The organism is Hymenobacter seoulensis (assembly GCF_054780535.1).
The window spans coordinates 401,710-459,380 of record NZ_BAAGWD010000003.1 but is presented as its reverse complement, the minus strand read 5'-3'; the positions used below and the strand labels follow the sequence as shown (position 1 = coordinate 459,380).

Annotated in this window: 51 protein-coding genes (2 of these 51 only partly in view); 17 read left to right on the top strand and 34 right to left on the bottom strand. The window is 57.7% G+C overall.

Annotation, left to right across the window (positions count from 1 at the left end; all coding sequences use genetic code 11):
- The 4 genes from ACYVHC_RS15600 to ACYVHC_RS15585 form a co-directional block, all read left to right on the top strand.
- Positions 1-945: the end of a TonB-dependent receptor gene (locus ACYVHC_RS15600; RefSeq protein WP_460614709.1), read on the top strand. It extends 1,257 nt beyond the left edge of the window; only the last 945 of its 2,202 coding nucleotides appear in the window; its start codon lies beyond the left edge, outside the window; it ends in the stop codon at positions 943-945.
- A gap of 370 nt (positions 946-1,315) precedes the next feature.
- The gene (locus tag ACYVHC_RS15595; RefSeq protein WP_460614708.1) at positions 1,316-2,005 is read left to right on the top strand and encodes a hypothetical protein; all 690 of its coding nucleotides are present in this window, start codon (positions 1,316-1,318) and stop codon (positions 2,003-2,005) included.
- 78 nt (positions 2,006-2,083) lie between these two features.
- Positions 2,084-3,202 (top strand): sensor histidine kinase, encoded by a 1,119-nt coding sequence (locus ACYVHC_RS15590; protein ID WP_460614707.1) that lies wholly within the window; start codon positions 2,084-2,086, stop codon positions 3,200-3,202.
- Positions 3,203-3,441: 239 nt separating this feature from the next.
- Positions 3,442-4,239 (top strand): LytR/AlgR family response regulator transcription factor, encoded by a 798-nt coding sequence (locus ACYVHC_RS15585; protein ID WP_460614706.1) that lies wholly within the window; start codon positions 3,442-3,444, stop codon positions 4,237-4,239.
- 224 nt (positions 4,240-4,463) lie between these two features.
- Here the strand turns inward: ACYVHC_RS15585 and ACYVHC_RS15580 are convergent, their stop codons facing one another.
- The 14 genes from ACYVHC_RS15580 to ACYVHC_RS15515 form a co-directional block, all read right to left on the bottom strand.
- Positions 4,464-5,255: a LytR/AlgR family response regulator transcription factor gene (locus ACYVHC_RS15580; protein WP_460614704.1), complete on the bottom strand. Its 792-nt coding sequence runs from the start codon at positions 5,253-5,255 to the stop codon at positions 4,464-4,466.
- Positions 5,256-5,368: 113 nt separating this feature from the next.
- Positions 5,369-5,866 carry a DoxX family protein gene (locus ACYVHC_RS15575; protein WP_460614703.1) on the bottom strand — a complete coding sequence of 166 codons (498 nt, stop codon included), beginning with the start codon at positions 5,864-5,866 and terminating at the stop codon, positions 5,369-5,371.
- Positions 5,867-5,889: 23 nt separating this feature from the next.
- Entirely contained in the window at positions 5,890-6,942 is a 1,053-nt protein-coding gene (locus tag ACYVHC_RS15570; RefSeq protein ID WP_460614702.1) for a sensor histidine kinase, read from the bottom strand.
- A gap of 3 nt (positions 6,943-6,945) precedes the next feature.
- Positions 6,946-7,902, bottom strand: coding sequence for an alpha/beta fold hydrolase (locus tag ACYVHC_RS15565; RefSeq protein WP_460614701.1), 957 nt, complete (start codon positions 7,900-7,902; stop codon positions 6,946-6,948).
- A 220-nt stretch (positions 7,903-8,122) separates the two neighbouring features.
- Entirely contained in the window at positions 8,123-9,247 is a 1,125-nt protein-coding gene (gene leuB / locus ACYVHC_RS15560) for a 3-isopropylmalate dehydrogenase (protein WP_460614700.1), read from the bottom strand.
- Entirely contained in the window at positions 9,235-9,834 is a 600-nt protein-coding gene (gene leuD, locus ACYVHC_RS15555; RefSeq protein ID WP_460614699.1) for a 3-isopropylmalate dehydratase small subunit, read from the bottom strand. The genes leuB and leuD overlap by 13 nt, the downstream gene beginning before the upstream one ends.
- 176 nt (positions 9,835-10,010) lie before the next feature.
- Complete coding sequence (gene leuC, locus ACYVHC_RS15550) at positions 10,011-11,408, bottom strand: 3-isopropylmalate dehydratase large subunit (RefSeq protein WP_460614698.1); 1,398 nt, start codon at positions 11,406-11,408, stop codon at positions 10,011-10,013.
- Positions 11,409-11,455: 47 nt separating this feature from the next.
- Positions 11,456-12,622, bottom strand: coding sequence for a 2-isopropylmalate synthase (locus ACYVHC_RS15545; RefSeq protein ID WP_460614697.1), 1,167 nt, complete (start codon positions 12,620-12,622; stop codon positions 11,456-11,458).
- 447 nt (positions 12,623-13,069) lie between these two features.
- A complete protein-coding gene (gene ilvA, locus ACYVHC_RS15540; protein WP_460614696.1) occupies positions 13,070-14,341 on the bottom strand; it encodes a threonine ammonia-lyase IlvA in 1,272 nt (423 codons plus the stop codon).
- Between the two features lie 80 nt (positions 14,342-14,421).
- Positions 14,422-15,489 carry a ketol-acid reductoisomerase gene (ilvC, locus tag ACYVHC_RS15535; RefSeq protein ID WP_460614694.1) on the bottom strand — a complete coding sequence of 356 codons (1,068 nt, stop codon included), beginning with the start codon at positions 15,487-15,489 and terminating at the stop codon, positions 14,422-14,424.
- Positions 15,490-15,674: 185 nt separating this feature from the next.
- Complete coding sequence (gene ilvN / locus ACYVHC_RS15530; protein ID WP_460614692.1) at positions 15,675-16,280, bottom strand: acetolactate synthase small subunit; 606 nt, start codon at positions 16,278-16,280, stop codon at positions 15,675-15,677.
- Positions 16,281-16,434: 154 nt separating this feature from the next.
- Positions 16,435-18,198 carry a thiamine pyrophosphate-binding protein gene (ilvB, locus tag ACYVHC_RS15525; RefSeq protein WP_460614691.1) on the bottom strand — a complete coding sequence of 588 codons (1,764 nt, stop codon included), beginning with the start codon at positions 18,196-18,198 and terminating at the stop codon, positions 16,435-16,437.
- Positions 18,155-19,879 carry a dihydroxy-acid dehydratase gene (gene ilvD / locus ACYVHC_RS15520; protein WP_460614690.1) on the bottom strand — a complete coding sequence of 575 codons (1,725 nt, stop codon included), beginning with the start codon at positions 19,877-19,879 and terminating at the stop codon, positions 18,155-18,157. The genes ilvB and ilvD overlap by 44 nt, the downstream gene beginning before the upstream one ends.
- Positions 19,880-20,093: 214 nt before the next feature.
- Entirely contained in the window at positions 20,094-20,999 is a 906-nt protein-coding gene (locus tag ACYVHC_RS15515; RefSeq protein WP_460614689.1) for an aminotransferase class IV, read from the bottom strand.
- 499 nt (positions 21,000-21,498) lie between these two features.
- Between ACYVHC_RS15515 and ACYVHC_RS15510 the strand changes: the two genes are divergently transcribed.
- The gene (locus ACYVHC_RS15510) at positions 21,499-23,043 is read left to right on the top strand and encodes a hypothetical protein (RefSeq protein ID WP_460614688.1); all 1,545 of its coding nucleotides are present in this window, start codon (positions 21,499-21,501) and stop codon (positions 23,041-23,043) included.
- A 198-nt stretch (positions 23,044-23,241) separates the two neighbouring features.
- On the opposite strand, the gene ACYVHC_RS15505 is transcribed toward ACYVHC_RS15510, so the two are convergent.
- On the bottom strand, positions 23,242-24,087 hold the full coding sequence (locus ACYVHC_RS15505) for a hypothetical protein (RefSeq protein ID WP_460614687.1): 846 nt from the start codon (positions 24,085-24,087) through the stop codon (positions 23,242-23,244).
- Positions 24,088-24,117: 30 nt separating this feature from the next.
- Entirely contained in the window at positions 24,118-24,579 is a 462-nt protein-coding gene (locus tag ACYVHC_RS15500; RefSeq protein ID WP_460614686.1) for an ABA4-like family protein, read from the bottom strand.
- Between the two features lie 165 nt (positions 24,580-24,744).
- Here ACYVHC_RS15500 and ACYVHC_RS15495 point away from each other — a divergent pair, with 165 nt between their 5' ends.
- On the top strand, positions 24,745-25,464 hold the full coding sequence (locus ACYVHC_RS15495) for a hypothetical protein (protein ID WP_460614685.1): 720 nt from the start codon (positions 24,745-24,747) through the stop codon (positions 25,462-25,464).
- Between the two features lie 134 nt (positions 25,465-25,598).
- On the opposite strand, the gene ACYVHC_RS15490 is transcribed toward ACYVHC_RS15495, so the two are convergent.
- The 4 genes from ACYVHC_RS15490 to ACYVHC_RS15475 all read right to left on the bottom strand — a co-directional run bounded on the left by ACYVHC_RS15490 (position 25,599) and on the right by ACYVHC_RS15475 (position 30,143).
- Positions 25,599-26,033, bottom strand: a complete 435-nt coding sequence (locus ACYVHC_RS15490; RefSeq protein ID WP_460614684.1) for a hypothetical protein — start codon at positions 26,031-26,033, stop codon at positions 25,599-25,601.
- A gap of 108 nt (positions 26,034-26,141) precedes the next feature.
- A complete protein-coding gene (locus tag ACYVHC_RS15485) occupies positions 26,142-28,304 on the bottom strand; it encodes a M49 family metallopeptidase (protein ID WP_460614683.1) in 2,163 nt (720 codons plus the stop codon).
- A gap of 223 nt (positions 28,305-28,527) precedes the next feature.
- Complete coding sequence (locus ACYVHC_RS15480) at positions 28,528-29,640, bottom strand: acyl-CoA synthetase family protein (RefSeq protein ID WP_460614682.1); 1,113 nt, start codon at positions 29,638-29,640, stop codon at positions 28,528-28,530.
- Positions 29,641-29,693: 53 nt separating this feature from the next.
- Positions 29,694-30,143: a hypothetical protein gene (locus ACYVHC_RS15475; RefSeq protein ID WP_460614681.1), complete on the bottom strand. Its 450-nt coding sequence runs from the start codon at positions 30,141-30,143 to the stop codon at positions 29,694-29,696.
- Between the two features lie 179 nt (positions 30,144-30,322).
- Between ACYVHC_RS15475 and ACYVHC_RS15470 the strand changes: the two genes are divergently transcribed.
- On the top strand, positions 30,323-30,541 hold the full coding sequence (locus tag ACYVHC_RS15470; RefSeq protein ID WP_460614680.1) for a hypothetical protein: 219 nt from the start codon (positions 30,323-30,325) through the stop codon (positions 30,539-30,541).
- Positions 30,542-30,611: 70 nt separating this feature from the next.
- Here the strand turns inward: ACYVHC_RS15470 and ACYVHC_RS15465 are convergent, their stop codons facing one another.
- The 7 genes from ACYVHC_RS15465 to ACYVHC_RS15435 form a co-directional block, all read right to left on the bottom strand.
- Positions 30,612-32,111, bottom strand: a complete 1,500-nt coding sequence (locus ACYVHC_RS15465) for a serine hydrolase domain-containing protein (protein ID WP_460614679.1) — start codon at positions 32,109-32,111, stop codon at positions 30,612-30,614.
- 273 nt (positions 32,112-32,384) lie between these two features.
- Positions 32,385-32,891, bottom strand: coding sequence for a hypothetical protein (locus ACYVHC_RS15460; RefSeq protein ID WP_460614678.1), 507 nt, complete (start codon positions 32,889-32,891; stop codon positions 32,385-32,387).
- A gap of 57 nt (positions 32,892-32,948) precedes the next feature.
- Positions 32,949-33,317, bottom strand: coding sequence for a DUF6370 family protein (locus ACYVHC_RS15455; RefSeq protein WP_460614677.1), 369 nt, complete (start codon positions 33,315-33,317; stop codon positions 32,949-32,951).
- Positions 33,318-33,445: 128 nt separating this feature from the next.
- Positions 33,446-34,270, bottom strand: a complete 825-nt coding sequence (gene menB / locus ACYVHC_RS15450; protein ID WP_460614676.1) for a 1,4-dihydroxy-2-naphthoyl-CoA synthase — start codon at positions 34,268-34,270, stop codon at positions 33,446-33,448.
- A gap of 14 nt (positions 34,271-34,284) precedes the next feature.
- Positions 34,285-36,207: a 2-succinyl-5-enolpyruvyl-6-hydroxy-3-cyclohexene-1-carboxylate synthase gene (gene menD, locus ACYVHC_RS15445; RefSeq protein WP_460614675.1), complete on the bottom strand. Its 1,923-nt coding sequence runs from the start codon at positions 36,205-36,207 to the stop codon at positions 34,285-34,287.
- A 64-nt stretch (positions 36,208-36,271) separates the two neighbouring features.
- Positions 36,272-37,495, bottom strand: coding sequence for a chorismate-binding protein (locus tag ACYVHC_RS15440; protein ID WP_460614674.1), 1,224 nt, complete (start codon positions 37,493-37,495; stop codon positions 36,272-36,274).
- Complete coding sequence (locus ACYVHC_RS15435) at positions 37,492-37,923, bottom strand: hotdog family protein (protein WP_460614673.1); 432 nt, start codon at positions 37,921-37,923, stop codon at positions 37,492-37,494. Before ACYVHC_RS15435 ends, ACYVHC_RS15440 begins: the two co-directional genes overlap by 4 nt.
- A 207-nt stretch (positions 37,924-38,130) precedes the next feature.
- Between ACYVHC_RS15435 and ACYVHC_RS15430 the strand changes: the two genes are divergently transcribed.
- From ACYVHC_RS15430 to ACYVHC_RS15400, 7 genes are all read left to right on the top strand, one after another.
- Positions 38,131-38,757: a histidine phosphatase family protein gene (locus tag ACYVHC_RS15430; protein ID WP_460614672.1), complete on the top strand. Its 627-nt coding sequence runs from the start codon at positions 38,131-38,133 to the stop codon at positions 38,755-38,757.
- Between the two features lie 627 nt (positions 38,758-39,384).
- Complete coding sequence (locus ACYVHC_RS15425; protein ID WP_460614671.1) at positions 39,385-41,139, top strand: pyruvate dehydrogenase complex dihydrolipoamide acetyltransferase; 1,755 nt, start codon at positions 39,385-39,387, stop codon at positions 41,137-41,139.
- Positions 41,140-41,373: 234 nt separating this feature from the next.
- Positions 41,374-43,950, top strand: coding sequence for a TonB-dependent receptor (locus ACYVHC_RS15420; RefSeq protein ID WP_460614670.1), 2,577 nt, complete (start codon positions 41,374-41,376; stop codon positions 43,948-43,950).
- 183 nt (positions 43,951-44,133) lie between these two features.
- Entirely contained in the window at positions 44,134-46,467 is a 2,334-nt protein-coding gene (locus ACYVHC_RS15415; RefSeq protein ID WP_460614669.1) for a S9 family peptidase, read from the top strand.
- A gap of 109 nt (positions 46,468-46,576) precedes the next feature.
- A complete protein-coding gene (gene hslV / locus ACYVHC_RS15410; protein WP_460614668.1) occupies positions 46,577-47,113 on the top strand; it encodes an ATP-dependent protease subunit HslV in 537 nt (178 codons plus the stop codon).
- Positions 47,114-47,127: 14 nt separating this feature from the next.
- Positions 47,128-47,643, top strand: a complete 516-nt coding sequence (locus tag ACYVHC_RS15405; protein ID WP_460614667.1) for an STM3941 family protein — start codon at positions 47,128-47,130, stop codon at positions 47,641-47,643.
- Between the two features lie 151 nt (positions 47,644-47,794).
- Positions 47,795-48,766, top strand: coding sequence for a deoxyhypusine synthase family protein (locus ACYVHC_RS15400; RefSeq protein ID WP_460614666.1), 972 nt, complete (start codon positions 47,795-47,797; stop codon positions 48,764-48,766).
- Between the two features lie 105 nt (positions 48,767-48,871).
- Here ACYVHC_RS15400 and ACYVHC_RS15395 read toward each other — a convergent pair whose 3' ends face one another.
- From ACYVHC_RS15395 to ACYVHC_RS15385, 3 genes are all read right to left on the bottom strand, one after another.
- Complete coding sequence (locus ACYVHC_RS15395; RefSeq protein ID WP_460614665.1) at positions 48,872-49,696, bottom strand: DUF3667 domain-containing protein; 825 nt, start codon at positions 49,694-49,696, stop codon at positions 48,872-48,874.
- Positions 49,697-49,881: 185 nt separating this feature from the next.
- Positions 49,882-50,355: an Ogr/Delta-like zinc finger protein gene (locus ACYVHC_RS15390; RefSeq protein ID WP_460614664.1), complete on the bottom strand. Its 474-nt coding sequence runs from the start codon at positions 50,353-50,355 to the stop codon at positions 49,882-49,884.
- Between the two features lie 36 nt (positions 50,356-50,391).
- Positions 50,392-51,702: a PLP-dependent aminotransferase family protein gene (locus tag ACYVHC_RS15385; protein WP_460614663.1), complete on the bottom strand. Its 1,311-nt coding sequence runs from the start codon at positions 51,700-51,702 to the stop codon at positions 50,392-50,394.
- Between the two features lie 178 nt (positions 51,703-51,880).
- Here ACYVHC_RS15385 and ACYVHC_RS15380 point away from each other — a divergent pair, with 178 nt between their 5' ends.
- Positions 51,881-52,213, top strand: a complete 333-nt coding sequence (locus ACYVHC_RS15380; RefSeq protein WP_460614662.1) for a hypothetical protein — start codon at positions 51,881-51,883, stop codon at positions 52,211-52,213.
- A gap of 162 nt (positions 52,214-52,375) precedes the next feature.
- Here the strand turns inward: ACYVHC_RS15380 and ACYVHC_RS15375 are convergent, their stop codons facing one another.
- The 4 genes from ACYVHC_RS15375 to ACYVHC_RS15360 form a co-directional block, all read right to left on the bottom strand.
- Positions 52,376-53,440, bottom strand: a complete 1,065-nt coding sequence (locus ACYVHC_RS15375) for an N-acetylmuramoyl-L-alanine amidase family protein (RefSeq protein ID WP_460614661.1) — start codon at positions 53,438-53,440, stop codon at positions 52,376-52,378.
- Positions 53,441-53,800: 360 nt separating this feature from the next.
- Positions 53,801-54,262 (bottom strand): hypothetical protein, encoded by a 462-nt coding sequence (locus ACYVHC_RS15370; RefSeq protein ID WP_460614660.1) that lies wholly within the window; start codon positions 54,260-54,262, stop codon positions 53,801-53,803.
- 151 nt (positions 54,263-54,413) lie between these two features.
- A complete protein-coding gene (locus tag ACYVHC_RS15365) occupies positions 54,414-54,884 on the bottom strand; it encodes a hypothetical protein (protein ID WP_460614659.1) in 471 nt (156 codons plus the stop codon).
- A 151-nt stretch (positions 54,885-55,035) separates the two neighbouring features.
- A complete protein-coding gene (locus ACYVHC_RS15360; RefSeq protein ID WP_460614658.1) occupies positions 55,036-55,614 on the bottom strand; it encodes a 2'-5' RNA ligase family protein in 579 nt (192 codons plus the stop codon).
- 644 nt (positions 55,615-56,258) lie between these two features.
- Here ACYVHC_RS15360 and ACYVHC_RS15355 point away from each other — a divergent pair.
- Positions 56,259-56,483 carry a KGG domain-containing protein gene (locus ACYVHC_RS15355; protein WP_460614657.1) on the top strand — a complete coding sequence of 75 codons (225 nt, stop codon included), beginning with the start codon at positions 56,259-56,261 and terminating at the stop codon, positions 56,481-56,483.
- Positions 56,484-56,801: 318 nt separating this feature from the next.
- Positions 56,802-57,671, top strand: partial view of an AsmA family protein gene (locus ACYVHC_RS15350; RefSeq protein WP_460614656.1) — the 5' portion only. It continues 1,287 nt past the right edge of the window; the window shows 870 of its 2,157 coding nt (coding positions 1-870); it begins with the start codon at positions 56,802-56,804; its stop codon lies beyond the right edge, outside the window.

Sequence of the window (57,671 nt, the reverse complement as noted above, 5' to 3'; positions counted from 1 at the left end):
GCAACGGTATACACACCTTCTTTCTTGGAAAAAAGAGTGGCTGGGTTTCTGGAAACTGACTTTCAGCTGTCGGATAGGCTAGCGGGCCGTATGGGCGGGCGCGGAGAATATTCCGCATTGCTAGGCCAGTGGAATGCCGCCCCGCGCCTCGCGCTAGCCTATCAAACCACCGAAAACAGCTCCCTCTCCGGCGCCTACGGCCACTTCTTCCAAACACCCGACAACAGCTTGCTGCTGGTGCAGCCCAATCTGCGCTTCGAGCAGGCCACTCACTCGGTGCTCACGTACCAATACACCCACGACCGACAGCTGCTGCAGGTAGAGGCCTACCACAAAACCTACCGCCACCTCACCCGCTACGACGGCCCAAACATCCGCAACGCACAGGCCTACAATAACGGTGGCAATGGCTACGCCCGTGGCCTGGATATACTGTGGCGCGACCGGAAAACAGTGAAGAACCTGGAGTACTATTTCAGCTATGGGTTCCTGAATACCAAGCGCCAGTACCGCCAAGACCCAGTAGCGGCCGTGCCCACGTTTGCGGCGCGGCACAACGTGTCGGTGGTGGGGAAATATTGGGTTTCGAGCCTGCATACGCTGTTTGGAGCCACGGCCAGCTACGGCAGCCCCCGCCGCTACCACGACCTCAACGACCCTGAGCAGGCCTACAACCAGAGCCAGCTACCGAGCTACCAGGATCTGAGCCTCAACGCCAGCTACATCACCCGCCTGTTTGGGCAGTACACGGTGGTGCACCTAGCCGCCTCCAACGTGCTAGCACGCCAGAATGTGTACGGCTACCGCTTCGCCTCCCAACCTGACCTAGGCGGCAGCTACAACCGCGTAGCCATAATGCCCACCGCGCCGCGCATGCTCTTTCTGGGGGTGTTTATCTCGATTAACAAGCAGCACCCGCTGAATGTGAACGAGCGGCCAGAGTAAATGACAGTTTGTAACTCCCCTCAGATGAGGAGAGGCTGGGGGTGGTTGAAGTGGCCTAGAACGTCTCTATTTAGAACAACCTATCAGCCCGTCATGCTGAGCGGAGTCGAAGCATCTCTACTGCTTCATTGAAATAGGCTTAGGCCAGTTGGTTAGCCAGAGGTAGAGATGCTTCGACTCCGCTCAGCAGGATGGGCATTGTAAACAACGATTGGTCAACCACCCCCAACCCCTCCTCATCTGAGGAGGGGAGCTTAACACTATTCAACGCGCTTCATCCGGCTTATCCGACGGTTCGGTAACAGCAAATTTCTTGTGGGTCGGCGCTAGGCCACTTTTGACTCACCAACCACTACAAACCCTTTCTCTCATGAAAACGACCCTGTTTACTCTCGCCCTGGTTGCCGCTTCTTTTGCCGCCGTAGGCCAGTCGGCACCCGCTGCGCCCGCCGCTGCTGCTACCACTGATGCTTATACTTCGCTGATGGCTGCTACCATTCAGGAGCTGATGAGCACCGGCGACGCGGCCAAGCTGAAACAGGTAGATGCCAAGCTGGAGCGTGCGGCTACCGTGGCTCCTAAGGACTGGCTGCCCCGCTACTACCAGGCCTACGCCCGCCTCATCACCTGCTTCGTGAGCCAGGAAGATGGCGACACGAAAGACAAGTACCTCGACCAGGCCGAAGCCGCGCTGGCGCAAGCCCGAAAGCTGGGCGGCGACGCGTCGGAGCTGCTGGTGCTACAGAGCTATATCTATCAGGCCCGCCTGGGTGTGTCGCCGATGCTGCGCTCCGTGAAGTACTCCGGTATGGTAACCGAAACTCTGGCCGAAGCGAAAAAAGCCAACCCTGCTAACCCGCGCATTTATCTGGTGCAGGCCAACAATGTCTACTACACGCCCGCCATGTTTGGCGGTGGGGCCGAGGTAGCAAAGCCGCTGTACCAGGAGGCCAAAACCCGGTTTGCCGCCTTCAAGCCCACCTCTCCGCTGATGCCGAACTGGGGTGAGCGGCAGCTCGACGGCCGGTTAAAAGGCTACGAAACGGCGTCGGCCAAATAGGCCTGAGTGGCCTAGCCCCCGCGCGGCCGGCTCCAGTATCATTTCGTCTGCTTTATTTGCCTGCTTAAGGCCTTGAATATGCTTGAATCAGCTTTGTCTTCGACGCGCCCGGTCTCGGCGGAATCTGCTGCCGCGCGGGAAAACTCCGTCAAGAACCTGGGCAAGCATTATCCGCACCGGCGCTGGGCCGTGATGATGGGCCTGATGCTAGCTATGTCGTTGGGGCTGAGCTTGCTGTTTTGCCGGGGCTGCAAGATCTGGAGCGAAGATTTTCTGGTCACGTTCGGCTACAACTTCTGCTACACCACTGGCCTATGGCTGGCCAATGGCTACCCCAACGAGTGGCTAAACCGCCGCGTCGATTGGACACAGCAGCCCATTCGGCGGTTTCTGATTACGCTGTCCTTTTCGCTGGTGATGTCGTTGCTGGTCATTCTGCTGGTCACGGGCGGCTTCCTGGTGTTCTATCATCACCGGCCGCTCAGCTCGCTTACGTGGCGGCCGTTTGTGGTGCCGCTGCTCATTACAGTGGTTATTTCCCTGTTTCTGCACAGCCGCTCGTTTCTGCTGGGCTGGCGCGAAGCCGCTATTCAGGCCGAGCGCCTGCAGAAGGAAAATGCCCAGGCCCAGGCCGACTCTCTGCGCCGCCAGCTCGACCCACATTTCTTGTTCAACTCCCTTAATGCCCTGACCTCGCTGGTAGAGGAAAACCACCCGGCCCGCGCCTCCCGCTTTATCCGGCAGCTCAGCCAAGTGTATCGCTACGTGCTCGATAGTCAGGACCAGGAAGTGGTGCCGCTCGCTGAGGAAATGCGCTTCGTGGAGGCCTACCTGTTTTTGCAGCGCACCCGCCTCGGCGAAGGCGTGCAAGTAGAAATGCATCTGCCGCCCGCCACCGAATTAGAAACTTTGCAAGTGCCGCCGCTGGCCGTGCAGCTGCTCCTGGAAAACGCCCTGAAGCACAATGCCACGTTGCAGCGCGACCCACTCCGCATCAATATTGAATTGGATGCCCAGGCCCGCACCCTCACGGTGCGCAACTTCCGCCGCCCGCGCCGTCTCGCCGACGGTGAATCCATGGGGCTAGGCCTGAAAAACCTGCAAGCCCGCTACGCCTTCCTGACCTCGCAGCCCGTGCTGGTAGAGCAAACCGAAGCGGAGTTTCGAGTGGTGCTGCCCGTGCTGGAACTGCGGTAGAACCTGAATGGGTTGCACAGTACAAACTTCTGCTGTCATCAAACCCGTCATTCCGAGCTTGTCGAGGAATCTCGCGTGCTGATGTCTGATTACTCTGGCAACGTCAGCCAAGCGAGATTCCTCGACAAGCTCGGAATGACGTTCTGCTAGGTTGCTTTGCTTTCGCTGAGGGGCCAAACCAAACCGCCAGCCAGATATCTGCTGGATAAATCAAACGCATAAAATCTGCATTTTCGCCTATGCCTTCCACTTCTACCTTGACTCTTAAAGCCCTGATTATTGAAGACGAGCCGCTGGCCGCCCGCCGCCTTACGGAGCTGCTGCGCAAGCAGGATCAGCCGGTAGAGATCATCGGTAAGGCCGAATCGGTGGCGGAAGCGGAGGCTTTGCTGCAGTCGTTGCGGACGGCGCCGGATGTGCTGTTTCTGGATATTCATCTGGCCGATGGGCTGAGCTTTGAGCTGTTTGAGCGCCTGGAAATCACCAGCCCCGTCATCTTCACCACGGCGTATGACAAGTATGCGCTGCGGGCCTTCAAAGTAAACAGCGTCGACTACCTCCTCAAGCCTATCGCCCCGGAGGAGCTGACGGCGGCGCTGGCGAAATTGCAGCGCCAGCGCGAAGCTACTATCCCCGCCTTCGACGCCAACCTGCTGGCTCAGGTGCTGCGCCAGGCCCAGCCCGCCAAGGAGTATAAGTCGCGGTTTGTGGTGCGGGTAGGGGAGCACCTGAAGGCCATTCCGGTGGAGCAGATTGCCTACTTCGCCAGCCTCGAAAAAGTGACGCTGCTGCACACCCGCGAAGGCCGCAAGTTTGTCGTCGACTATACCCTAGAACAGCTAGAGGGCATGCTCGATCCGACAGAATTCTTCCGCCTCAACCGCGCCTATCTGGCCCACGCCGAGGCCATCCACGACATCATTCACTACACCAACTCCCGCCTCCAAACCATCCTCAAGCCCACCGCCCCCGACAACGACACCGTGCTCGTAAGCCGCGAAAAAGTAGCCGCGTTTAAGGCGTGGCTGGATCGGTAATCAGGCTTAATGAGTAAGCGCCATATAAACCAGACCGTCATGCTGAGCGCAGTCGAAGCATCTCTACCTCTGGCTAATTAACTGGCCTAGCAACGATTCAACGAAGCGGTAGAGATGCTTCGACTGCGCTCAGCATGACAGGTACTATTGCAATGTCAGCACGCGAGATGTCTCGACCAGCTCGACATGACGTTCATTTGCAGCCGTTCTAGTAAGCTTCTTGCTCACCCTTCTAGCCAGTTCTTTACCGCTCCTGCTTTCTCTCGGCTCACCAACACCTCGTCGCTGGGCGCGGGCTGCAGCTCTAGCAGCAGCTTGCCATTGAAGTGCGGGTGCAGGCGTTGTACGGCGGGCAGTTGGGCGATGAACTGGCGGTTGAGGCGGAAAAACAGGCTAGGATCGAGCAGGCTTTCCAACTGTTCCAGGGTGTAGTCGACCACGAAGCGGCGGCCGTCGGTGGCGGCGAGGGTGGTGGTTTCGTGGCGGCTCTGGAACCAGGCCACTTGCGCGGCAGGCAAGGGCAGGAGTTGCTCCCCGCTGCGGACGAGAAAACGGGTTTTGTACTGGCGGTCGGGGCGAGGCAAGGCATCAAGCAGCCGCTCCAGTTGGTGGGCCGTGGCGTCCTTTTCGGGGAGGGTAACAGCAGCTGTTCCCGGTGCTGTGCGCCACTCGCGGAGCTTGGTGAGGGCCGCCTGCAGTTCTGCCATCTTCACGGGTTTCAGCAGATAATCGACGCTATTGGCCTTGAAAGCGCGGATAGCGTAGGCATCGTAGGCCGTGGTGAAGATGATGGGGCTGCGCACCACGGCTTGCTCGAATACTTCGAGGCTAAGTCCGTCGGCGAGTTGAATATCAGACAAAATCAGGTCGGGCGCGGGGTGGGTGTCCAGCCACTGCAAGGCGCCGGCCACGCTGTCGAGGACGGCAACGACATGCGCTTCGGGCGCGGCCTGGCCTAGCAGCCGCTGCAGCCGCTCGGCGGCCGGATATTCATCTTCGAGCAGCAAAACTGTCATTGAGAAAAGCAACGTTGAACAGAGGGAGAAGTAGGGGTTATGTGCTGGCGGTGCCCACGAAACCTTACGCTGTAGCACTGTGCATTCTGACAGGCATAAGCAGAGCAGCGGGCTTAGGGCTGAGATTCGTGAAACGGCTTCAGCAGGGCCTGAAAGAACGGCAGGTACAAGGCAAAATACCACGTCCAGGCCATAAAAAGCAGCTGCAGCGGAATCCGGAACCAGAGGTAGCGCGGGCCGGGGCCATCCGGGGCGCCGGTTTGGTAGTTGAGGTGGCCTAGCGCCGCGTGAATGTTGGCTGGCAGAATCAGCACGAAGAACAGCAGCAGGCAGTAAGCAGTACGCTCGCGCCATTCGGGGAGCAGCAGGCCCAGAGCGGCGGCCAATTCCAACACCCCCGTGGCGTACACCAGGGCTTTTTTGGCGGGCAGAAACTCCGGGAGCATCCGCATCATGCCTTGGGTAAAAGCAAAGTGCCCGATGGCGGTAAACACCAGCATGGCCGACATAGCGCCTGTTCCGGCCAGCACGAAATCAGCCTCGCCAAACACGAAATGCGTGCCAGCCGCCAGCACGCCGAATACAATCAGAAGAACAAGCAGTGGTTTCATAGCGAGCAGGGTAAATGAGTGGCCTAAGAGGCGCTGAGCAACGGCAGCCGCACCCGAAACCAACCGTCGTCGGCGCTAACTTCTACTGGCCTCGGCGCTTGCAGCAATTCGTAGCGGTGGCGCACGTTGCGTAGGCCAGTGCCGGTGCCCGGTGCCAGGCCCGCCGTGCGCGGACGCAGCGTGTTTTCTACAATGAAATAGCCAGAGGATAGGTCGGCTGTGAGGCGCAACTCTAGTGGGTGTTCCCGTGAGGCAACGTTGTGCTTTAGAGCGTTTTCTACGAGTAGCTGCACGCTGAGCGGGGCTACTAACTGGCCTAGTGCCTCGGGTGGCACGTGCTGGGTCACACGCAGGTTGTCGCGGAAACGAACCTTGTGCAGGGCCAGGAAAACATCTACAAAGGCCAACTCCTCACTGAGCAGCACGGTGGTTCGCTCACGGGCCAGCAACACGTAGCGGTACACGTCGGAGAGCTGCTCCACGAACTGCTGGGCAGGTTCGTTTTCGGGCTCGATGAGGGCGGAAAGGGTGTTGAGGGAGTTGAACAGAAAGTGCGGGTCGAGCTGGCTTTGCAGGGCTTCAAGCTGACTTTGTACGCCGGCGCTCTGGAGCTGCTCGGCCCGCCGCACGTTGTCGGCCCACTGCCGAAAGAAGTTCGAGCTTTCGTAAATCAGCTGCACCACAACCGTCGGGACCATATTCAGGCCGAACTCAAACCAGAACGTAGGCCAGTCGAGCCGGGTGTTTTGCAGCAACCCCACAATGCTATCCAGGATCAGCGTAACGACGGCCGTGATGGTGGTATTAAGTGCTGCCAGCAGCCACAAACGGCGCACGGTTTGATCAACGCGCGGGAAGCGGCGAAACAGGGCAATCCAGAGGGCCCGGCCCGTAAACCAAAAAGAGCAGGTGAACAGCAGCGAAACGCCCCAGTTAATCAGAAAGACCGGAAAGGAAGTTACATGCAGGACACCTCGCGGCAACATCACCAGCACCGACAGCACCGGGATGCCGATGAGCAGAAACCACCGGTCGTTTAGGCGGATAGGGGTGGGGCGCTCAGATGCGACGGACATAGGTTAAGATTTGCGAGGCAGCTTTTGCACGAAGCTAACCACCGCCTGCCGAAACTGAACCGGCTGCTCCAGAAAGGAATAGTGCTTGCCGGGCAGCACCGCTACTTGTTGCTTCGGGAACCGGAACGACTGCGGTGTAGCACCCGTGGTGCGGTCATCCTGGCCTACAATCACCAGCGTGGGCATGGTGAGCTGGGCCGTAGCGGGCGTGTAATCCTGACCATAATCGGGCAGGCGGCCGCTGAAGACCTGGGTAGCAAAATCCTGGTTGGCAGGTACTGCCCGAACAACGCGGCTGGCGCGGGCAGCCAGAGAATCGGCGGAGTATTGGAGCTGGTAGGCCAGTTTCTTTTGCTGAAGCGCGCCCATCACCATGCCGAAACGCTGCATCATCGGGATGTTCGTGTTAAGCTGCTCAGCGGCAGGTAGCAGGGACGTGCCATACTGCAGCATGGCTTCCAGCGAGGCCGAAGGGTTCAGCACGCTGTTCACTAAGATCAAGCCCTGCACCCGCTCGGGGTATTTGGTGGCGTAGGCCGTAGCAATGGTTCCTCCGAATGAATGCGCCATCACTACCCACCTCTCTAGGCCTAGGTGCTGCCGCAACTCTTCCAGATCCTGCACCATGCGCGCCATAGAGTAATCTTTGCGCACTGAGCTGGCCGAGCGTCCGCTACCGCGCTGGTCGAAGTACACCATCCGCAACTGGTCTTCGAGCCGGTTGCCGCCTAGCTTCTCAAACGAGTAGCTGCCCGCGCCCGGCCCGCCGTGCACAAACACGCACGGCGTCCCCTTACCCAATACCTGCACAAACAGCTTCACGGAATCCGAGGTGAGCAGGGTGGTAACGCCATTGGAGCGGGCGGACGGGTTGGTTTGCGCCAAACACTGGCCTAGGCTAGTCAGAAGTAGCAAGCAGGCAAGCAGGAAACGCAACGGACGGAGGCAGAGGCTGGTCATGGGAGTAGCAGGTAAGACTAGGCTAGTAACTGCATCAAACCTCCATAAAATTAAACCTCATTTCCAGCCGAATCGGGGCGAAATGCAGCAGGAGCAGGGCGAAGCAACGAAAGCCCTAGGGCCAATTGAAGCGCTTCGGCCTTCCGGGAAACAAGAAAGCCCAGCCGCCCGGCATTGCTGCCGGACAACTGGGCTAGGGTCCCCACCCATACTTCTTCTCTTAAATAATGGTGCTCATCCCGAGCCTGATGTTGTTGCGGTGTACCTCACAATCGGCAATGTCCAGCACGCTGTAGGCAATGAAGTTGCCGACCTGCTCGGTGGTATACAGTGTAGCTGGGTTTAGTTCGGGCGTCACTACCCCCTGGTCGAGGGCGTGTTGCACGGCGTCGCGCACGCAGTCGGCTTCCTCTTGCAGGTGGAAGTGGTCGAGGAGCATGGCGGCCGAGAGGATGGTGGCAATGGGGTTAGCAATGCCTTTGCCTTTGGCCTGCGGATAGGAACCGTGGATAGGCTCAAACAGCGCCGCCCCATCACCCACGGAGGCCGAGGGCAGCAGGCCTAACGAGCCTGCAATGACTGATGCCTCATCCGAAATGATGTCGCCGAACATGTTCTCCGTCAGGATAACATCGAACTGGCGCGGATTGAGAATGATTTGCATGGCCGCGTTGTCCACGAAAAGATAGTCGAGGGCTACGCTAGGGTATTCGGGAGCAATGCTCTGCACGGTTTCGCGCCACAGGCGAGAGGTTTCCAGCACGTTAGCCTTATCCACGAGCGTGAGCTTGTGGCGACGCGTTTCAGCGGCCTTAAAGGCGCGGTGTGCGATGCGCAGGATTTCCTCCCGCGAGTAGGTGCAATTGTCGTAGGCCCAGGTGCGGTCCTCGGAACGGCCTTTTTCGCCGAAGTAGATGCCACCGGTCAGCTCCCGGAAAATGAGGATATCAGTGCCCCGAATGCGCTCTGCTTTCAGCGGCGAATGTTCCAGTAGCTGGTCATAAGCCGTGATGGGGCGGATGTTAGCGTACAGGCCTAGCGACTTCCGTAGGCCTAGTAGCCCTTGCTCCGGACGCACTTTGGCCGTGGGGTCATTGTCATATTTTGGGTCGCCGATGGCGCCGAGTAGCACCGCATCGGCCTGGCGGCAGGCATCGAGGGTAGCATCTGGCAGCGGAGTGCCCGTGGCGTCAATAGCGCAAGCTCCCATCAACTGATAATCGAAGATAAACTCGTGCCCGAAGCGGCTCGACACCGCGCGCAGCACGCGCACCGCCTCGCCGCACACTTCGGGGCCAATACCGTCGCCCGGCAACACCACAATCCGTTTGCTTAGAATACCCATGACCGCTGCTGTTCATAAGCCGTGATGGCCGCCTCCTGGCTAATGAGAAAATCAATGTCGTCGTACCCGTTGATCAGGCACTCTTTTTTGTAAGCGTCCAGTTCGAAGCGAATAGTTTCATCCCAACCCGGTATGGTAAGCGTCTGGGCCTGCAAATCCACCGTCAGTGCGGTATTCGAGTCCTGCACTACTACCTCAAACAGCCCCTGCAGCACCTCATCAGAAACTTGCAGCGGCAGTAGGCCAATATTGAGTGCATTGCCCCGGAAAATATCAGCGAAGTAGCTGCTGATAACCACTCGGAAACCGGCGTCATACAAAGCCCACGCAGCGTGCTCCCGGCTAGAGCCGCACCCGAAGTTCTTGCCGGCTAGTAGAATCTGATGGCCTTGGTAGCGGGTATCGTTCAGCACGAAGTCGGGCTTAGGCTGCCCGTCGGCGGTGTAGCGCCAGTCGGCAAACAGGTTCTGACCGAATCCTTCGCGAGTCGTCGCCTTCAGAAAGCGCGCCGGAATGATCTGGTCTGTGTCCACATTTTCTATCGGCAGCGGCACCACGCCGGAGCGTAGTGTTTGGAATTTTTCCATGGGGTGGGGAAGATGTACGAGAGGCTATTGCTAGCTCCCCTCCTCAGATGAGGAGGGGTTGGGGGTGGTCGAAGTGGCCTAGAACGGTAACTAAGACTAGTTCTAGTTGAGGTTCAACGATTAGTCAACCACCCCCAGCCCCTCCTCATCTGAGGAGGGGAGCTAGCACTAGTAGTCTAATTCAAATACTGTGTAATATCCACTAAGCGGCCTTCCACCGCTGTAATTGCGGCTACCAGCGGACTGGCAAGCAGGGTGCGGGCGCCGGGGCCTTGTCGACCTTCGAAGTTGCGGTTGGAGGTAGAGACGCAGTAGGCACCGGCCGGAATCTTGTCATCGTTCATGGCTAGGCAGGCGCTGCAGCCTGGTTCGCGCAGTTCAAAGCCAGCGTCGGCTAGGACCTTGTCGATGCCTTCGGCAATGGCTTGCTGCTCTACTTGCTTGGAGCCGGGCACTATGATGGCCTCCACGTGGGCCGCTTTCTGTTTGCCCCGCACGTAGGCCGCTACCGTGCGCAAATCCTCAATGCGGGAGTTGGTGCAACTGCCAATAAACACGTAGTTGATTTCCTTGCCCAGCAGCGACTCGCCCGGCTGAAAGCCCATGTAGCGCAACGATTTATCGAAGCTGGTAGCCTCGCTACCCCCGTTGAGCACCGGAATGTTGGCTGAAAGCGGAATGCCCATGCCAGGGTTGGTGCCGTAGGTAATCATGGGCTGAATGGACGAGGCATCGAACTGCAGCTCGGCATCAAACACGGCGTCCTCATCGGAGTACAGTGTCTGCCAGTGCGCTACGGCCCGGTCCCAATTCTCGCCCTGGGGCGCAAAGCGCCGGCCTTGCAAGTAGTTGAAGGTTGTAGCATCCGGGGCAATGAGGCCGCCGCGGGCACCCATCTCAATGCTCATGTTGCAGACCGTCATGCGGCCTTCCATGCTCAGGGCACGAATGGCGCTGCCCGCGTACTCCACGAAGTAGCCTGTAGCGCCACCCGTGCCCAGCTGAGAAATGACATACAGAATCAAATCCTTAGCGGATACACCGGGCCGTACATCGCCATCGAGGGTAATGCGCATGCGCTTGGGCTTGTCTAGCAGCAGGCACTGCGAGGCCATTACTTGGGTCACCTGGCTCGTGCCGATGCCGAATGCAATGGTGCCGAACGCGCCGTGGGTAGAGGTGTGGCTGTCGCCGCACACCATGGTCAGGCCCGGCTGCGTGATGCCCAGTTCCGGCCCAATTACGTGCACGATACCCTGGTACTGGTGGCCTAGGCCATAGAGCTCCACGCCAAACTTGGCGCAGTTCTCCGTGAGTTTGTCTACCTGCGAGCGGGACAGCGGATCCTGGATGGGCTGGTCTTGATGGCGCGTGGGAACGTTGTGGTCGGCGGTGGCAACTATCTGCTCGGGGCGGCGCAGGGTAAGGCTGCGGGCCGTCACTTCGTCAAATGCCTGGGGGCTCGTGACTTCGTGAATCAGGTGACGGTCGATGTAAAACACCGTGAGGCCGCCAGCTACTTCACGCACCACGTGCGCTTCCCAGATTTTATCAAATAAGGTTTTAGACGACATGAGAGTGGGGTGGGATGGTTAATCAGAACGACATGCTGCTAGTACTGCTACTCCACCGTCACCAACTGCTCCTGCTCCACCATCACGTGCAAGTCCTCGTCAACCACTTCTTTCTGGCGGTCGGCGAGGACAAGGAAGGAGGCGTAGGCCTTATTGAGTGCGGTGCGGTCGAAGTCGTAGCCGATTTTCTGGAGGCGGTAGGCCAGGGCAGCGCGGCCGGAGCGGGCCGTGAGCACAATGGCCGAATCGGGCATGCCCACTTCGCGTGGGTCGATGATTTCGTAGGTTTCGCGGTGCTTGATAACGCCGTCCTGGTGGATACCGCTGGAGTGCGAAAACGCGTTAGCGCCCACAATAGCCTTGTTTGGCTGCACCGGCATCGACATGAGGTGCGACACCATGGCCGAGGTTTCGGCGAGCAGTTTGGTGTTGATGCCCGTCTCGAAGTTGAGGTAGGGATGCTGACGCAGCACCATCACAGCTTCCTCCAAGGCGGTATTGCCGGCCCGCTCACCCACGCCATTAATGGTGCACTCCACTTGCTGCGCTCCGTTGAGCACGCCGGCAATAGAGTTGGCCGTGGCCATGCCCAAATCGTTGTGGCAATGGGTGGAGAGGCGCACGTGCTCAATGCCACGCACGTTGTCCACGAGGTATTTAATCTTAGCGCCGTACTCACTCGGTAGGCAGTAGCCCGTAGTATCGGGAATATTGAGCACGGTAGCGCCGGCGCGAATAGCAGCCTCACAGACTCGAGCCAAAAACTCGTTATCTGTGCGCCCCGCGTCCTCGGCGTAAAACTCCACGTCCTCCACGAAGGACTTGGCCAGCTTCACCGCCGCCACGGCGCGCTCCAATACCTTCTCTGGGGTAGTGCAGAGCTTGAATCGGATGTGCGAATCAGAGGTGCCAATACCGGTGTGAATGCGCGGGTACTTGGCTGATTTCAACGCCTCAGCGGCCGTAATAATATCATTCTCCACGGCTCTCGAAAGGCCGCACACGGTGGCGTAGCGCGTTTGGGCCGCAATGGCCGCTACTGCTGCAAAGTCGCCGGGGCTTGATACCGGAAAACCAGCCTCAATTACGTCAACACCTAGTAGCTCTAGCTGTCGGGCAATGAGGAGTTTCTCGTCGCGGTTCAGCTTGCAGCCCGGCACCTGTTCCCCGTCGCGCAGGGTCGTGTCGAAGATGTGGATTTTTTGAGTTGCCATGTCGATAGGGTTCTGTCAGCGAAATGTGCTGCCCGCAAGTACATGGCTTCGGTGTGCGAATGAAAACAGTCAGTCGGCACGCCTACTATTTCTAAAAGTTGATTTATAAATTATAAAATACTGATAATGAGTAGGTAGTGTATTGGTGAAATACAACGGCCAACACAGTAAAGAACGAAGCTCCCCTCCTCAGATGAGGAGGGGCTGGGGGTGGTTGACCAATCGTTGTACACAAGAAACTGACATGCTAAGCGGAGCCGAAGCATCTCTACCGCTTCGTTGTACAGGCCTAGGCCAGTTGGTTAGTCAGCGGTAGAGATGCTTCGACAGGCTCAGCATGACGGGCTGATAGGTTGTTCTAAATAGAGTCGTTCTAGGCCACATCAACCACCCCTAGCCCCTCCTCATCTGAGCAGGGGAGACGAACCTTCTAACCCACTAGGTCGATTACACCAGTAAACTTAAGAAGTCTTGCTTGCCGTTGAGGTATTCGTAGCCGAAGCCTTCGGCGGCCATGCGCAACTGAATTCCTTCTATGTCGTGAGGGCGCTGGACTTCTAGGCCTATAAAGACAGGACCTTTTTCCTTGTTGTTCTTCTTGATGTACTGAAACTGGATGATGTCGTCGCCTTCGTGGAGGACGTTGTTCACGAAGCGGCGGAGGGCGCCGGGCTTCTGGTTGAAGGTGACCAAGAAATAGTGCTTGCGACCTTGGTGGCGCATGGCCCGCTCCTTGATGTCCTCCATGCGGGTGATATCGTTGTTGGAGCCGCTGAGCACGCACACCACGGTTTTCCCTCTGATCTGGTCGGCGTACTGGTGTAGGGCCGAGACGCTAAGCGTGCCCGCTGGTTCTAGCACGATGCCTTCCTCGTTGTACATCTTCAGCAGGTCTTCGCAGACTTGGCCTTCGGGCACCAGCGCCACCTCATCTAGTAGCTCCCGGCATAGTTCAAACGTCAGTTCGCCAGGGCACTTTACCGCCGCTCCATCCACGAAGCTCTCGATGTGCTCTAGGGGTTGGCGTAGGCCAGTCTGGATAGCGCGCTGCATAGAAGGCGCCCCTAATGGTTGCACCCCAATGAGCTTAGTATGAGGGCTCAGCTGCCGAAACACGCTGCTAACGCCCGAGGCCAGACCACCACCACCAATAGGCATAAAGCAATAATCGATGGAGCCGGGGGCGTCGCGCAGTATCTCTAGGCCTACCGTGGCTTGCCCTTCCACAATAGCTAGGTCATCGAATGGGTGCACGAATGTGCTGCCGCGCTGGTCGCAGAAGTCTTTTGCCGCCTTGTAGGTATCGTCGAATGTGGCACCGGTCAGGATAACTTCCACTTGGTCTTTGCCGAACAAGCGCACCTTATTTACCTTCTGAGCTGGGGTGAGGGCAGGCATAAAAATATACCCTCGTAGCCCCAGCAACTGACAAGCGTAGGCCACTCCCTGTGCATGATTACCCGCGCTGGCGCACACCACATCCTGCCCCGACTGATCCCTGCTCAGGCCAGCCATCTTGTTATATGCCCCCCGAATTTTGTAGGAACGAACCACCTGCAGATCCTCACGCTTTAGATATACCTGCGCTCCGTAAGCGTCCGATAAGCCTAGGTTGTGTTGCAGCAGCGTTTTGTAAATCACGCCATCGAGCGTGCGCGCTGCCCGTTCCACGTTTTCCAGGCGTACCGTTGGGGCAGAGGTGAGAGTGTCTTGTTCCATAGAGGTAGTTGTGAGCACCAAAAAAGAACGTCATGTCGACCGGAGCGAGACATGACGTTCTTCTAGATTCAGTAATGTAGTTAGCTTAGTTCTTCTACCTTCTCGGTGGCTTTGGAGCGTAGCTCGCGCACCGTGGCGCCCGTCTGCCACAGCTCCGAATCGCGTACTTCCTTCAGTTCCGCTTCCAACTCCTTGCGGTAGCCGGGGGTAGAGCCGCGCTGGATAGTACGGGCGGCTTCCTGGCCGGAGGCCACGCTGTCGTAGAGTTCGTTGAGAACGGGCAGGGTAGCGTCGCGGAAGCGGCCTTTCCAGTCGAGGGCGCCGCGCTGGGCGGTTACGGAGCAGTTGCTGAACATCCAGTCCATGCCGTTTTCGCCAACTAGTGGCACGAGGCTTTGGGTGAGTTCTTCTACGGTTTCGTTGAAGGCTTCGGAAGGGGAATGGCCGCGCTGGCGCAGCACTTGATATTGAGCCTCGATGATGCCCGCCAATGCGCCCATCAGCACGCCCCGCTCACCAGTGAGGTCGGAGTAGACTTCGCGCTTGAAGTCGGTTTCAAATAGGTAGCCTGAGCCAACGCCAATGCCGAGGGCAATGGCCTTTTCGTAGGCCTGTCCGGTAGCATCCTGGAATACCGCAAACGACGAGTTCAGGCCACCACCCGCCACAAACAGGCGGCGCAGGCTGGTGCCGCTACCCTTGGGGGCTACCAATACCACGTCCACATCAGCGGGCGGAACGATGCCGGTTTGGTCGTTGAAGGTGATGCCGAAGCCGTGCGAGAAGTACAGTGTTTTGCCGGGCGTCAGCTTGGCTTTCAGCGTAGGCCACACCGCAATCTGGCCGGCATCGGAAAGTAGGTTGGCGATGATGGTGCCGCGTTCTGCTGCTTCCTCAATGTCGAACAGCGTTTCGCCTTCTACCCAACCATCGGCCTCGGCCTTACTCCAAGAGGCGGAGTCGCGGCGCTGCCCGATGATGACGTTGAAGCCGTTGTCGCGCAGGTTTAGTGCCTGGCCGGGGCCCTGCACGCCGTAGCCAATCACGGCAATGGTTTCGTCTTTCAGAATAGCCCGGGCTTTCTCTAAAGGAAATTCGTCGCGGGTCACTACGTGCTCTTCTACGCCGCCAAAATTGATGGTTGCCATGATGTTGGGTATTGGGTTGGAAGATGAAAATGTCGTTTTGTTGGTTTTCAGGCCGTCATGCTGAGCGGAGTCGAAGCATCTTTACCTCTGACTAACTACCAGGCCTAGACCTCTACAACGAAGCAGTAGAGATGCTTCGACTCCGCTCAGCATGACGTTCTTTTTGCTCACGATGGCGGGTGTTTTCACATCGTGAACACTTTGTCGCGGCTGTTGAGGTAGTCGTTTTCACTGACCTCGTGGCTGGGTTCCACTCGCTCAAACTCGCGGAGTTTATGGTGGAAGCCTTGGCTGTTTTTGATGATGGCAATGCGGGCCGAGCGCACAAACTCAATGAGGCCATAGGGGGCCAAAACGGATAGAAGTTTGTCGGTTTCCTCACGGTGGCCAGTGGTTTCGAATACCGTGTAGTCTTTCCGAATCACCACAACGCGGGCGCCATGTTCCCGTAGCAGTCGCTCCACAATCACGCGCTCGGCAATAACGTCGGTGGGGACTTTGTACAGCGCCATTTCCTGCCAGATCACGTCCTCGTTGGTATTGAAGTACACCTTCAGCACCTCGATCTGCTTTTCAATCTGCCGGGCAATTTTGCGCACTACCTCCTCGGTTTCCACCACCACAATATTGAAGCGGTGAATGCCTTCAACTTCCGAAGGCGACGTGTTGAGACTCTCGATGTTGATTTTGCGCCGAGAGAAAATGATGGCAATGCGGTTCAGCAGTCCCACCTGATTCTCGGTGTAGGCCGTGATGTTGTACTCCTGCCGTTCGATGGGTTGCTGATTCATGGTTATAAGGGGTAGCTACTAAGCCTTTCTGCTGAGCCTGTCGAAGCATCTCTTGCGCTTCGTTGTAGAGGCTTAGTCCAGTAATTAGTCAGCGGTAGAGATGCTTCGGCTGCGCTCAGCATGACGTTCTTTTTTTGATCTGTCGGACCGCGTTCTATTTCAGTCGGATTTCACTTACTCCGCAGCCTTGCGGCACCATGGGGAAGATGTTGTTCTCCTTCGTCACCATTACTTCCAGCAGGAAGGAGCCGGGGTGCTCCAGCATTTCGCGCAGGGCTGGTTGCAACTCGGGGCGGCTGTCTACGCGGCGGCCGGCAATGCTGTAGCCACGGGCCACGGTCACGTAATCGGGGCTGGCAATATCCACGAAGGAGTAGCGCCGGTCGTGGAACATCTCCTGCCACTGGCGCACCATGCCCAAAAACTGGTTATTGAGCAGCAAAATCTTCACATTGACGCCGGTCTGCATGATGGTGCCCAACTCCTGAATCGTCATCTGAATGCCTCCGTCGCCGATAACAGCTACTACCGTGCGCTCCGGTGCACCAAACTTGGCCCCGATGGCGGCCGGTAGAGCAAAGCCCATGGTGCCTAGGCCACCGCTGGTAATGTTGCTGCGGGTGTGATTGAGCTTGGCGTAGCGGCAAGCTACCATCTGGTGCTGACCTACATCAGTCACGATGATGGCCTCACCTTGGGTCAGCTCATTCAGCTGCTGAATTACTTCGCCCATAGTCAACTCGTCGGAGGTCGGGAACAGCTCATCCTGAATGACGGCGGCTATTTCTTCGGCGTCGTGCTCCATAAATCGTTGCCGCCACTCGGGGTAGGTGCGGGCTTCCAGTAGCTCAGTGAGCATAGGTAGGGTTTCCTTGCAGTCGCCCCACACCGGCACGGTGGCCTTCACGTTCTTATCGATTTCCGTGGGGTCGATGTCGAGGTGAATGATTTGGGCTTGCTTGGCATATTTATCCAAGCGGCCCGTTACCCGGTCGTCGAAGCGCATCCCGATGGCAATGAGCACGTCGCACTCGTTGGTCAGCACGTTAGGGCCATAGTTGCCGTGCATGCCTAGCATGCCCACGTTTAGCGGGTGGCCGGTGGGTAGGGCGCCAGCGCCAAGAATGGTCCAGGCGGCTGGAATGCCGCTTTTCTCAATAAACTGCTTGAATTCCTGCTCGGCCTGGCCTAGCAATACGCCTTGGCCCCAGAGCACAAACGGCCGCTTGGCTTGGTTGATGAGGGCGGCTGCCTGCGCCACGTACTCGTGCCGAATAAGTGGCCTAGGCCTATAGCTGCGGATGTGCGTGCAGGGTTGGTACGGCTCAAAGTCAGCTTTCTGAATCTGAGCGTTTTTGGTGATATCAATCAGCACCGGACCAGGCCTACCGCTGCGCGCGATGTAGAAGGCTTTGGCCAGTACCTCCGGAATCTCACTCGCGTCCGTTACCTGGTGGTTCCACTTGGTAACCGGGGTAGTGATGTTGATGATGTCGGTTTCCTGGAAGGCATCGGTGCCCAGCAAATGTGCAAATACCTGCCCCGTAATGCACACTAGTGGCGTGCTGTCAATCTGGGCGTCGGCTAGGCCAGTTACGAGGTTGGTAGCGCCGGGGCCACTGGTCGCGAAGACTACACCCACCTTGCCCGACGAACGCGCATAGCCCTGGGCCGCGTGAATGCCGCCCTGCTCATGGCGCACCAGCACGTGGTTCAGCTGCTCCTTGAAGTCGTAGAGCGCATCATAAATCGGGATGATAGCGCCGCCAGGGTAGCCGAACACAGTGTCCACGCCCTCCGCCAGCAGCGCGTGCAGCGTAGCCTGCGCCCCCGAAAGCGTTTGGGTGCTAGGCTCCGCCGTGGCTACGGCCGTTTCAGGCGAGGTTGGCGCGGGCTGGGGTTGTGGGTTCAAGTACATGGTCTTCCTGGTAATCGGTGATACAGCCGCGGCTCGCGTCGCTGACCGTGCGGATATACTTCAGCAGCACGCCTTGTTGCACGTTGGGCCGGGGCCGCTGCCACTGCTGGCGGCGTAGCTCCAGCAAGGCGTCATCTACTTGCACATCTATAGTGTTGGTGCCGGCGTCCAGCACAATCCAGTCGCCATCTTCCACCAGCGCGATGGTGCCGCCATCGTAGGCCTCGGGGCAGACGTGGCCAATCACGAAGCCGTGCGTGCCACCTGAGAAACGGCCGTCTGTAATGAGCGCCACCTTGTCGCCTAGGCCAGCGCCAATGATGGCCGAGGTAGGCTTGAGCATTTCCGGCATGCCGGGTCCGCCCTTGGGCCCCACATAGCGAATCACGACCACGTGACCCGGCTGAATCTTACCCTGCGTGATGCCTTCGTTCAGCTCTTCTTCGGAGTTGAACACAATGGCCGGACCTTCAAACCGCAGGCCTTCTTTCCCCGTGATTTTGGCCACGGCGCCTTTCTCGGCCAGATTGCCATACAGAATCTGAATATGGCCATCGGCTTTGATGGGGTTGTCCAGGGGGCGCAGCAAATCCTGCTCGGCACCCAATGGCTGCACGTTGGCGAGGTTTTCGGCCAGGGTTTGGCCCGTTACCGTCAGCAGGTCGCCGTGGAGCAGGCCTAGGTTGAGCAAGGTTTTCATCACGGCCGGCACACCGCCCAGGGCCGAGAGGTCTTCCATTAAATACTTGCCACTGGGCTTGAGGTCGGCCAGCACCGGCGTGCGGTTGCTTACCGCCTGAAAGTCTTCCATAGTAAGGTGCACGCCGGCAGCGTGGGCAATGGCAATCAGGTGAAGCACCGCATTGGTAGAGCCGCCGAGTACGGTGGTCATTACCAGGGCATTTTCAAAAGCCTCTCGCACCAGAATGTCGCGGGGCTTGAGGTCGAGTTCGAGCAGGCGGCGCAGGTAGGAGCCGGCCGTGAGGCACTCCTGCTGCTTTTCCTGGCTCACTGCCGGGGAGGACGAGGAAAACGGGACGCTCATGCCCAGCGTTTCAATGGCCGCCGCCATGGTGTTGGCTGTGTACATGCCCCCACACGCCCCCGGACCCGGGCAGGCGTTGTGGATGATGCCCTTGTAATCCTCGTCCGATATCTGCCCCTGCAGCTTCTTGCCGTAGGCCTCAAAGCACGACACAATGTTGAGCTGCTGCCCCTTAAACGTGCCGCCCTTGATCGTGCCTCCATACACCATCAGGGAGGGCCGGTTAAGCCGTGCCATGGCAATGAGGGCACCGGGCATATTCTTATCGCAGCCCATCACGCAGGCCAGCGCGTCGTAGTTGTGCGCCCCAGCCATGGCTTCAATAGAATCGGCAATGATTTCCCTAGAAACCAAGGAGTAGCGCATGCCTGCCGTGCCGTTGGTAATTCCGTCGCTGACCCCAATCGTGTTAAACCGCAGCCCCACCAAGCCTTGCTCTTGCACGCCCACTTTCACCTGGTCGGCGAGGCCATTGAGGTGCATGTTGCAGGTATTGCCCTCAAAGCCCGTGGAGCAAATGCCCACAAACGGCTTGTGCAAATCAGCATCCGAAAGCCCTGAGCCAATGAGCATGGCTTGGGACGCCGGCAGGCTGTCGTCCTGGGTGTAGATGCGGCTGTATTTGTTCAGGGTCATTGCGGCGGGGTGTTTGTGCTGTTTTATCGGAGAAAAAGAACGTCATGTCGAGCTTGTCGAGACATCTTGCTCGAATCGTTGGAGTGGCCTAGCAACGTCAGCACGCGAGATGTCTCGACAAGCTCGACATGACGTTCTTGGGAAGTGGTAGAGATGCTTCGGCTCCGCTCAGTATGACGTTCTTTTTGGTTGGTTTTGGCTTCTAGGCCACTACCTACCGTTGCTCCGCGTAGCTGGCGTTGCGGCTCACCGCTTGCCCCGTTACAAGAGCGTGGTAGTGGCCGGCGAGCATGCCGCCGATGGAGTGCTGGAACGACTTTTCAAACACCACATCATCCACCGAAGCAATACCGATAACCTCGGCCGCGGTGCCCGTCATGAAGGCCGCTGAAGCAGTGTGCAGCTCCTCTGGCTTAAAGAATTTCTCATGCACCGTGATGCCAGCCTCGCGGGCCAGATCGATAATGGTATTGCGGGTAATGCCGCGCAGAATGCTGCCCTGTGGAGCCGTGTACAGCTCGCCGTCGCGCTCGAAGAAGAAGTTGGCACCCGGCCCTTCCGCCACGTAACCGTTCATGTCTAGCAGCAGGGCCTCGTCATAGCCGCGGCCCTTGGCCTCTGTGCTGGCAATAATGGAGTTAACATAGTGGCCGCCTACTTTGGCTTCGATAGGAACCGCTTTGGGGTTGGGTCGCTCATAGGGCGAGATGGTGAGGCGCAGGCTCTGGTCGCCTAGGTATTTGCCCCATTCCCACACCGCAATCAGCAGGTTGCTAGTGGTGGCGGCTTTCAGGCTCATGTTGGGGGTAGCGGCAAACACCAGCGGCCGGATGTACGCATCCGTCAGGTTGTTGCGTTCCAGTACTTCATAGCTGATGCGCGTGAGCTCCTCTACCGAATACTCCAGCGGCAGCCCAATACTCTTACACGAGTAATGCAGCCGCTCGTAGTGCTCCTCTGCCTTGAAAATGCGGGTTCCGGCCGGCGTATTGTAGGCTCTGATTCCCTCGAATACGGAGTAGCCGTAGTGCAAGGATTGGGCATACACGCCGCAGGTAGCCTGCTCAGCCGGCACGAACTCGCCATCTAGAAAGGCAACTGTGTTACTAGTGAAATACATGGTAGTAGGAGAGCTAAGGGAGAAAAACTGGCTATGAAAAAGCCTTTCCGAGCGTGGGGCTGAGAAAGGCTAGTCGAAACAGGACAATGCGCTTCCTTTCAGCCCGGCAGTGGCAGAATAATGACTAGCTGGATGAGGCGGAAAACAGAGGTCATGGAAATCGAAAGTGAAAAGAGGAAGAGGGCAGAGGGAGTGGCCTACCGGAGCCTTGGTTTGCTGCAATTCTTTGGAGAGAGTAGCAGCCGCTAATAGTATCTCCGGAAGGTGTGGCCTGCGTAAGTATGGCTCGCCAGCCGGCCGTTACAAGAGGAAGAAATATTGCGGACCAAGAAGTGGAAAAGTGCTCAGGCATATCATCTTTACGCTCTATTGATGAGCGCAAGTACACTAGCTTATGCTAAGCCTTAAAACGTTTTTCTTACTTCACTACTATTTCTAATATTTGGTTTTTATTCGGTAAAATATTGATAGATAATAACTTGTATTTTCCCCAAATACGATGCCCAACGAAAATTCCGATCCGGTTTTTCAATTAATCAAGACCCTGACCCGCACTGAAAAGCGGCACTTCCGGCTGTTTGCCAACCGGCAGGGCTCCACTGATGGGCTGAAGTTCCTGCAGCTTTTCGATGCGTTGGACGGGCAGGAGAAGTACGATGAGGAGCGCGTGCTGGCCCAGGTGCCAGCCATTAAGAAAGTGCAAGTAGCCAACCTAAAGGCGAACTTGTACCGGCAGTTGCTGTCGAGTTTGCGCATGTACCACGCCAGTCACAACCTCGATATTCAGCTGCGGGAGCAACTTGATTATGCCCGGGTGCTTTACAATCGGGGCCTCTATCAGCAGAGCCTACGCATGCTGGAAAAAGTGAAAGCCTCAGCGCGGCAGGCCGAAATGCAGCACATTGTACTACTAGCCCTTGATTTTGAGAAGCTAATTGAAGGACAGTATATCACGCGCAGCTTGCGTGGACGGGCGCGGGAGTTATCGGACGAGGCGACCAGTACTGTAGCGCACGTTTCGCAGGAGCACGAACTGTCCAACCTGGCGCTTCGCATGTACGGTCGATACCTCAAAATCGGGCACACCCGCAATCAGCAGGACTACGAGAAAATAACGGCCTACTTCCGCGACGGTTTGCCTGCAATGGACCCGCGGGAAGCGGGCTTTTATGAGCAACTGTATTACTACCAGGCCCATGTCTGGTACTACACCATCACACAGAACTTCCGGCTGTGCTTCCGCTATGCGCAGAAATGGGTAGATCTGTTTGAGAACAACCCTCTTATGCGGGAGCAGCAGGCCATGTTGTACATCAAAGGCCTACACAACCTGTTGATTACGGCTCACAATATGCTGTATTACAGCAAATTTGAGCAGGTGCTAGCGCAACTGGAGGCCTACGCTGCCGACCCCAACCGGTACTCGAACCCGAACATTGAAATGCTGCTGTTCCTGTACATCTACACGAACCGGCTCAATGGGTATTTCATGCGCGGGCAGTTCACGGAGGGCCTCACCATCATTCCGGAGTTGCTAGAAAAGCTGGACCACTTCCGCATTCAGCTCGACTCGCACCGGCGGTTGGTGTTCTACTATAAAATTGCCAGCCTTTACTTCGGCAGTGGCCAGCCCGATAAGGCCATTGAGTACCTTAATAAGGTTATCTATTTCAAGGAGGCGAGCCTGCGCGAAGACATTCAGTGCTTTGCCCGCATTCTGAACCTGATTGCCCACTACGAAGCCGGCCGCGACGAAGCGCTGGATTACCAAATCCGCTCGGTGTACCGTTTCCTGGGCAAAATGAACGACCAGCAGCAGATGCAGGAAGCCATCTTCCAGTTCTTGCGCAACCTCGGCGATGTGGCTCCTTCTCAGCTAAAAGAGGCCTTTATCCAGCTCAAAGACAAGCTCGTGCGCATTGCCGAAAACCCTTTTGAGCGCCGGCCTTTTCTCTACCTCGATATCATTTCCTGGCTCGAAAGCAAAATCGAAAACGTGCCGGTGCAGGAGGTGATCCAGCGCAAATTCAAGCAGTTGAAGTAGGAGGATGACGTGGTGAATAGTGAGGAGGGTACAGGACGAAGTAAAATAGAACGTCATTAAACAGGCCGTCATTTCGAGCGCAGTCGAGGAATCTCGCGTGCTGACGTTGCAATGGTAATCCTGACGTCAGCACGCGAGATTCCTCGACTGCGCTCGGAATGAGGGCCTATATATCCTATCTACCTACATATCCTGCCTCTAAAACAGGGGCAACCCGTGCACGGCCTGTATAAACAATGCCGCCACCAAGCCGGCATAGAGCAACGCCCCTAGCCACGTGAGTAGCACCGCTCGACTAGGCACGGTTCGGGCCAGAAGCCACCCTAGCAACGGCACGGCTTGTAAGGCGTGCAGGCCTAGGAAGTGGGCGATGCGCAGGTCGCCGGCGCGGGTGCTCCAGCCGAGGCCGGGGAGGCCGGGGCCACCATCGGGGGCGCCCACCGTGTGCTGGTTGAGGTGAATCATCATGCCACCGAGCACGCTTCCAATAAGGAAGAGCAACAAGCCTAGGCGCACGCCCCATACGTAGCCAGCGGGGCCGTGCGGGCGGTGTCGCCACACCAAGTACACGGCCCACATGGTAAGCACGGTATTCAGCAGGATGAACACGCCCATCAGGTTGAAAACCAGCATATCGAAGGTGCTGGCGATGTTGTAGTGGGAGGTGGTGCCCCGTGCGGCCTGGCCCGAAATGCACACCATTTCAACCACCATGCTCAGGCCTACTCCCCAGCTGATGCGGCGCACGGCGCGTTGGGCCTGGGAGGGCAGATCGGCCAGCAGCCAGGCCAGCGTCCAGAGGTAGAGGAGGCCCGATAGGGCAAACTTCAGGGGCTTCACCCACACCGGTACGCCTGTCACCAACCGATGGTCGAAGGGCAAAAGCACGATGGCCAACAGCAGAAACCCTACGTGCAGCCAACCCGCCCCCGACAACACCGGATTCACGCGGTGCAGCACCCGAAGCCAGTCGGCGGCATAGGCCAGCGGTAACGCCACGTGCCGGGATAAAGGGCGCAGGGTACCGGTTGAGGTTGTTTTCAAGGGTAGGAAAGTAGACATGGCGACGGAAAACTAACGCGTGGCAGAGGAGGCGGAAGTAGCAACATCGCGGCCATAAAAACGCCGCACCAAAGAGTACAGAAGCAGCCCCACTGGCCCAAACAAGAACGTGAGCAGAAGGCACGGCACGAGCAGCAAGTGCGGCACCCCGCGCCGCCGCGCATCGAGGCTTTCCCAGATGCCGAGGCACAAATCGAAGCACAGGTAATGCACCCAGCCCGCCAGCAGCGCCCACGGGTTGCGGAACAAGGCTGCTACCCCGGCCAAAGAGCTAAACCCACCTTCGGAACCATGAGGCCCAATATAGTGCAAGCCAATTAGGAGGGCATACGCCGCGGCCAGCAGGAGTGGCAGGGCCCCGCTCAGTACTAGGCGCTGCGTTACGTACCAGCGTGGCGCCAGCACCAGCAAGGCCCAACCCAGCATAGCAACGGGGTTAGCCAGCGAAAACAGAACGTCGGGTTGCAGTACCATATAGACCTAGTAGCGGATGACGCCGTAAACATGGAGATAATGGAGGTGTTTGTCAGGGTAAAACGGGGTGAAACCGCCGTTACACCGGGTCAACCGTACTAGGGCATGTGGTGAGCCAAAATGCCATGCCCCTGATTTCCTCGCCGGAGAACGTATTTTTGTGCCGTGAATGCCGCCTGTCTATCCCGTTTGTTTGCCTTATCTATCCCGCTAGCCCTACTGCCCGGCCAAACCGCCTGGGCACTTGCTGATAGTACCTTTGTGCGCCAGGCGCACCGCCGGCCGGTGTTTCAGTTTGATCAGAGGTTCTCTATTCTGAATGGCAAAGTAGTTGGAATCAACGGAATAAAAGGCGGTATAGAATGGCGCGGCCGTTGGCGGGCAGGCATAGGTCTGTACCGGCTTTCTGGAGGCGTACCAACGCGTATTGCGCAGCCCATCGGGACGCCAGCTGGTACCCGCGACGAGGTCCGGTTTCGCTATGTGGTGGCGTATGGCGAGTACGTGTTCATCGGGAACAAGCGCTGGGAGCTGAGTACGCCCTTGCAGCTGGGCGCGGGCAGCTACTATACTAAATACTACTTTCCGGATGGCGGCGTGCGCCGAACCAACAACGAAGTGCTATTTATGGTAGAGCCCTCTATTGCGGCCCATTACCGGGTATTTCGGTGGATTGGGGTGGGTGCCGGAGCAGGGTATCGGCAGGCCATAGCGGCGGGCCAGCAGCCCGAGGATGAAATGAGCGGCGTCATTTTCTTCGGGCGGGTTAAGCTTTTTCTGAGCGACTTTATTCGGGTGGTTAGGGGGCGGCAGCGCTTGTTTTCGCAGCGCGGACTTCGCGAAGACCCGCCACCCGTTACCCCTTTGCCCGCCCCGCAACCCTAGTAAAACCAGTTTGTACGCCAGTAAAAGGAACGGCTGCGCACCCGTCGGGCCGCGCCTAAAAACAGCCTCGCCCGGCGCCTAGCTTTGTAGCCAGATGCCGGGCGAGGCTGCTTCAGAGGGAGCAGATGTTGCCGTTAGCGCGCGGCGCCTATGGCTTTAGCCGAGGTAGGGCGGCGCAGCACATAGCGACGCACATATTCGCTAGGCTCACCTTTGGTGTAGTTAATGGGGTGCTCCATAATCTGCACAATTTCCCAGCCCAGGCTGCCCATGTAGTTGAGGGCGCTGATAGTGGTAGCAAACACCTGAATTTTGCCGGCCTCGCGCACTACCTGCTCCGAGCCGCCCAGCTTCTCGTAGCCGTAGCCGAAGTCAACGAAGATGTCGCCGCTTTTTTCTTTTTCGGCTTTGCCCAGGTTAATGGCGCCCGTGCGCATCAGTTCGCAGAACTCGTACCGAACAGGCTCGGCCTGCATAGGGCGCACTGCTGCCGGAGCCGACTGTGCCTGAACGTGTGCCGCCGAGCCCAGCAGTGTGGCCAGCAGCAGCGTGGAGAAAAGGTGTTTCATGAGGTGAATGGTTGGAGAAGTTAGACGAGGATCTGGAGTGGCGGGCAAAAGTTACAGGGAAAGATGTGGTAGTGGTACCGGCTCTTTCCCTGTATTTTAGAATCTAGGTTAGTTGTAGTTGGGCAGCAACCGGTACTTGCGGCCGTATTCCAGCATCTGCTGCGAGAAGTCAGTGGGGTATTCCACTTTCACGTCCACCACTTTACCGTCCTGCAGTACGGGCACCAGCTTGGGCTGGATGAAGCCAGCGTAGGGGGCAATGTTGAGCTTTGAGTAGCGAGCCAGCACTTCCTTGTGCAGGGCTGGGTCAACCTTCACGCCGTAGGTTTCAATTAGGTTTTTGCCGGCCGCATAGTCCCCCTCGCTGGTGATGCGCTGGAGCTCGCGCAGTAGCTGCCCAAACAGGCCGCGTAGCTTCCCGTAGTCGTTCACCCGGAAATACGTGTTGCCGTCGCGGGTTATCTTCTCGATGACGTTGTCTTTGCTACCTTTCTCGAAAGCCCATTTCGCTACCATCTGGCGGTTGCGCATGTGAGCTTCTTCTACGGTTTCACCGAGTTGGAGGCGCACCAGCTGCGTCATCAGGCCGTTGCGGATGTAGTTGTCATACTCGGCTTTGGCTACGTCGGCGGAGGGCACCACGCCCAGCTGGGTTAGCTTGGGGTCGGGGAGATAATAAAGCGCTACTAGGTCGGCGCGGGCTTCTTCCAGCGCTGAGGCGTAGCTTTTCAGGGTTTCTTTGGGAGTGCCCACGCCTTTGTTGATCTGCCCCGATGCGTGCCCGATTACCTCGTGCATGTCGGTGTGGAGCTTGCCGGCCAGCGCCGCGTATTGGCGGGCGCGCTGCTTTTCGGCCTCATCAAACGCAAACTCATCTAGCAGGCCACCGGCATCGGCCAGGCCGTAGGCATCCACAATGTTGCCTAGGTTGACTGATTTAGAGCCGTGCTCTTTCCGAATCCAGGTGGCATTGGGCAGGTTGATGCCGATAGGCGTATTGGGAGCGGCGTCGCCGGCTTCTACTACCACGGTAATTACTTTGGCCGTAATCCCAACGACATTCTGCTTCTTGTGCTCAGGCTTGATGGTGGAGTTATCTTCAAACCACTGGGCCTCGTCGCCGATGGCCTTGATGCGCTTGGTGGCTTCCAGGTCCTTGAACGATACCACCGACTCATAAGCTGCGCGGTAACCTAGTGGGTCGCCGTACACCTCAATAAAGCCGTTCACTACATCTGTGCGCGACTTGGTATCGTGCACCCAGGCAATGTTGTACTCATCCCATTTTTTCAGGTCGCCGGTCTGGTAAAACTCGATGAGCTTTTGCAGCGCCAGCTTCTGTTCGGGGTTTTCGGCTACTTCCACGGCCTTGGTCAGCCAGTACACCACTTTCGTGAGGGCCTGGCCGTACATGCCTTCGGTGTGCCACACGCGTTCAATCAGGCGGTTTTGCTTGTCCTTTATCAGCTTCGAGTTGAGGCCGTAGGAAACGGGCTGCGCGTCTTTCTTGCTGGCTTTTTTCTTGTACAGCGTTTCCACTTCCGTTTGGGTCATGCCCTCATAGAAGTTGTTGGCGGAGGTCTTCACCAAGTCTTTGCCAGCTTCCTGGTTTACGCGTTTCGGGGCCACATTCGCGTCAAACAAGATGGGCGTCATCGTGGCCAGAAACTTGGTAACTGATTCGCCGGGCTCTAGGGGCAATAGTTTGGAGTCGGTGGCAAAAATCAGCTCCTTGAAATAGGCCGGGGTGCACTCGGGCACAAACTTGCGGGTGCTGTAGTGGTGGTGCACACCATTGCTGAACCACACGCGCTTGGCGTAAGTAGCAAACTTGCCGGCCTGGGCTATCTGCTGCTGATTGGTGCTGGCCGTCAGGCGCTCCTGGTTGGCAGGCCACAGGGCTTCCAGGGTGCGGCGCACACGCAGGTTGTGCTTGTAATTCTGGTCGTAGATGATGTCGCGGCCACTTAGGGCGGCCTCGTACAGGTAGTACAGCAGCTCTTTCTGGCGGGGTTCCAGCTCCTCGAAACCGGGCACTTGGTAGCGCAGAATGCGCAGGTCGGCGAACTGCTCCGTGACTACCTGAAAGGGCGGAGTGGCGGGTGCTGCTGGCGCTTCGGTTGCTACGAGCTGTGCTTGGGGAGCTACCTCGGTGGGGCTGCTGCTAACAGCCGTGATGGGGGGAGCGGTGGTGTGGGAGGTGCTGGCACAGCCGCCGCCCAGCTGAGCAATCAGCAAGAGGGCAGCCGCCGATAGGGGAGGGCGCTTCATTAATACAAGGCAGAGTGGAGAACTTGTACAAATCAACGCATAATTTAACGAAAGCAAGAAAGCGCGCACCAAGCAAATCGGGCTTACCAGAACTTTTCCTGACTAGGGCCTTCTCAGAGCCAACCCTTGGCAGCATAACCACCCCAGTAGGGGCCCAGGGCGGTTGTGCTTAAACGCAGGGCTAGGCGGCGGGCGTCGAGCCCGGTTTGCCCGCAAGCAATGCCTAGTGAGCCTCTCGCACGGTGCTGAGGCGGTCGAGCTTGCCGGAGGCTGTTGTGCGAAACTGTGGCACAAAGACCAGTTCGCGGGGCTGTTCATACTTACCCAGGCGCTGGCCTAGCAACTCCTGCAAGGCATGCTGCTGCTCGGGCGTTAGTGCATCGCCTTCCACAAAAGCCGTTACCTGCTCGCCCAGCCGCTGATCGGGCAGGCCAGCTACAAAAGCTCGGCGGCTTAGGCCCAGCTCCATGAGAGCCACTTCCAGCACTAGCTCTACTTTCTCGGCCTGCACTTTCACGCCGCCGCTGTTTATCACAAAATCGGCGCGGCCCAGCCATTCAAAGCGGTGGGCATCGAGCAGGTGTACCCGGTCATTGGTGGTGATGAGCTCTCCACGGGTCACATCGGCTCGGATGGTAAGGCAGCCGCGCTCATCCTGCCCTACCTCAATGCCAGGCAGCACCTGGTAATGTGGGGCCGGACTAGGTCCGTTGAGGCGGCGAAGGGCAATATGCGAGGCCGTTTCCGTCATGCCATACGTCACGTACACGGGCACCGTCAGCGCCTGGATCTGGCGCTCCAGGCTGCGCTCTACGGCGGCGCCACCCACCAGTATGCCTTTCATCTGATTTAGGCGCGGGGCGTGGCCGGCTTCCAGCACGGCCCGCAGCTGCAAGGGCACAAAGGAGGTGAAGTCAAAGGTGGTTTGAGCGGGCACAAGGGATAGCGGATTGGCTTGGGGCTCTACAATGGTGAGGTGCATGCGGCGCTTAAAGGCCCGCACCAGCATCATCAGGCCGCCCACATACTCACAGTTCAGGCACACCAGCATTCGGTCGCCGGGGCCCAGGTCGAAGTAGTCGCCGGTGCGCCGGGCCGAGGCTTCCAGCTGCTGCCGCGTCATGGTCACGGTTTGAGGCGTGCCCGTAGAGCCCGAGGTCTGCAGCCCAAACTCCTGCGCTCCGTTCAGCCATTGCCGGCAGAAGTCCAGCACCCGCGCCTCGTAGCCATTCAGGTCAGCGGGGGAGTTGGCGGGGTATTGCTGAATATCGGCGTAGAGGAATTCGCGGCCGTTGAGCAGAAGTGAGTCGGGAAGCAGGTCAGAGGAAGAAGCCATACAAGAGAATCAGAAAATCAAGCAAAAACAGACACTTGGGGCCGCCAACTACCCTAGCTGAGCAGCCAGCGCTGGTAGGTTTTGGCCGAAGGCGCCGTGACCAAGCACAAAACCACCAGCAGAAAACCGCACGCCACCAGCTCCAGCACTCCGCGGGTAAGGAAGTACGAAACCAGAAAAGGCAACCCAAGCAAGCCCAGCAAACTGTCGCGCAGAAATACACGGCCCTTGTAAATACGCAGATTTTCCTCAGCCAGCCGCCTCAGGTTGGGCCGCAGGCGCCGGTCAACCAAATACAGTATCCCACCCACCACGGGCACTAAGGCCCCCAGCAGACCCAGCGCCAGCCCCGAAGGTGCCTGTGGCTGCCGGGCCGCCTGAGGTTGCAGCTGGCTGCCCATAGCCGCTACCACGCCAAGCATGAGCAGGGCCTGCAAGAGGTAGTGCAGCCAGTGCCAGCGCCGTACGCGCCGGATAGCATCGTGGAATTCGGCATCGGTCATGAGGAAAGGGAAGTGAAAGGGCGGCTAGGGGTTTGCGAGGCGAAGAGGGGTAGTAAACCAGTGCGTAGGAATAACCGAAATTCGCTGGGAAGCTCCCGAGCAGCGGGTAATTAAACAACTTCCGCTTGACTTATAGGAGGTTATGGGTGTATATTACCCTAGTACAATCTCCCAAAGCCATGCAGCCCACCGCCCCGAGTCCGTTTGCCCTGGCCAAAACCTTTGTTTTCCGGCGCTACCTCACGCTGCGCAAGCATGTAGTGGCCATTCCGGCCCCGTTGCCGCCTGATATGGCCCGCCGAGCCCGAAAGCTGCTCAAGAAACAGCGCAAAAGCGAACGGCTGCGCAACTTCTTCGGCTGGTGGGAAGGCTGCGCCGCCTACGGCTCCATATTCTGATTTTCCTGAAAACAGCAAGCGCCACCCGTACCAGGTGGCGCTTGTAGTTAGACCGTAGTAGTGTGGCCTCTTACAGCGCTTTGCCGGCTGCCACTTTGGTAAATGTGAGCGGCGCCGAGTTCGGTAGCTTTACTTCAATCCCACTCACCTTGGCGGTGGCATCGGTCAGTACCTGAAAATCAAACTGGTCGGAGCCCGTAAAGTGGGTTGTGTACGCCGTAAAGCCAGCCTCCGAGGTTTGCTTTACAGTGCCTTTGAAGTCATAGTAGGCAAAGCGGAGTTGGTTCTTGTTTTCACTAGTTATGCTGATGGTGCCGTACGCCGGGTGCGTATATACTCCGGCTATGGTTGCTAGTCTTTTAAGCGTTTCCTTATTCTCGATGGTATAGAGTTTTTGCTCCGGCTTGCTTTGCGCTTTGGTGGCATTGGTCAACACGAATTCCTCAAATCCCCGCATCTTCTCGTAGTTATCCTCCACAAAAATATTGGTGGCGTACCGGATCAGCAGGTTTTGTAAGTCAGTCTGCTGATTGGTCAGGATGACAATGCCGAAACCGGCCTGCGGCATCATCAGAATACGGGAGCTTTGGCCCCCGGTGCGGCCATCGTGGTAAACTATTTTGCGGTTGGTATCCACGTCCCAGCCAATACCATAAAATACCTGCTCGGCGGGGTTCCGGACGGTAAGGGGGCTAGTCAGAAAGTTGTACTGCTTTTCCGACAGAAACGGCTGGCCTTGTACGCCGCCTTTGCCCAGCCACATACCCAGCCACTTGGCCATGTCATCAATAGTTGACGTGATGCTGCCGGCCGGCGCGCAGGCGTCTAATCCTTCTTGCGGCACGCGGGTAGTGCCATCGTTTTTGTAGCTGATGGTTTTCTCCGGATACTTCTGAAATTCTTCGAAGGTGGTAAAGGAGTTCTTCATGCCCAGCGGCTCGAAAATGCGCTGCCTGACTTGCTGTTCCCACGTAGTGCCAGCCGCTTTTTCCTCCACAATGCCGGCCACCGTGTACATCAGGTTGTTGTATAGAAATTTCTCGCGGAAAGAACCGTCAAAGCTCAAATGCTGGACTTTCTCCAGCATTTCGTTTCTGGAAAACTTGGGGCCGTACAGCAGATAAAAGTGCTTGTCAAGCCCTACGCGGTGGGTTAGCAAGTCCTGAACCGTGGCATTCTGGGCGGCGTAGGTATCCTGTAGCTTGAAGGCAGGCAAATGGCTAACTACTTTGTCGTCCCACTTCAGCTTTCCATCGGCTACCAGCTGCGAGGCCAGCACGCCCGTGAAGGCCTTGGTGCAGGAGCCAATTTCAAAAAGTGTGTTGTTGGTTACCGGCAGCTTTTTTTCAACATCGCGGTAGCCCAGGCCACCTTTATAAAGCACCTGATTTTTGTAGATAATGACCACCGCCATGCCGGAGTTGTGCGCTTTAGTGCGCAGCGTATCCGTCAGCTTCAAAAAATAGTCTAGCTTCTGGGCGTCGGTGCGAGGGGCGAGAGCGGGTGTTTTTTGTTGGCCTACAACGCTTTGCGCCAGGAAAAGAAGTAAAAGCAGGAAGCTATTTTTCATATTGTATTGATGGATACTAATCTGCCTGATTGTGCATGCGCTTCTGCGTAGCCGCTTATTTCTGTGGGTGAGTTGTGCTATAATTTTCTTTAGCCGCCCCGAATCCAGCGGAAGAATTGTCGCAACAGATTGAAAGCTTCCACAAACAAGCTATACCAGATCAGAAGCGCCCCTAATGTTAGAATTATAAAGAATATCGGGCCCAACCAATTAGTTAGTAGCAGAGTGTGCATGTAGTGAAATACAGTTCGACTAGTTGGAATGGCCTCCAGCCTAAGTAGCAATAGCAACCGAAGCCGCCATCATCGACATGTAGTAGTTGGCGCAGTGAATGGTGGTGAGCAGCAGCACGTCTTTCTCATCGAGAGTCTCAAACTCCTCGGTAGCAGACAGGCTATAGCTAGGTTTCAGGGAGTTCCACTGAAAGGATGGACTCACTACCATCAGCTCCTTTTCATCTTTATCCAGAAGAACGAAGGTGTTTTTGAGCAGGCTTTTCTGCTTGAACAGAAACACTCGGCTGTTGAGCTTCGACTTGATTATGATGGTGCCGCTCCAGTTCATCTTGAAGTTCAGCAGCACCTTCTCCTGCTGATCTGTTAACTCTACGGTGGTGCCCCACACGCCCTTGGGACCTATCCGAAAGTTGGCGCCATCGGGCAGCGTGAGCACTGCTTTCAAAGAAAACCATTCAGTGTAGTGCAGCGTGCCGCGCACTTCATCATGGGCCAGGAGCGTAAAGTCGCGGGTTCCCTTGTTGGTTACCTGATAGTTGGCCATACGGCGTAAAAATAGCGGCTAGTAAATGGGAGTAGCTGGGGTGCAACTGTTGCTCGGCTACTTTGCTTTGGGGGTTTCCGGCAGAAGCTGAAAATACGTGGCTACAAAGCGGTTATCTACTATCTCACCTTGCACCTTGGCCTTCCGGATGGCTTGGCAGAACCCGTCCTTGGCATGCGCATCGCCGTGCGAGTCGATGTTGGTGCCATCCACGAAATAGGCTTTGCCATCAATCCGGACGGCCAAATCACAGCTTTTGCCTGGCAGCCCGAGCCGGCACTGACCGCAGGACGCCTCCACAACTTGCACTGATTTGTTTGGGTCGGGGGCAGTAACGCTGGCGGCCGCTTTAGTGGTAGTAACCTGCGCCTGAGCGGTTGTGGCGCCGGCAAGGCCTAGGGCAAGTAAGAGTAGAAAGTGCTTCATGAGGGGAGGCAGGGTATAGGGTAGCAACTACAGGCAGCCGCGCCGCCTGGGGCGAAAAGTACAGAAAAAACGCTGCCCGCCCTTTACAGGCAGGCAGCGCTTACTACACTGGATTGCGGGCCGAGGCCTTATGGGAATTTGGGGTACTTCGAGAAGTCAGGCGTGCGCTTTTCAATGAAGGCGTTTTTGCCCTCTTTGGCTTCCTCGGAGAGGTAGTACAATAGGGTGGCGTTGCCGGCCAGCTCCTGAATACCGGCTTGTCCGTCCAGCTCGGCATTGAAGCTCGATTTGAGCATACGCAGCGCTAGGGGGCTTTTCTCCAGAATCTTATGGCACCACGCCACGGTAGTTTCTTCGAGCTTATCGAGGGGCACCACTTTGTTTACTAGGCCCATGTCGAGCGCTTCCTGCGCGTCGTACTGGTCGCAGAGAAACCAGATTTCGCGCGCCTTTTTCTGGCCTACCACGCGAGCAAGGTAGCTAGCGCCAAAGCCGCCATCAAAGGAGCCCACCTTGGGGCCGGTCTGACCGAAACGAGCGTTATCCGCGGCAATGCTCAGGTCGCAGACGACGTGTAGCACATGGCCGCCGCCAATAGCCCAGCCCGCCACCATGGCAATTACGGGCTTCGGGATGGAGCGAATCATTTTCTGCAAATCCAGCACATTCAGGCGGGGTACGGTGTCCTCGCCAATGTAGCCGCCGTGGCCACGCACGCTTTGGTCGCCGCCCGAGCAGAAAGCCTTGCCGCCTTCCCCGGTCAGGATAATCACGCCGATATCGGTGCGGTTGCGGCAGATATCCATGGCCTCAATCATCTCCTGCACCGTGAGAGGCGTGAAGGCGTTGTGCACATGGGGGCGGTTGATGCTGATTTTGGCGATGCCGCCAGCCTGCGAGAAGAGAATTTCGCGGAACTCCTTAATCGGGGTCCAGGTAAGTTGTTCGGCCATAGGGGAAGGTTTCCTTATGATTGAGAGAATGACGTTCGTACCGCGGCGCGGTACTGTTCGAAGAACTCGGCGTTGGTGGGGCTGTCGGTGGTGATTTCGAGCAGACTCGCGCCGGATTCCGCTGCAAAGAAAACCGGTAAAGCCGACTCTAGTTCAGCAAATGAAGAAACAGCGAAATAGCGCAGGTTAAAATCGCGGGCGGTGTTCTCGGCCCGAAGCATCTGGCGCGTTTCGAAGAACTCTTCCAACTCGGGCTGCTGGCGCGGGCCGTCAATCATGCGGAAAATGCCGCCGGCGTGGTTATTGAGCAGGATTACGCGCAGGTTAGGGGTGGCGTAATTGTGCCAGAAAGCGTTGCGGTCGTAGAAAAACGCCACGTCGCCGGTGAGCAGCACCACCGGCCGGCCGGGCTGGGCCAGCGCCGCTCCAACGGCCGTGCTCGTGCAGCCATCGATGCCGCTGGTGCCTCGGTTTGCGAATATTTCCACGGTTCGGCCTGTGGGCAGCCCTAGTATATTGGCGTAGCGCACCGCCATGCTGTTAGCCAAGTGCAGCGCGGTATGATCGGGCAAGAGCTGGAGGGCTTTGTAAATAGCCGTAAACTCGTTGAACGGCTGCGTAGGCTGCTGCATAAACTCCTGCAGAAAGCCAGTAGCCCAATTTTCGGCTGCCACCCACGGTTTCAGGTACGCGGCTTTGGCCACGGCTTCCGCCTCACCCAGCTGGGCGCCGCTGCCGGGCCACTTTAGCCGCACTGGGCCACTAGGGGCCGGCGCAGTCGCAACCCGCGTAGCATCCTGCGCTGCCACAAAACTAGGGGGAGTTGGGCCCGATATCGAACCTAGTGCTGTCGGCTCAGAGGCTACCACGCTAGCTATGTTACTAGGCTCTTCTTCGGCCAAAATCGAAAAGAAATCGGTGGGTTCCATGCGCACCACCTTTGTTAGCGACTGAAACGTATCGGCAACGGCGCCTGCGGGCTGCACGTGCCAGTGCTGGGCGGGCTTGGCCGTGCGCAGATACAGTTTCAATGCCTTCGAAATAAGCGACTTGCCGAAGGTGATGAGCAGCTCAGGCTTCAGGGCTGCTTTCATGCCCGGCTCCGGCACGGCCAAAAACACATCCTGGCGGCCCAGTGGGCGCAGGCGCTGGTCGAAATCGGGCGCAGCGGGCAGGTGCAAATTAGCAATTAGGTCGCCGACTACTGGCACCTGATAGGCGGTTGCGAACCGGCGGAGGGCTAGTAGCAGCTGCGCATCGGCCGGGTGCTGGCCGCCCACCACCAGCACGCGGCTGGTGCTGCGGATGGCCTGGCGCAACTCGGCTAGTACAGGTGTTGAAAGTTGAGGGCGGCCGGGCAACTCGCGGGTGACTTTCACGGGCCCAAACTGCAGCTCCTCGCCGGCTTTGGGGTAGAAAGGCTCCCGCAGCGGCACGTTCACCTGCACTGGCCCGGCCGGAAACTGCTCTGCCAGTCCAATTGCCTCTGACACGATGCGCGCCGCATGCCACTGGGCATCAGCGTGGGCAGTATCGGCCGGAAACGTGAACGAGCCTTTCGCGTGGGCGCCATACAAATCTGACTGGCGTACCGTCTGCCCATCGAGCTGGTCAATCCATTCCGGCGGCCGGTCGGCGGTAAATACCACCAGCGGAATCTGCTGAAAATAGGCTTCTGCCACGGCCGGCGCATAGTTGAGGCCTGCCGTGCCCGAGGTGCACACCAGCGCCACTGCCCGCTGCTGGGCCTGGGCCAGCCCTAGCCCAATAAACGCTGCGGCCCGCTCATCAGGAACAGTACGCACCGTAATGCCCGGGTGACGTGCAAAGGCAATGGTGAGGGGCGCACACCGGGAGCCCGGCGAAAGCACCACATCCGTAATGCCCAGCTGGGCGCAGATTTCGGGGATGTTATGAACGGCTTGCAAAGAAGGCATAGGATAGGGCAGAACGGCTGATACCTAAATGAACGACCACACGACTTTCAGATGATGGAGTAGGTTATTCACTTAAAATGGCCCCAACAGTCCGCAGCTTCAGCTCTGTTTCCTGCCACTCGCGGGCCGGATCGGAGTCGATGGTAAGGCCGGTGCCGGCGTAGAGAATAGCTTCCTGAGGCCGCAACTGCAGGCAGCGCAGGTTTACGTACAAACGCGCCACGCCGGCATCGGGCAGGTTCACGGGGCCCAGGAAACCGGCGTAGTACGCGCGGTCGTAGCCTTCGTTGTGGCGCAAAAATTCCAGGGCGGGCTGTTTGGGCACGCCGCCCACGGCGGGCGTAGGGTGTAGCAGCCGCAGCATATCGGTACCGAGGGTAGGGAAGGGTACGTGGTTAAGATGCACAGCGAAGTCGGTGCGCAAGTGCAGCAGTTGCCCGGCCGCTACTGTGCGCGGCCCGCGCTCATCGTATTCTCGTAGGCGCAACTGCTTAAAGCAGTTCACAATGTAGCGGGCCACCATGGCGTGCTCTTCCAGGTCTTTGTGAGCCCAGCGGGCAGTGGCGGGCTTCATGCCCTGTAGCAGCGGCTGCGTACCGGCCAGCGCCATCGTCCGGAACACCTGGTCCTCAGTAATTTCAGCCAATACTTCCGGCGTAGCGCCCAGCCAGGTGCCTACTCCCGGCGCACTCACCAGCGAGACAAAGGCGTTAGGATAGCGCTGCTGTAACTCCTCGAAAGCCGCCAGTGCATCAAACCCCGCCGGCAACGGCCGCCGCACCGCCCTGCTCGATACTACTTTTTGCACCACGCCTTCTTCAATAGCCTGCACCCCCGCCGCAACCAAGGCCTCATACTCGGGTTGCGAAGCGGTGGGCGGAACGGGCTGCCGGCTTACGTGCCAGGGCAGGTTGGCCGTGTCAGAGAGGCTAGCGAAACGCTGGCGCAGCTCTGGCAGGCGCCCGGCCGCGGCCGCGCTTACCTGAATTTCTTCGGGCTTGGCCAGGTCAAAGAACAGGTCGGCGGGCAGGAAAAGTGGCGGGTTGTGGTCGGAGTCGCGGAACGGGAAGAAGGCAAAGCCCGCCGGGGCCGTGGGCTCCAGTGCCGGCGGCAGCCCCACAAACGCGGCATCTACCTTCAGGCTCAGGCAGAGCCTAGGGTGCGTTTCATTCGGAAGCCGCCACAGGGCCACGGGACGGCCGCTGGTAAGCGCCAGGGCCACCAGCCGCTGCAGCCGGTCGGCTACCGGCAGGTCGGGCTTCCAGGAAATGCGCTGGAGGGTGCTCATGCCTGGGGTTTGGCGGCGGGCAAATCAATTACGGCCATGGTAATGCGGCTGATGCATACCAAAGCGCCGGTTTCTTCGTGGGTGATTCTGATTTCCCACACCTGCGTGCTACGGCCTACGTGCAAAGCCGTGGCCCGGCCCACTACGTAGCCTTCGCGCACGCCTTTCATGTGGTTGGCATTGATTTCGAGGCCCACGCAGGCTTGTTTACTAGGGTCGATTTTGGTGGCGGCCCCAATGCTGCCTAGCGTTTCAGCCAGGGCTACGGAAGCGCCGCCATGCAACAAACCCATGGGCTGGTGGGTGCGGCCATCAACGGGCATACGACCTTCCAGGTACTCGTCGGTAAGGGCAGTTAGCTCAATGCCGAGCGTATCGGCGAGGGTAGGGCGGGTTCCAACCCACTGTTTAATTTGCTCCAGCGTCATGAGGAAGGGTGGAAGAAGCGAGCGGCAGGGTCATCCCGGAAAAAGAAAAACACCTTTGTTCCGTAATAACAAGTTCAGCGCCCGATGTTCTGGTAAGAGCTAAGCCGTAGGTAGCGTAAGAGATAGAAGAAAACTCAGGCGCCCGAAATGAACGCCGGAGCAAAATCGCCGTACTTTAACGGCAGAAACAGCAAAACTAGGGGGAAAGTGAGCGTCAAAAAAATATACCTCATTCGCCACGGCCAGACCGATTTTAACGTGCGCGGCATTGTACAGGGCAGCGGTGTCGATTCGTCGTTAAACGAGGCTGGTCACCGCCAGGCGGCGCGTTTTTTCGCGGCCTACCGCCACGTGCCCTTTGCGAAGGTGTATACCTCTGTTTTGCAACGCACCCATCAATCGGTGCAGGGTTTTCTGGATCTGGGGCTGCCGCACGAGCAGCACGCCGGCCTGAACGAGATTAGCTGGGGCGTGCGCGAGGGCACTCGCATCACGCCGGAAGAAGACGAGGAATATCACGACGTACTGCAGAGCTGGAAAGCTGGCCAGACACATACTCGCCTGATAGGCGGCGAAAGCCCCGATGAGGTAGCGGCCCGCCAGCGCCCCGTCATCGACCTGATTACCTCGCGCCCCGACGAAGAAAACGTGCTCGTGTGCATGCACGGCCGTGCTATGCGCGTGCTGCTCTGCCAGCTGCTCGGCTACCCGCTCAGCCAGATGGATTCCTTTGAGCACCATAACCTGTGCCTCTACAAACTGCACTACACCGGCTCGCAGTTTACGGTGAAGAGCTTTCTGGATGTGCGGCATTTGCATGAAACCCACGCCTAGGGCCCATTGGATAGCCGGCGGTTGGCTTAGCCTATTAATTGGCTGCCAGGGGCCGGAACCAAAGGAGCCCCTACTAGCTCCACAACCACAACAAACCACCGCCACGGCGCAGAAGGCTCTTTGCTATTCTCCCGAGTATTGCTAGCAAATAGATGATTTGGAAGCTAAGCCTTTGCGCATTAGCCATCCAACGTTAGAAAGAAGGGTATTTGTTAGCTTCGTTATAAACCCGGACCTCCGGATCAATCAGGAGCAGGTTCGTGTAGCTAGAGTAGTTTGGAAAAGCTCGGGTAAACCACGTTTTACAGTTGAATCAGCAACCGATTCAGCCCAGTTGCAGCGGTTACTACCCCTAGTGCGGCCTGTAATTCACTCCCTTACCATTCAGCGTAGCAACCTAGCCGACCGCCAGAAGTGTAGCCAGGAGCAATGGACAGTGCCAATAACCTTCGAGTAAAGAAGTCGGTATTGATTCTGATTCAAGTTGCCGTTGCCGATATCTAAACCAGAGGCTGCCTGCAAAGGCGAAAATTCGCTGTTTTACGCGTGCTCTTAGAAGAAGGGGTTTAGTTTGCACCCCCGGATTTTCGGGCTAATTTTGGCCCACTCAACCCAACGAAGACCCAGATGGCCGAACTCATAAAAATGCCCAAAATGAGCGACACAATGACCGATGGGGTCATTGCTTCGTGGCTCAAAAAAGTAGGCGACAAAGTAAAATCCGGGGATATCCTGGCCGAAGTGGAGACCGACAAGGCTACGATGGAACTCGAAAACTACGAGGACGGCACTCTCCTGTATATCGGCCCGAAGGAAGGCGAATCAGTGCCCGTTGATGGCCTGTTGGCTATTGTAGGCAAAGAAGGCGAAGATATTTCGGCTCTGCTAAACGGTGGCAGTGCTGCTCCGGCTCCGGCTGCTGAAGCTCCTAAAGCGGAAGCTGCTCTGGCGCCAACCCCGGCTCCCGTAGCAGCCGCTCCGGCCGCCCCGGCCCCTGCTACTGCCGCCGCACCCGCTCCAGCTGCTGCCCCTGCTGGCAACGGCAAAAAGGCTACTGTTATCCGGATGCCGAAGATGAGCGACACCATGACGGAAGGCACCATCGCCTCCTGGCTCAAGAAAGTAGGCGACAAGGTGAAGTCCGGCGACGTGCTGGCTGAAGTGGAAACCGACAAGGCCACCATGGAGCTGGACAACTACGAAGACGGTACGCTACTCTACATCGGCCCGAAGGAAGGCGAGGCTATTCCCGTAGATGGCATTCTGGCTATCATTGGGGAAGAAGGTGCCGACGTGCAGGCGTTGCTAGGTGGCCAATCGGGCGGAAGTGCTCCGGCACCCGCTGCTGCCGCGGAGGCAACTGCTGCTCCTGCTACTAGCTCGACCCCTGCGCCAGCCGCTGAAGCTGCTCCGGCCCAGAATGGCGGCCGCATCTTCGCTTCGCCGCTGGCCAAGAGCATTGCCAAAGACAAAGGCATTGACCTAAGCACCATTAAAGGCTCCGGCGAAAACGGCCGCATCGTATCCCGCGACCTGGAAAGCGCGCAGCCTGCTGCCGCCGTTGCTCCAGCCCAGACTTCGCAGCCAGCTCAGGCCGCCAACACGCAGTCGGAGTACATTCAGGCCGCCCTGCCCGAGCAGCCCAAAGCCGAAGCGCCAAAAGCTGCACCCGCTGCCGCTCCGGCCGCTACCCCCGCTGAAGGCACCTACACCGACACGCCTGTGTCGCAGATGCGTAAGGTAATTGCTCGTCGTTTGTCGGAAAGCTTGTTCACGGCACCGCACTTCTACCTGACGATGGAAATTCTGATGGACCGCGCTATGGAAGTGCGCGGCCAGCTGAATGCCCTTTCGCCAGTGAAGCTGTCGTTCAACGACTTGGTTATCAAAGCCGCTGCGGTAGCTCTAAAGCAACACCCCGCTGTGAACTCCTCGTGGCTTGGCGATAAAATCCGCCAGAACAAGGTGGTAAACATTGGCGTGGCCGTGGCCGTGGACGAAGGGTTGCTGGTACCAGTTGTGCGCAATGCTGATGGCAAAGGCCTCTCTACCATTGCTAACGAGGTGAAAGAACTGGCTGGCAAGGCCAAGAGCAAGAAGCTGCAGCCCGCCGAGTGGGAGGGAAGCACCTTCACCATCTCGAACTTGGGCATGTTCGGCATCGAAGAATTCACCGCCATCATCAACCCCCCGGATGCCTGCATTCTGGCCGTGGGTGGCATTAAGCAGACGGCCGTGGTAAAAGACGGACAGCTGGCCATTGGCAACGTGATGAAAGTGACCTTGAGCTGCGACCACCGCGTGGTAGATGGTGCCACCGGTGCGGCCTTCCTTCAGACGCTGAAAAGCCTGCTGGAAGACCCCATGCGCATGCTCATCTGATAAGCACTCGTTATTCCAGTATTACAAAAGCCGGTTCGAAAGAACCGGCTTTTGTGTTTCCTAGGTACTGCCTGAGCTGAAACCGGCGGTCAGTTTGGCATGCAATTGAGGGTAGCCGACGAGTTCTTCAGATGCCTCAGATTAAAAATTGATTATAAAATATATATACTTACCAGCGAAGGGTGCTACGCCGGCAGCGCCTGGTTGTCTGATTACTAAAATCATGTGATGCATATGAAGCAGAATCTACTGACAGTAACTATGTGCCTGGCCAGCGCTGCGGCCTTTGCCCAAGGCCAAGCCCTTACGGGACAAGTGCTGGATGCCGCCGGCAAACCTGTAATAGGGGCTACGGTGGTGGAAAAAGGTACCAACAATGGCACCGCCACCGGCAACGACGGACGCTTTGCCCTACGGGCTCGCACCGCTAGCCCTCGCCTGCAAATCAGCTCTATTGGGTATGCCACGCAGGAAGTGGAAGGTAGCGGCCAAGTAAGTGTGCGGCTCACGGATGCTTCCACGGGCCTTGGGGAAGTGCAGGTGGTGGGCTCGCGCAGCCAGAACCGCTCCGTTACCGATTCACCTTCGCCAGTGGATATCATTGATTTGCGCGAAGTAACCACCAAGACCGGCCAACTCGATGTAAACCAACTGCTGCAGTTTGTAGCCCCGTCGTTTAACTCGAACCGCCAGACCGGCTCCGATGGCGCCGACCACGTGGACCCCGCCACCCTGCGGGGGTTGGGCCCCGATCAGACCCTAGTACTGGTGAACGGCAAGCGCCAGCATCAGTCGGCGCTGGTGAACCTGTTTGGTACGCGCGGCCGCGGCAACACCGGCACCGACTTGAACGTGATACCTGCCGCCAGCATAGAGCGCATTGAGATTCTGCGCGATGGAGCGGCGGCCCAGTACGGTTCCGATGCCATTGCGGGCGTTATCAACATCGTGCTCAAAAGCTCGGTAAAGGAGCTGACTGCCAACGTGAACTACGGCGCCTACGACGCCAAGTACCGCCGCGACAATGAGAAGTTTGATGGCGGTAACTTCAACGCCAACCTCAATTACGGACTAGGCCTCGGCGAGAAGGGAAGCTTCATCAATGCTACCGTCGACTATAACAAGCGCGAGCACACCCAGCGGGCCGCGGTTCCGGCACCCGATGGCCTTCTTCGCCGCGAGTACGGCGACCCGGAAGTCAGCAACACCTCGGCGTATATCAACTCCAAGTTTGCGCTCACCGACAAAGCCCACATTTACGTGTTTGGCGGCGGCAACCTGCGCAAGGGCGACGCCTACGCCTGGACTCGTTTCCCCGAAGACAGGCGAAACGTGCCGGCCATCTACCCCAACGGCTTCGACCCCATCATTACCAGCGACATTGTGGATGCCTCGGCTGTAGCCGGTTTCCGGACCGCTTTGGGCGCTACAGAAGATGCTTGGCAGTTGGACCTGAGCAACAACTTCGGCTCTAATCGCTTTGAGTACGGCGTGCGCAACACGCTGAATGCCTCCCTGGGCGCTAGCTCTCCCACTTCCTTTGATGCCGGTGGGTTTCAGCTTCAGCAGAACGTTGTAAACCTGGGCCTGACGCGCAACTATAAAACGGTGCTGCAGGGCTTCAACCTAGCTGCCGGGGCCGAATGGCGCCGCGAATGGTATTCACTGTTTGCCGGCGAAGAAGGCTCGTACCGCAACTACAACCCCGAGTTTTCGGGCGGCTCACAGGGTTTCCCCGGCTACCAGCCCGGCGACGCCATCAAGGCTCAGCGCGACAACTTTGGCGTGTATGTAGATGGCGAACTGAGCGTGACCCAGCGCTGGCTGTTGGCCGCGGCTCTGCGCTACGAAAACTACTCTGACTTCGGCAGCACGCTCAACTACAAAGCCTCCACGCGCTTTAACCTCACGGAGTTCCTGACGCTGCGCGGCACCTACAGCACCGGTTTCCGGGCGCCTTCTCTGGCCCAAATCAACTTCAACTCTACCTTCACCAACTTCATCAATGGCGAGCCGGTAGAAGTGCTGTTGGCCCGCAACAATAGCCCTGTTACCCAAAAATTAGGCATTCCTGAGCTCAAACAGGAGACCTCCAATAGCGCCAACATTGGCCTCACCAGCCGCCTAGGCTCCACGTTGAGCTTAACCCTCGATGGCTACTATATCAAGGTGAAGGACCGCGTGGTGCTTACCAGCCAGTTTCCTTCCAGAGACTCTGACGGGAATCTGGACCCCGTTATCGGGGCGGACTTAGAAGCCCTTCGGGTAAATCAGGCCCAGTTCTTTGCAAATGCCGCCGACACACGTTCCCTAGGTCTTGATGTGGTGCTAAACCACACGCTCACGCTTGGCACAGGCCGTTTGAACTCCACGCTGGCTGCCAACTTCAACAGGTTGCGCATTGATCGGATCCAGACCTCAGGCCGCCTGACAGGCCGGGAAGATGAATTCTTTGGCGCGCGGGAGCAAGCCTTTGTGAAAGCCTCCGCGCCGCCTTCCAAAATCAACCTCACCTTTGATTACCAGTTGGGCCGCTTCGGTGCCCTCGTGCGCTTTGTGCGCTTTGATGAAATTACGCTCATCGACTTCAACGGCGACGAGATGAACTACGACAGCCGCATCACAACGGACCTGACGCTGAACTATGCCATCACCAACAATTTGCAGTTCATTGTAGGCAGTGCTAACCTCTTCAACCGCTACCCTACGTTGTTCAATCCGCAGCTCACGGAAACCGGCGGCGCCTGGGACCCTGTGCAAATGGGTGCCAACGGGCGGTTTTACTTTGCGAAGCTTCAGGCCCGCTTCTAGTTTCTGCGGGTAGCAGCCGTTACGCTAGATATAGCATGCCGGATGAGCTGGGGTAGTGCCCTAGCTCGTCCGGCATGCTGCGTTTATACAGGTTTGCGCGGTTACCAATGTGCAGTGAGCAGAATGTGTGCTACCTTCCGTCCCCGCCGGAATCGGGCGGCTGTCCCACCTTCTCTCAACTTTATGCACAAGTATCTACTGGTCCTTTCGGCGGTGGTATGGTTGGCTCCGGCCACCGCCTCGGCCCAACAGCGGCCCGTTCTCACGGCCCAGGATTACGCCCGGGCTGAACGCTTTTTAGGCTACAACACCCAACCCCTAATAGACGGTAGTGCCGGCCAGCCGCACTGGCTCGCCAACGACAGGTTCTGGTACCGGGTGCTTACCGCCCGGGGTAGTGAGTTCGTGCTGGTAGACCCCGCCCGCAAAACCCGCTCCGTAGCCTTCGACCAAGCCAAGCTAGCCGCTGCGCTGTCTTCGGCCAGCGGCAAAACCTACGAGGCCAACCGCCTGCCATTCCGCAACCTTTCGTATGCTCCTGATGAGAAATCCATTGCCTTTGCGGCCGCCGGCAAAGCCTGGAAATACGATGTAGTAAGTGAGCAGCTAGCCCCAGATACCTCGCCGGAGAAGCCCAGCGCCAACGCAGCTAACGAAATAGAATCGCCGGACGGCAAGCTGGCTGCCTTCATCAAGGACGACAACCTGTGGGTGCGCAATACCAGCACCAACGAGCTTACCCAACTCACCACCGACGGCACCAAGGACTACGGCTACGCTACCGACAACGCCGGCTGGACGCACAGCGACAAACCGGTGCTGCGCTGGTCGCCCGACTCGCGCAAGATTGCCACCTTCCGCCAAGACCAGCGCAAGGTAGGTGACATGTACCTGGTGACCACCAACATTGGCCACCCCCGCCTGGACAGCTGGAAATACCCCCTGCCTGGTGATAAAGATATTGCCACCATTGAACGGGTAGTAATTGAAGTAAGCAGCCCGAAGGTGGTACGCTTCCAGATGGCTCCTGACCCGCACCGGGGCACGCTCTCCGATGATATTTCCAGCAGCGGCACCTTCGATGACGTGGACTGGAGCCCCGATACCAAGGAGCTGGCCTTCGTCTCGACTTCCCGCGACCATAAGGAGGAGAAGTTCCGCATTGCAGATGCTACTACCGGTACCGTGCGTGATGTGTTTACTGAAACCGTGGCCACGCAGTATGAGTCGGGTCAGGGCGCAATCAACTGGCGCTATCTGCCCAAGAGCAAAGAAATCATCTGGTACTCAGAGCGCGACAACTGGGGCCACCTGTACCTCTACGATGCCGGTACCGGCAAAGTAAAGCGCCAGATTACCAAAGGCAACTGGGTGGTAACGCAACTGCTGCGCGTGGATGAGAAGAAGCGGGAGCTGTATTTCCTGGCCGATGGCCGGGAACCGGGTAACCCCTATTTTACGCACTTATACCGCATTGGGCTGGATGGCAAAAACCTCAAGCTGCTCACGCCTGAGCCCGGCAACCACCAGGTTACCCTCTCACCTTCGGGCCAGTACTTCATCGATACCTACTCTCAACCAGACAAGCCGGGCCAGACGGTGCTGCGCTCTGCTGATGGCAAGCTGCTCTCAACCCTGGAGAAAACCGATATTTCCCGCCTCGCTGCTACCGGCTGGAAAGTTCCTGCGCCCATCACGGTGAAGGCCGCCGACGGACAGACCGATCTGTACGGGCTGATGTTCACGCCTACTACCCTGGACCCCGGCAAGAAGTATCCCATTATTAATTACATCTACCCCGGCCCGCAGGGCGGTGGCGTGGGCAATTGGTCGTTCAGCGCCGCCCGCACCGACCATCAGGCCCTAGCGGAGCTAGGCTTTGTAGTAGTAATAATTGAGGGTAGCTGCAACCCCCTGCGCTCCAAGAGCTACCACGATGCCTGCTATGGCAACATGGCTGAAAATACGCTGTCGGACCAGATAACTGGCATGCGCCAACTAGCCCAGCGCTACCCCTACATTGATGTAGAACGCGCCGGCATCTGGGGCCATTCGGGTGGAGGCTACGCCACGGCCGCCGCTATGTTCCGCTACCCTGAGTTCTTTAAAGTGGGCATCTCGGAATCGGGCAACCACGAAAACCGCAACTACGAGGACGACTGGGCCGAGCGCTACATTGGCCTGCTCAAAACTAACCCCGACGGCACCACCAACTACGACAACCAGGCTAATGCCACGTTCGCCAAAAACCTCCAAGGCAAGCTGATGCTGGCCCACGGCCTCATGGACGACAACGTGCCGCCCTATAACACCTGGCTGGTAGTAGAGGCGCTTACCAAGGCTAACCGCAGCTACGACCTAGTAGTGTTCCCGAATGCTGCCCACGGCTACGGGGCCTACGGGCCTTACATGATGCGTCGCCGCTGGGATTACTTTGTGCAGCACCTAGCCGGGGCTGAGCCTCCGCACAACTACGAAATGAAACCCGTAACTGATCCGCGAAACGCGGTGCAGTAGGTCGGCTAGCGCGTGGCGGTGTACCGTTGCGCGCTGGGCGTTGCCGCCGGATTCCCGTAGCTTTGCGCCTCCCCGCCGAAAAACTGTTTTTATTCTTTCTGATTCTGCCATGAAAATCCGTTCCACAACTGTGCTGGGCGTGCGCCACAACGGCGAAATTGCCCTTGGCGCCGATGGCCAGGCCACCATGGACAAGCACGTAGCGAAAAGCAACGTGCGCAAAGTGCGTAAGCTCCACGATGGCAAAGTAGTAACCGGCTTTGCGGGCTCTACCGCCGATGCCTTTATGCTGCTCGATAAGTTTGAGGAGAAGCTGGGCAGCTACAACGGCCAGCTGCGCCGCGCCGCCATTGAGCTGGCCAAAGAGTGGCGCAAAGACCAGTACCTGCGCAAGCTGGAAGCCATGATGGTGGTAGCCGACAAAGACGAGCTGCTCATCATTGCCGGCACCGGCGACGTGCTGGAGCCCGACTTTGATGTGGCGGCCATTGGCTCGGGTGCTATGTATGCCCAGGCCGCGGCACTAGCCCTGAAAAAGCACGCGCCCCACCTCACGGCCCGCCAAATGGTAGAAGATGCTCTGCACATTGCTGCCGACATCTGCATCTATACCAACCACAACCTGATGATTGAAGAGCCCAGCTAAGCAACTACACCGTCATGACTGAGGACCTGATTTACTACAACTCGCGTAAGCGCTATGCGCTACTAGTGTTTGGTGGGCTGGCGTTTGTGGCCATGGGGGTGTTTTTGATTGTTAAAAAAGGCTACTGGGGCCAAGGATTGGTCACAATTCTCTTTTTCGGGGCTGGAGTGGCCATCGGGATTCGGCAGTATTTCGATACGCGCCCCCGGCTGCAAATCTCTGATGAGGGCATTTTGGACCGAACCTTGGGCGTAGGGCTGATTCCGTGGTCTGATATAACGGATGCTTACGTCCGGTCTATCAACCAAGAGTCGTTTATCTGCCTGGAGGTGCTGGATGAGGAGGTATACACTAGCCGCCTCTCGCCGCTAAAGCGTAAGCTAGCCCGTGCTAACGCTGCGCTAGGCTTTACCACACTCTCAGTGAACTTAAGCGGTGTTGATCTTAACCCCGAGCAGTTGCTGGAGTATATACTAAAGCAGAGTGCCGCGGCCCAACTTCAACCACCTGAATTCCCACGTAACTCGTAGCTCAACCGCCTTGCTAGGCCCCTTTTTGTGAGCAACCCAGCCCTAATGGTACGCTATTCAGAATCTTCGATATAGCGTAACCTGATTGAACGATTCCGGGCTAATATTTGATTGTAAACCGCACACCCACAAGTACAGAAAACACGATTCGATGAACGTAACGAACTTCCTCAAGCACCACTACCGCCACTTCAACGCCGCTGCCCTGATTGATGCCGCCGAAGGCTACAACAAGCACCTGGCTGATGGTGGCAAGATGATGATTACCCTGGCTGGCGCCATGAGCACCGCCGAAATGGGCATCCAACTGGCTGAATTGATTCGCCAGGACAAGGTGCAAATCATCAGCTGCACGGGTGCCAACCTGGAAGAGGATATCTTCAACCTGGTAGCCCACGATTTCTACGAGCGGGTACCCAACTACCGCGACCTCACGGCTGCCGACGAGCAGGCCCTGCTGGAGCGCCACATGAACCGCGTGACCGACACCTGCATTCCCGAGGAAGAGGCCATGCGCCGCCTGGAGCACTCGGTACTGAAGTTCTGGGAGCAGGCCGACAAGGCTGGCGAGCGGTATTTCCCTCACGAGTTCTTCTATCAAATCCTGAAGTCGGGTGAGCTGGAGCAGTACTACCAGATTGACCCCAAGGACTCTTGGATGCTGGCTGCCGCTGAGAAAAACTTGCCGATCATCTGCCCCGGTTGGGAAGACTCTACACTGGGTAACATCTTCGCGGGCCACGTTATTTCAGGCGATATTAAGAATGTACACACCGTGCGTACCGGCATCGAGTACATGATTTACCTCGCCGAGTGGTACACCCAGCAGGCTACCGAGGAAAGCAAAGTGGGCTTCTTCCAGATTGGCGGCGGCATTGCCGGCGACTTCCCGATCTGCGTAGTGCCCATGCTGCACCAAGACCTGGGCCGCACCAGCGTTCCGCTGTGGGGCTACTTCTGCCAAATTTCGGACTCGACCACCTCGTACGGTTCGTACTCCGGTGCTGTGCCGAACGAGAAAATCACCTGGGGCAAATTGGGCCAGGATACGCCCAAGTTCATCATCGAGTCGGATGCTACCATTGTAGCGCCGCTGGTGTTTGCCATGGTACTAGGTCAGTAATTGCCGCAAACCTCCTGTTCATAAAAAGCCCGCCGCTGGATTCAGCGGCGGGCTTTTTTTGTTGACCTAGGTCGCAAGCCGGGGCACTTTGCGCCTGACAAGTGCCTAGGGTTTCGATAGGGCGAGAAACTGGTCCCAATTGATGAACACTAGCAGCATAATGGCAGATAGCAGAATGAGTGCATACGAGCCGATAGCAGTAGCCAACCCCCGCAGCACACGCCCCGCTCCCGACAGGTTCGTGCCTTGGAGCAGGCTAGAGTACGCCCACGTTTGGTAGGCAAAGGATACGAGCATCATCATGGCCATAAACTGCTGCCCCGCCCGCGTGCCATTGAGCAGGTACAACACCGGCAGGGTCAGAAGCGTGAGGAAGTGGTAGGTGCCAGTAACGTACGTTGTAATGGTTAGGGCTTCAGCGTAATTAAAGCCGCCCCGCCGCAAACAGAGCCGCGCCACGAGGGCCGTGAGCGGGAGCAAGGCCACGGTAAACCAGTTCAGATACTTCGAGAAGAACTGTAAGAACCGCTCTTGCATGGCCTGGATGGCTGGCGGTATACTAGGGTCGTGGGTGTTGTAAGGCCGCAAATGCAGCACTACATAGCAAAAGGTAATGAGGCCCGTGATAAGCAGGAGATAGGTGAGGGGCCGGAAGAAGGGCGCCCGCTGGCCCGCCAGATAGCGCCGCAAGGTTGGCCCGGGGCGGCGCAGCATTTGGCCCAGTGTGTAGGGGAGTCCTTTATCAACGTGCCAGATGCTGTGCGGAATATCGTGCAGCCAATGCGCCATGCTCAGGCGGTGCGTATTGGCGGGCTGCCCGCAGTGCGCGCAAAACTGGTCGTGCAGCGCGGTGCCGCAGTTCAGGCAAGAATGCTGGGTAGCCTGCGCATGCGTATTGGTTGGGCTAGCCGCTTGTACTAGGGTTTCCATGAGCTTAAACCGTAGGGGAGAACAAGGTGGGAATATACCTGAAAAGCACTATGTTCCCGAATAGCCATACCGCTGGTGTTACCTTATTCACAGAGAGTAAACTAACCATCCTAAAAAAGCCCGCCGCTGATTGGTCAGCGGCGGGCTTCTCTTTTAATTATATGAGCAAAATTCGCCTGAGGAGGCTATTTCTTTTCTAATTCCGCGATTTTCTTAAGTATCGTAGCCCTATTCTTCGCGCTCAGCATCCATTGCGGAAGCCGGCTTTGCAAGCTTTTGTTACTCCATCCGAATGACGTTTGCACCCGTTCTCGCAACTTGGCTCCTACATATTGCTTGAGCCAAGCTAGATGAGCCAAATTATAGGCATACAGCACTTCGCCCTTGTAATCGGTCTGATACCAAAGTGGATAGCGGAAAAAGCAATCTACTGGAGGGCCGAAGATAATACCACCAAACTGACGGTAGTTCGAGTGAGCAGTTGTGGAGAAACTGGAGGCGCCAGCCCAAATTTTATGACTCGAGCAGTTAGTACACACAAATGTATCTTCCCAAGCATCCGTGCTGAGGGAGGTTACCGTTGCTTTTGAACCACAATTAGGGCATTCAACCAAAATCTCAGCTCTAAACTCGCCCACATAGTAGTACTCAAATTTCATGGGTTTAAGATTGATGGCAATGCCAAAACAAAGCAACTACGCCAGCTCCGCCACCCGTACCTCTTTCGGTATTCCTACGGCCTCAAATGCTTGGCTCAGGTCCAGCATCAGGTCTTGCGGGTCCTCTACGCCGATGCTGAGGCGTACCATCTGGGAGGTAATGCCCATTTGGAGCTGGTCGGCGGGGGTGATGTCGGAGTGGGTCATGGTGGCGGGGTGCTCGGCCAGGCTTTCGGTGCCGCCCAGGCTCACGGCTAGCTTAATAAGGCGCAGGGCGTTAAGGAAGCGGAAGGCTTCGGCCTCGCCACCCCGGATATCGAAGGAAATCATGGAGCCGGGCGAGAGGCAGTGGCGGCGGTAGATATCCTGTTGCACGGGGCAGTGCTCCAGGTGCGTGAGGTAGTAAGTGCGTTCTACTAGCGGATGCGCGCGCAGCCAGTCGGCAATAACCTGGGCCGAGGCGGCGGCGCGCTCCATGCGCAGCTTCAGGGTTTCGAGGCTGCGCATAAGCATCCAGCCGGTATTGGGGTCGCACATGGTGCCCATGAAGGTGCGCATGGCTTTGATTTCTTTCATCAGGGCCTTGCTGCTGAGGGCAGCCCCGGCAATCAGATCAGAATGGCCGCCCAAGAACTTAGTGGCTGAGTACAGCACTACATCGGCGCCGTGCTTCAGGGGGTGTTGGAAGACGGGCCCTAGGAAGGTGTTATCAACCACGAGGCGCACGGGCTTGTCGGGGGTGCTGTATTGGCGGGCTAGGGCGGCGCAGGCTTCGAGGTCGACGAGATGGTTGGTAGGGTTAGCAGGCGTTTCCACGAAAATCATGGCGAGGCGGCCGGGCGCAATGGCGGCGGCCTGGGCAGCTAGCTCCTCGGGCGTGGCGGTGGGCAGAAAGCCCTGGGCCTCAATGCCAAACTTGCGCAGCACGTTCTTCAGGAAAAAATCGGAGCCGCCGTATACGGGCTCGGAGTGCAGCACCACGTCACCGGGCTGCAGCAGCGCCAACAGGGTGGTACTGATGGCCGCCATGCCGCTGGCGAAACTTGCTGCTTCCTCGGCGCCATCCCAGAGGGTGAGGCGGTGCTCCAGAATCTCGAGGCTGGGGTTGTTGAGGCGGGAGTAAATTAGGCCCATTTCCTCGTCGGGGTTTGCTTGGCGCAGCCCGTAGGCCAGCTCGAAGAATGCTTTGCCTTCCTCGGCGTTCTTGAACACAAACGTGGACGTTTGGAAAATGGGGGGCTTGATGGCGCCTTCGCTCCAGGCAGGCGTGTAGCCATAGCTCATCATCAGGCTTTCGGGGTGGAGGCGCTGCCCGTTAATACAAGCGTGGTCTTGAGGGGTAGTCATGATAAAATGGGTGGGGTGGATGGGAAGTTTGGGACCTTGAAGGTAGGTTTTCTAACCGGACTATGCTGGCTACCGGTTTAGCAGAAATACCACCCTAGGCCTGCTAAATCAGCCCAACCCAGCACCAGCTGGCTGCAGAATGCTACCTTTCGGCCCCGTCCCCTTTCCTAGCCCCTGTATGAGCCTCGACCCCGCCAGCTTCCTGCTGCACACGCCAGCCTCCGAGAAAACAACCATCCTCATCCGGTCAGCCGATGGCCAGAGTACGCAGCCCTGTGAGGCGCTGCTCATTGCCCAGACCAAGCACCAGCGGCTGTTCATTACGCTGGAAAAAAAGCGTCGCTACCTAACTTACACTCAGGTACCCAACTCCGAGGAAGTAGAAATGGATTTTCTGCGTGACTACGAAGAAGTGGAAGCCCTTATGGAAGACGCGGGCCTTGATGGTATCCATGATGGCGAGCAGGGCATCCTCTACCACAACTTGTTGTTCCTACTGATGAATCCCTAGGGGCGTCAGGAAGGGAAACCCGCAGGTTTATACTTGATGCTTGCCTGGCACGTACTTGCAATCAGTAGGAGGAAGGTGGTGTACTTACTAGGCGCCGGCATGGCCCAAACCGGTTTACACCACGTGTGCGCCTAGTAGCCGGAAGTCTTGGAGGGCGCGAGTTTACCGTTTGTTGCGGTAGTCGGCCAGCAGGCCTTCGTAAATCCAGTTGGCCAGGGCTTGGCGGTTGTCGGCTACCACAAAGCGCCGCTGGTCCTTCTGGTTGCGGATGTTGCCCAGCTCCATAAATACGGCCGGCGCCAAGCTGTTGCGCACTTCAAACAAGGTGCCGCGCTCCGATACATTGCCGGAGTACGGACGGTTGGGCTGAGCCCGGCGGTAGCGCTCCGTGAACACTTTGTGAATGTTTTTGGCCAGTCGCAGCCCCGAGGCATTCTTGGGGTGGTGGTAGAAAAACACATCAATGTTCTGGCCTGCGCTGCGGCTGTCTACGTGCAGGGCCAGCAGCCGCTGGTAGGCGCCTTTGTGGCGGGCATGCAGGCGGTTTACCTCGGCAATGCGCTGCCGCAGGCGGTACACCTGGCTGAGCGGAATGCGCTGGCTGGGGTGTCCTACCTCATCGTAATCCATCTTGAGTACGGCCTCATCCCGAATACCGTCGTTGGGGTCTTGCACCATCACATACACCTTCGCACCGTGCTCCATCAGCACGCGGGCCAGGCGTACGGTTACATCGTAGGCGTACTCATCTTCGGCCAGCTTATTGGCGCCATACTGCCCGATGGCGCCGGGATCAGGGCCGCCGTGCCCCGAAGAGAGGTAATACACTGCGCCCCGCAAGGCCCCGTCGCGGGGCTGCACGCGCCCATACGTGGGCCCGAATAGCTGCGAAACCGGCATGGCCGTGCCGCGGGTTGCGGCGGTGGTTTTGGCGCTGGCTTTGCTGGCTGGTTTGGTTGATGATTTAGCCGTTTTGGCGCGGTTTGGGGCGGCACTGGCCCTAGGGAGCAAGTACGTACGGCCAATTACCAAGCTCTTGTTTCGGCTGAGTCTGCCTTGGTTCAGCTGCTGAAACTGCCGCATATGTTGCCTTGGGTTCAGGCCGTACCGATACAGCAGCGTGTGCACACCATCGCCTGGCTTGGCCACCACCCGGCGGTAGCCGCGCTGGCAAAAGGCACTCAGGGAAATCAGGAAAAACAGAACGAAGAGGGCAGATCTTCTCAAACCAGAGTGGAAGTAGGGTGCAATAAGATGAAGCAAAAGCGCCGAAACGCCTTTCGCAACCAAAACGAAGGCCGGGCCACGGCTGGTTTAGGCTGATATATAGTACAAAGGAGGTGTTAAAACTTCAGAATACGAACAAAAAAAGCCGACAGCTATATCGGCGGCTTTTTTTCAAAGCACAAAGCCAGAGTCATTCGCTCGCCTTCCCTGCGCGAAACATAAAGCTAGAGCCGGCGCTGCATAGCCTTCAGTTTTCAGCCATGACTCTTGGCAGTTCACACCGCACAGCCTGGGGAAAAGGAAACAGCCCCCATCCCCGGGCAGAGGTGGAGGCTGTTTGGGCTTAGTAAAACCGCAGGGCTAGTACAACTGCACGTTGAGGCGCACACCGCCGTGCTCGCCCCAGGCGCGCTCAATGCGGTAGGTGCCCTGCTTTACCTTAATGGCTTTGGCACCCAGCGCCTCCGTTTCGGGCTGCGCGATGAAAAACTCTTCATTGGGGCGAATGGTAACCACTTTCACGGTCGAGTCGAAGGGAGTCAGGAACTGGGCGTCGAGCTTGTTGCCGCGCAGCTGCAGCCGGACACGGGGCGTGCGCTCACTCAGGGTGCCGGTGCTGGTAGTGGACGCTTCTGTAACGGCCACGGCGCAAATGCCCTGGCCCCATACGCACTGCTCGTACTTGGCATAGCCACGCACGTAAGAATCGACGCTTTGCGCGGCATAGTTAGCAGTCTGACGGGCCTGGGGCGCGTTTTCAGTGGCGGCGGGCTGCTCACAGGCGGCCAAAATCAATACGCTAAAGGGAAGAAGTTTTTTCATAACCTGCATGTGTAGACGGTGGTGGGAATACAGAACGATGGCAAGATAAGAATATAGGTTGGAGCTCATCTGAGAAAAATAAAAAAAGGCTGTTCAGTTGAACAGCCTTTTCTACAAAGCGAAATCCTTAAAATAACCGCTTGGTAGCTGGTTAAGCCCGGAAAAGCGGGCGCTCGGGGTTCCAGATGCCCCATGGAATCATAACCAAAACTAAGATTAGTGCAATTAAAAACCAGGTAAAGGCTTTCTTGTGCTTAATCACTGAATCGGTGGCTTTTTTGCTTAGGGTGCGACCAACCTGCGCGGCTACTACAGCCAGCAGCATGCCCACTAGGTGCTCTACGGCCCAGAAGCGACCGGTAGGGTCCTTCATTACTGCGCCACCCGCCGACTCAAAGGCTTTCAGGCCCACCGGGCTCAGGCCGAAATACAGAATCAGGCCTAGCAGCAGCTGCAGGTGCATAGAGCCCACAAAGGCAGCTCCCATTCCATTATCAGCCCCGGTCCAGGCACGGCGCCCTTGCCAGCCGCCAAAAGCACGGAACAAAGCAATCAGGCCAAAAATCAACACAAGCCAACGCGACCAAGAGTGTAGGGCGAGAACAACGGAGTAGGCAGTCATACAGGAAAAAAAGGTGAGTTGGAAGCCGTAAAGGTCGCAGCCGGGCCGGAAAATACAAGCCTGCGCGCACCACAAAACCCATTCCTGCCAGCACAAGTTTTACCGGCGGCCCCACACCCGCCGCACTTTGGCCCGCGTGCCTGCCTAGTACCTAGCGTTGCGTTTCAAACAGCGTAGGTACGGCTTCGCGCTTATGCCCCTCAAAGTGGAAGATCTTCTCTGGTATAAACAGCCCGTCTTCTTCCCGCAGTATAGCCAGGTTGTTGATGCTCAGCTTTAGATTAAAGGTGTGTTGGTTCAGGTACTGCATCACGGGGCCGAGCAGCTCGGGCGTGGTGTCGTGCAGGGCCAGGGAAATGTGCGGCAGCCAGCAGTCGGGGCCGCTGAACTTATCGGTGCGCAGGCACAGCGGCGCCGTAGCCCGCAGAATGCGCTGGTGCAGGTGGTTGAGCGCATCGGAGCGCAGGACCGGAATATAAATAACCGGGTTAGCGCCCGGAAAAACGCCTAGCCCTGTAGTGTAGGCCGCAAACGGGTGAGTAGTGAGGGCCGTTTCGCGCAGTACTTGCTTTAGGGCCGAGAGCTTGCGCACACCCGCCAGGCAGTACGTAATATGCGGATCGGGTGTAGCCTGCACATCATCAAGGCCAAACTCAGCTTCCAGACTCTTAATCAGGCGGTTAATTCGTTCCGCGTTCTGCGGATTCAACAGCGAAGTTATTGCGAGCATCGGTTCTTTAACTGAAACGGCGTGGCAGGGTTTCGTTTGCTCACAGCTGGCCTGGGCCTGCCGGAGGAATGGTATTTGTCGGCGGCTGAAAGCGGGTTGCTTGCTACCGCTCATGGGGCCGAAATCGGTAGGGAATACACATCCATAAACGGAGCGTCATGGGGTGGTGCTGCATACTAAGAACCGCTGCCTTCGCAGATGGCAGCAGTTCAGGGCCGGTGCAGGGGTAGGGGAAAGGGCATCCATACGAGCAAGGGTTAGCAAATACGGGTCTCGGTGCTGAAAGTAAGATAAAGCGTGCATTCTGGCACCTAGTGGCCGGGTAACATGTGCGGGTGTCCTTGGGGCGGTGGATCACTCGGATTAAGTTTCGGATGGCGGCCGGTTGCACGGGGGCTCATCCTGAGTTGCCAGTGGTTTGAGGGCCCTAGGTCAGTTAGGCCAAGCAAGGCAGTCAGCGCAATGAAACTCGTCCGTATTTGTCTCAACAGTACGGGTAACTACGGACGAGCCTATCGTTATAAAGTGGTATTTGCTCGTTATAAGCTCGTAAATGCTCGATGAAACAAAACCTTAGCCGACGCTGGTGCCGTTAAGAGACTCAGAAACTGACTCTGTTTTTTCATCAGCAAATTCCTCCTATCATGGCTAACACCCGCACAACCAACCCAGCCGAGCCAACTGTAACCAAGCGTCCTCGTGGCTTTGCTGCCATGGACCCCGCCACGCAGCGCCGCATTGCCAGCGAAGGCGGCCGGGCCTCGCACGAGAGTGGCCGTGGCCACCGCTTCACGTCTGAGGAAGCTCGCGCAGCCGGCCGCAAAGGTGGCCAGGCCAGCCGCACCCGCACCAGCCAAGCCGGAGCCTAGCAGCACCTCCCCTACGTAGAGGAGCCGAGAGTTTGGCTTCTCTGGAAGGGTAGTAAGCTACGTGTACACATGTCCCCCAATCTCACTTAGTACATAGTACCGCCATCGCCTGAAAAAAGCCTCCGCACCATGTGCGGAGGCTTTATTGCCCCTATGGCAGCAGGTACCCGCACAAACGCCCCGCCAAAACATGGTGGGGCGTTTGTGTGTTCAGGGCCTAGTGCTGCGGCGCTGGCTAATGTAAGCTTCAGGTTCGCATCACGCAGAAAATGAAGCAGGATATAATCTTTCTGAAAGCCAACTCCGTAACCCTGTTTCGTGACACCAGCCCCGCTTGCCTCAACTCCGGTTTCAGCTTCTCCTACGGCCCAGAAACACTGGGGGCGCTGGCTGTTGCTGGGGTTGGGCGTGCTAGTAGTGGCGGTAGTTGTGGGCCTCACGTTTTTCCTAGACCCCTGGCTGCGCAGCACACTGGAGAAGCAGGTAGCCAAACGCAGCCAGGGCCGCTACCACTTGCGCATTGGCGAGTTGCGCACTAGCCTCTGGCAACAAACCATACGGCTTCGTCACATACAGATACGCACCGTCGGCACCACCCCCGATTCGGCCCGTATGCCCCGGCTTCGGCTGGCGGTTGGCCGCCTAGAGGTAGGTAGTGTTGGGTTGCTGGCGCTGCTGCGGGGAAAGCAAGTGCCCATTGATAGCGTCGTGCTCGATTCAGTGGCCTTGCGCTTGTTGGGGCTGCCGGCAGAAGGAAGTAAGGTGCCGTTGCACCAGCAGCTCCCCCTGGAAGGCCTGCGAATTAAGCAGGTGCAGGCGCGCCACGTGTGGGTCAGCTACGGCGCCAGTGCCCAGCCGCTAGTACAACTAGGAGAAAGTGCCCTTCAGGTGCGCGACTTATGGCTGAGTGCAGAAGGCAGCGCCGACTCCAGCCGGATTAGCTACGCGGCCGGCCTAGCAGCCCAACTGCAGGGAGCCGTGCTGCGCATGCCGGGCCATAAGGTAACGCTTGGCAAGGCTAGTTTCTCCTCCGATTCTGGCCGTTTGCGGCTTGCGGCAGTGGCCGTACATCCTGAGCAAGGCATTACAGCCACGCGCACCCGAGCAGCGCGCATCAGTTTGGCGCTGCCGCAGGTGGTGCTCACTGGGCTTGATGCCGCGCAACTTGCACGCCAGCACTTTCGGGCC

Coding starts and splice junctions, on each gene's coding strand:
- ACYVHC_RS15595 (WP_460614708.1), top strand. CDS start 1,316: ATGAAAACGACCCTGTTTACTCTCGCCCTGGTTGCCGCTTCTTTTGCC.
- ACYVHC_RS15590 (WP_460614707.1), top strand. CDS start 2,084: ATGCTTGAATCAGCTTTGTCTTCGACGCGCCCGGTCTCGGCGGAATCT.
- ACYVHC_RS15585 (WP_460614706.1), top strand. CDS start 3,442: ATGCCTTCCACTTCTACCTTGACTCTTAAAGCCCTGATTATTGAAGAC.
- ACYVHC_RS15580 (WP_460614704.1), bottom strand. CDS start 5,255: ATGACAGTTTTGCTGCTCGAAGATGAATATCCGGCCGCCGAGCGGCTG.
- ACYVHC_RS15575 (WP_460614703.1), bottom strand. CDS start 5,866: ATGAAACCACTGCTTGTTCTTCTGATTGTATTCGGCGTGCTGGCGGCT.
- ACYVHC_RS15570 (WP_460614702.1), bottom strand. CDS start 6,942: ATGTCCGTCGCATCTGAGCGCCCCACCCCTATCCGCCTAAACGACCGG.
- ACYVHC_RS15565 (WP_460614701.1), bottom strand. CDS start 7,902: ATGACCAGCCTCTGCCTCCGTCCGTTGCGTTTCCTGCTTGCCTGCTTG.
- leuB (WP_460614700.1), bottom strand. CDS start 9,247: ATGGGTATTCTAAGCAAACGGATTGTGGTGTTGCCGGGCGACGGTATT.
- leuD (WP_460614699.1), bottom strand. CDS start 9,834: ATGGAAAAATTCCAAACACTACGCTCCGGCGTGGTGCCGCTGCCGATA.
- leuC (WP_460614698.1), bottom strand. CDS start 11,408: ATGTCGTCTAAAACCTTATTTGATAAAATCTGGGAAGCGCACGTGGTG.
- ACYVHC_RS15545 (WP_460614697.1), bottom strand. CDS start 12,622: ATGGCAACTCAAAAAATCCACATCTTCGACACGACCCTGCGCGACGGG.
- ilvA (WP_460614696.1), bottom strand. CDS start 14,341: ATGGAACAAGACACTCTCACCTCTGCCCCAACGGTACGCCTGGAAAAC.
- ilvC (WP_460614694.1), bottom strand. CDS start 15,489: ATGGCAACCATCAATTTTGGCGGCGTAGAAGAGCACGTAGTGACCCGC.
- ilvN (WP_460614692.1), bottom strand. CDS start 16,280: ATGAATCAGCAACCCATCGAACGGCAGGAGTACAACATCACGGCCTAC.
- ilvB (WP_460614691.1), bottom strand. CDS start 18,198: ATGTACTTGAACCCACAACCCCAGCCCGCGCCAACCTCGCCTGAAACG.
- ilvD (WP_460614690.1), bottom strand. CDS start 19,879: ATGACCCTGAACAAATACAGCCGCATCTACACCCAGGACGACAGCCTG.
- ACYVHC_RS15515 (WP_460614689.1), bottom strand. CDS start 20,999: ATGTATTTCACTAGTAACACAGTTGCCTTTCTAGATGGCGAGTTCGTG.
- ACYVHC_RS15510 (WP_460614688.1), top strand. CDS start 21,499: ATGCCCAACGAAAATTCCGATCCGGTTTTTCAATTAATCAAGACCCTG.
- ACYVHC_RS15500 (WP_460614686.1), bottom strand. CDS start 24,579: ATGGTACTGCAACCCGACGTTCTGTTTTCGCTGGCTAACCCCGTTGCT.
- ACYVHC_RS15490 (WP_460614684.1), bottom strand. CDS start 26,033: ATGAAACACCTTTTCTCCACGCTGCTGCTGGCCACACTGCTGGGCTCG.
- ACYVHC_RS15485 (WP_460614683.1), bottom strand. CDS start 28,304: ATGAAGCGCCCTCCCCTATCGGCGGCTGCCCTCTTGCTGATTGCTCAG.
- ACYVHC_RS15480 (WP_460614682.1), bottom strand. CDS start 29,640: ATGGCTTCTTCCTCTGACCTGCTTCCCGACTCACTTCTGCTCAACGGC.
- ACYVHC_RS15475 (WP_460614681.1), bottom strand. CDS start 30,143: ATGACCGATGCCGAATTCCACGATGCTATCCGGCGCGTACGGCGCTGG.
- ACYVHC_RS15470 (WP_460614680.1), top strand. CDS start 30,323: ATGCAGCCCACCGCCCCGAGTCCGTTTGCCCTGGCCAAAACCTTTGTT.
- ACYVHC_RS15465 (WP_460614679.1), bottom strand. CDS start 32,111: ATGAAAAATAGCTTCCTGCTTTTACTTCTTTTCCTGGCGCAAAGCGTT.
- ACYVHC_RS15460 (WP_460614678.1), bottom strand. CDS start 32,891: ATGGCCAACTATCAGGTAACCAACAAGGGAACCCGCGACTTTACGCTC.
- ACYVHC_RS15455 (WP_460614677.1), bottom strand. CDS start 33,317: ATGAAGCACTTTCTACTCTTACTTGCCCTAGGCCTTGCCGGCGCCACA.
- menB (WP_460614676.1), bottom strand. CDS start 34,270: ATGGCCGAACAACTTACCTGGACCCCGATTAAGGAGTTCCGCGAAATT.
- menD (WP_460614675.1), bottom strand. CDS start 36,207: ATGCCTTCTTTGCAAGCCGTTCATAACATCCCCGAAATCTGCGCCCAG.
- ACYVHC_RS15440 (WP_460614674.1), bottom strand. CDS start 37,495: ATGAGCACCCTCCAGCGCATTTCCTGGAAGCCCGACCTGCCGGTAGCC.
- ACYVHC_RS15435 (WP_460614673.1), bottom strand. CDS start 37,923: ATGACGCTGGAGCAAATTAAACAGTGGGTTGGAACCCGCCCTACCCTC.
- ACYVHC_RS15425 (WP_460614671.1), top strand. CDS start 39,385: ATGGCCGAACTCATAAAAATGCCCAAAATGAGCGACACAATGACCGAT.
- ACYVHC_RS15420 (WP_460614670.1), top strand. CDS start 41,374: ATGAAGCAGAATCTACTGACAGTAACTATGTGCCTGGCCAGCGCTGCG.
- ACYVHC_RS15415 (WP_460614669.1), top strand. CDS start 44,134: ATGCACAAGTATCTACTGGTCCTTTCGGCGGTGGTATGGTTGGCTCCG.
- hslV (WP_460614668.1), top strand. CDS start 46,577: ATGAAAATCCGTTCCACAACTGTGCTGGGCGTGCGCCACAACGGCGAA.
- ACYVHC_RS15405 (WP_460614667.1), top strand. CDS start 47,128: ATGACTGAGGACCTGATTTACTACAACTCGCGTAAGCGCTATGCGCTA.
- ACYVHC_RS15400 (WP_460614666.1), top strand. CDS start 47,795: ATGAACGTAACGAACTTCCTCAAGCACCACTACCGCCACTTCAACGCC.
- ACYVHC_RS15395 (WP_460614665.1), bottom strand. CDS start 49,696: ATGGAAACCCTAGTACAAGCGGCTAGCCCAACCAATACGCATGCGCAG.
- ACYVHC_RS15390 (WP_460614664.1), bottom strand. CDS start 50,355: ATGAAATTTGAGTACTACTATGTGGGCGAGTTTAGAGCTGAGATTTTG.
- ACYVHC_RS15385 (WP_460614663.1), bottom strand. CDS start 51,702: ATGACTACCCCTCAAGACCACGCTTGTATTAACGGGCAGCGCCTCCAC.
- ACYVHC_RS15380 (WP_460614662.1), top strand. CDS start 51,881: ATGAGCCTCGACCCCGCCAGCTTCCTGCTGCACACGCCAGCCTCCGAG.
- ACYVHC_RS15370 (WP_460614660.1), bottom strand. CDS start 54,262: ATGAAAAAACTTCTTCCCTTTAGCGTATTGATTTTGGCCGCCTGTGAG.
- ACYVHC_RS15365 (WP_460614659.1), bottom strand. CDS start 54,884: ATGACTGCCTACTCCGTTGTTCTCGCCCTACACTCTTGGTCGCGTTGG.
- ACYVHC_RS15360 (WP_460614658.1), bottom strand. CDS start 55,614: ATGCTCGCAATAACTTCGCTGTTGAATCCGCAGAACGCGGAACGAATT.
- ACYVHC_RS15355 (WP_460614657.1), top strand. CDS start 56,259: ATGGCTAACACCCGCACAACCAACCCAGCCGAGCCAACTGTAACCAAG.